Origin of the sequence: Collinsella aerofaciens (assembly GCF_028206795.1) — a bacterium.
Taxonomy (GTDB): Bacteria; Actinomycetota; Coriobacteriia; order Coriobacteriales; family Coriobacteriaceae; genus Collinsella; species Collinsella aerofaciens_AX.
In genome coordinates this window covers 57672-115342 of record NZ_JAQLFJ010000007.1, presented here as the reverse complement: position 1 = coordinate 115342, position 57671 = coordinate 57672, and the positions used below count along the sequence as shown (strand labels likewise).

At 61.4% G+C, this 57671-nt stretch carries 51 protein-coding genes (2 of these 51 cut by a window edge); 12 read left to right on the top strand and 39 right to left on the bottom strand.

Going from position 1 to position 57671, the window contains the following annotated elements:
* A protein-coding gene (gene pepT, locus PMX70_RS06370) for a peptidase T (RefSeq protein WP_271743181.1) crosses the window boundary here: on the top strand, positions 1-142 show its 3' end. Its footprint begins 1106 nt before the window's first position; 142 of the gene's 1248 nt are visible here — the last part of the coding sequence; its start codon lies beyond the left edge, outside the window; it ends in the stop codon at positions 140-142.
* Between the two features lie 251 nt (positions 143-393).
* On the opposite strand, the gene PMX70_RS06365 is transcribed toward pepT, so the two are convergent.
* The 24 genes from PMX70_RS06365 to PMX70_RS06255 all read right to left on the bottom strand — a co-directional run bounded on the left by PMX70_RS06365 (position 394) and on the right by PMX70_RS06255 (position 23873).
* Positions 394-1620, bottom strand: coding sequence for an LCP family protein (locus PMX70_RS06365; RefSeq protein ID WP_271743180.1), 1227 nt, complete (start codon positions 1618-1620; stop codon positions 394-396).
* Positions 1621-1632: 12 nt separating this feature from the next.
* Positions 1633-2916 (bottom strand): UDP-N-acetylglucosamine 1-carboxyvinyltransferase, encoded by a 1284-nt coding sequence (gene murA / locus PMX70_RS06360; RefSeq protein ID WP_271743179.1) that lies wholly within the window; start codon positions 2914-2916, stop codon positions 1633-1635.
* Between the two features lie 88 nt (positions 2917-3004).
* Positions 3005-3397, bottom strand: a complete 393-nt coding sequence (gene atpC / locus PMX70_RS06355; RefSeq protein ID WP_271743178.1) for an ATP synthase F1 subunit epsilon — start codon at positions 3395-3397, stop codon at positions 3005-3007.
* A 3-nt stretch (positions 3398-3400) separates the two neighbouring features.
* The gene (gene atpD / locus PMX70_RS06350) at positions 3401-4855 is read right to left on the bottom strand and encodes a F0F1 ATP synthase subunit beta (protein ID WP_118081617.1); all 1455 of its coding nucleotides are present in this window, start codon (positions 4853-4855) and stop codon (positions 3401-3403) included.
* On the bottom strand, positions 4855-5763 hold the full coding sequence (gene atpG, locus PMX70_RS06345; protein ID WP_006235716.1) for an ATP synthase F1 subunit gamma: 909 nt from the start codon (positions 5761-5763) through the stop codon (positions 4855-4857). Before atpG ends, atpD begins: the two co-directional genes overlap by 1 nt.
* A gap of 5 nt (positions 5764-5768) precedes the next feature.
* On the bottom strand, positions 5769-7367 hold the full coding sequence (atpA, locus tag PMX70_RS06340; protein WP_271743177.1) for a F0F1 ATP synthase subunit alpha: 1599 nt from the start codon (positions 7365-7367) through the stop codon (positions 5769-5771).
* Entirely contained in the window at positions 7367-7843 is a 477-nt protein-coding gene (locus tag PMX70_RS06335) for a F0F1 ATP synthase subunit delta (protein WP_006235713.1), read from the bottom strand. Before PMX70_RS06335 ends, atpA begins: the two co-directional genes overlap by 1 nt.
* Entirely contained in the window at positions 7833-8435 is a 603-nt protein-coding gene (gene atpF / locus PMX70_RS06330; protein ID WP_118081621.1) for a F0F1 ATP synthase subunit B, read from the bottom strand. Before atpF ends, PMX70_RS06335 begins: the two co-directional genes overlap by 11 nt.
* Positions 8436-8450: 15 nt before the next feature.
* Positions 8451-8645 carry an ATP synthase subunit c family protein gene (locus PMX70_RS06325; RefSeq protein ID WP_022094262.1) on the bottom strand — a complete coding sequence of 65 codons (195 nt, stop codon included), beginning with the start codon at positions 8643-8645 and terminating at the stop codon, positions 8451-8453.
* Between the two features lie 125 nt (positions 8646-8770).
* Positions 8771-9574, bottom strand: a complete 804-nt coding sequence (gene atpB, locus PMX70_RS06320) for a F0F1 ATP synthase subunit A (protein WP_022094263.1) — start codon at positions 9572-9574, stop codon at positions 8771-8773.
* A 3-nt stretch (positions 9575-9577) separates the two neighbouring features.
* Positions 9578-9889, bottom strand: coding sequence for a hypothetical protein (locus PMX70_RS06315; RefSeq protein ID WP_035138788.1), 312 nt, complete (start codon positions 9887-9889; stop codon positions 9578-9580).
* Positions 9890-10169: 280 nt separating this feature from the next.
* Positions 10170-10817 (bottom strand): uracil phosphoribosyltransferase, encoded by a 648-nt coding sequence (gene upp, locus PMX70_RS06310; RefSeq protein ID WP_271743176.1) that lies wholly within the window; start codon positions 10815-10817, stop codon positions 10170-10172.
* A gap of 123 nt (positions 10818-10940) precedes the next feature.
* Complete coding sequence (gene glpK / locus PMX70_RS06305; RefSeq protein ID WP_271743175.1) at positions 10941-12482, bottom strand: glycerol kinase GlpK; 1542 nt, start codon at positions 12480-12482, stop codon at positions 10941-10943.
* 13 nt (positions 12483-12495) lie between these two features.
* Positions 12496-13239 (bottom strand): L-threonylcarbamoyladenylate synthase, encoded by a 744-nt coding sequence (locus tag PMX70_RS06300; RefSeq protein WP_089573104.1) that lies wholly within the window; start codon positions 13237-13239, stop codon positions 12496-12498.
* A 134-nt stretch (positions 13240-13373) separates the two neighbouring features.
* Entirely contained in the window at positions 13374-13865 is a 492-nt protein-coding gene (locus tag PMX70_RS06295) for a type II toxin-antitoxin system HicB family antitoxin (protein ID WP_195404534.1), read from the bottom strand.
* Complete coding sequence (locus PMX70_RS10155; protein ID WP_089573106.1) at positions 13832-14017, bottom strand: type II toxin-antitoxin system HicA family toxin; 186 nt, start codon at positions 14015-14017, stop codon at positions 13832-13834. Before PMX70_RS10155 ends, PMX70_RS06295 begins: the two co-directional genes overlap by 34 nt.
* 68 nt (positions 14018-14085) lie before the next feature.
* A complete protein-coding gene (locus PMX70_RS06290; RefSeq protein ID WP_117635551.1) occupies positions 14086-15360 on the bottom strand; it encodes a N5-glutamine methyltransferase family protein in 1275 nt (424 codons plus the stop codon).
* Between the two features lie 661 nt (positions 15361-16021).
* The gene (gene prfA, locus PMX70_RS06285) at positions 16022-17089 is read right to left on the bottom strand and encodes a peptide chain release factor 1 (RefSeq protein WP_138340512.1); all 1068 of its coding nucleotides are present in this window, start codon (positions 17087-17089) and stop codon (positions 16022-16024) included.
* A gap of 248 nt (positions 17090-17337) precedes the next feature.
* A complete protein-coding gene (locus PMX70_RS06280) occupies positions 17338-18753 on the bottom strand; it encodes a M20/M25/M40 family metallo-hydrolase (protein WP_138340511.1) in 1416 nt (471 codons plus the stop codon).
* A 72-nt stretch (positions 18754-18825) separates the two neighbouring features.
* Positions 18826-19611, bottom strand: a complete 786-nt coding sequence (locus PMX70_RS06275) for an amino acid ABC transporter ATP-binding protein (RefSeq protein ID WP_117821441.1) — start codon at positions 19609-19611, stop codon at positions 18826-18828.
* Positions 19612-19633: 22 nt separating this feature from the next.
* Entirely contained in the window at positions 19634-20782 is a 1149-nt protein-coding gene (locus PMX70_RS06270) for an amino acid ABC transporter permease (protein ID WP_171025215.1), read from the bottom strand.
* Between the two features lie 9 nt (positions 20783-20791).
* A complete protein-coding gene (locus PMX70_RS06265) occupies positions 20792-21718 on the bottom strand; it encodes a transporter substrate-binding domain-containing protein (protein ID WP_271743174.1) in 927 nt (308 codons plus the stop codon).
* A 278-nt stretch (positions 21719-21996) separates the two neighbouring features.
* Positions 21997-22890, bottom strand: coding sequence for an aldose 1-epimerase family protein (locus PMX70_RS06260; RefSeq protein WP_138340509.1), 894 nt, complete (start codon positions 22888-22890; stop codon positions 21997-21999).
* Positions 22891-23003: 113 nt separating this feature from the next.
* Complete coding sequence (locus tag PMX70_RS06255) at positions 23004-23873, bottom strand: hypothetical protein (protein ID WP_271743173.1); 870 nt, start codon at positions 23871-23873, stop codon at positions 23004-23006.
* A 252-nt stretch (positions 23874-24125) separates the two neighbouring features.
* Between PMX70_RS06255 and PMX70_RS06250 the strand changes: the two genes are divergently transcribed.
* Entirely contained in the window at positions 24126-25376 is a 1251-nt protein-coding gene (locus PMX70_RS06250) for an MFS transporter (protein WP_416378136.1), read from the top strand.
* Between the two features lie 45 nt (positions 25377-25421).
* A complete protein-coding gene (locus tag PMX70_RS06245) occupies positions 25422-25868 on the top strand; it encodes a low molecular weight protein-tyrosine-phosphatase (protein ID WP_271743171.1) in 447 nt (148 codons plus the stop codon).
* A gap of 140 nt (positions 25869-26008) precedes the next feature.
* On the opposite strand, the gene PMX70_RS06240 is transcribed toward PMX70_RS06245, so the two are convergent.
* Complete coding sequence (locus PMX70_RS06240) at positions 26009-26338, bottom strand: TIGR04076 family protein (RefSeq protein ID WP_271743170.1); 330 nt, start codon at positions 26336-26338, stop codon at positions 26009-26011.
* Positions 26331-27155 carry a PfkB family carbohydrate kinase gene (locus PMX70_RS06235; RefSeq protein WP_138340507.1) on the bottom strand — a complete coding sequence of 275 codons (825 nt, stop codon included), beginning with the start codon at positions 27153-27155 and terminating at the stop codon, positions 26331-26333. The genes PMX70_RS06240 and PMX70_RS06235 overlap by 8 nt, the downstream gene beginning before the upstream one ends.
* Before the next feature lie 424 nt (positions 27156-27579).
* Between PMX70_RS06235 and PMX70_RS06230 the strand changes: the two genes are divergently transcribed.
* From PMX70_RS06230 to PMX70_RS06220, 3 genes are read left to right on the top strand one after another with little or no spacing between them, the layout of a single operon-like run.
* A complete protein-coding gene (locus PMX70_RS06230; protein ID WP_138340506.1) occupies positions 27580-28083 on the top strand; it encodes a MarR family winged helix-turn-helix transcriptional regulator in 504 nt (167 codons plus the stop codon).
* Complete coding sequence (locus PMX70_RS06225) at positions 28076-29917, top strand: ABC transporter ATP-binding protein (protein ID WP_271743169.1); 1842 nt, start codon at positions 28076-28078, stop codon at positions 29915-29917. The genes PMX70_RS06230 and PMX70_RS06225 overlap by 8 nt, the downstream gene beginning before the upstream one ends.
* Positions 29910-31829: an ABC transporter ATP-binding protein gene (locus tag PMX70_RS06220; protein ID WP_271743168.1), complete on the top strand. Its 1920-nt coding sequence runs from the start codon at positions 29910-29912 to the stop codon at positions 31827-31829. Before PMX70_RS06225 ends, PMX70_RS06220 begins: the two co-directional genes overlap by 8 nt.
* Before the next feature lie 199 nt (positions 31830-32028).
* Here PMX70_RS06220 and PMX70_RS06215 read toward each other — a convergent pair whose 3' ends face one another.
* From PMX70_RS06215 to PMX70_RS06205, 3 genes are all read right to left on the bottom strand, one after another.
* Positions 32029-32877: a GGDEF domain-containing protein gene (locus tag PMX70_RS06215; protein WP_271743167.1), complete on the bottom strand. Its 849-nt coding sequence runs from the start codon at positions 32875-32877 to the stop codon at positions 32029-32031.
* Positions 32811-33113 carry a hypothetical protein gene (locus tag PMX70_RS06210; protein ID WP_271743166.1) on the bottom strand — a complete coding sequence of 101 codons (303 nt, stop codon included), beginning with the start codon at positions 33111-33113 and terminating at the stop codon, positions 32811-32813. Before PMX70_RS06210 ends, PMX70_RS06215 begins: the two co-directional genes overlap by 67 nt.
* A 120-nt stretch (positions 33114-33233) precedes the next feature.
* A complete protein-coding gene (locus tag PMX70_RS06205) occupies positions 33234-34112 on the bottom strand; it encodes a LysR family transcriptional regulator (RefSeq protein WP_271743165.1) in 879 nt (292 codons plus the stop codon).
* 233 nt (positions 34113-34345) lie between these two features.
* Here PMX70_RS06205 and PMX70_RS06200 point away from each other — a divergent pair, with 233 nt between their 5' ends.
* From PMX70_RS06200 to PMX70_RS06185, 4 genes are all read left to right on the top strand, one after another.
* Entirely contained in the window at positions 34346-35227 is an 882-nt protein-coding gene (locus tag PMX70_RS06200; RefSeq protein ID WP_271743164.1) for an SDR family NAD(P)-dependent oxidoreductase, read from the top strand.
* A gap of 66 nt (positions 35228-35293) precedes the next feature.
* The gene (locus PMX70_RS06195; protein WP_117646283.1) at positions 35294-36550 is read left to right on the top strand and encodes an MFS transporter; all 1257 of its coding nucleotides are present in this window, start codon (positions 35294-35296) and stop codon (positions 36548-36550) included.
* Positions 36551-36619: 69 nt separating this feature from the next.
* Entirely contained in the window at positions 36620-37660 is a 1041-nt protein-coding gene (locus PMX70_RS06190) for a Gfo/Idh/MocA family protein (RefSeq protein WP_055286288.1), read from the top strand.
* A 411-nt stretch (positions 37661-38071) separates the two neighbouring features.
* Entirely contained in the window at positions 38072-40219 is a 2148-nt protein-coding gene (locus tag PMX70_RS06185) for a Tex family protein (protein WP_271743163.1), read from the top strand.
* Between the two features lie 381 nt (positions 40220-40600).
* On the opposite strand, the gene PMX70_RS06180 is transcribed toward PMX70_RS06185, so the two are convergent.
* The gene (locus PMX70_RS06180) at positions 40601-41305 is read right to left on the bottom strand and encodes a transaldolase (protein WP_271743162.1); all 705 of its coding nucleotides are present in this window, start codon (positions 41303-41305) and stop codon (positions 40601-40603) included.
* A 193-nt stretch (positions 41306-41498) separates the two neighbouring features.
* Entirely contained in the window at positions 41499-42326 is an 828-nt protein-coding gene (locus PMX70_RS06175) for an HAD-IIB family hydrolase (protein ID WP_271743161.1), read from the bottom strand.
* A gap of 75 nt (positions 42327-42401) precedes the next feature.
* Between PMX70_RS06175 and rlmKL the strand changes: the two genes are divergently transcribed.
* Positions 42402-44969 carry a bifunctional 23S rRNA (guanine(2069)-N(7))-methyltransferase RlmK/23S rRNA (guanine(2445)-N(2))-methyltransferase RlmL gene (gene rlmKL / locus PMX70_RS06170; protein WP_271743160.1) on the top strand — a complete coding sequence of 856 codons (2568 nt, stop codon included), beginning with the start codon at positions 42402-42404 and terminating at the stop codon, positions 44967-44969.
* 95 nt (positions 44970-45064) lie between these two features.
* Here rlmKL and PMX70_RS06165 read toward each other — a convergent pair whose 3' ends face one another.
* The 5 genes from PMX70_RS06165 to PMX70_RS06145 all read right to left on the bottom strand — a co-directional run bounded on the left by PMX70_RS06165 (position 45065) and on the right by PMX70_RS06145 (position 50813).
* Positions 45065-45778, bottom strand: coding sequence for a response regulator (locus tag PMX70_RS06165; RefSeq protein ID WP_271743159.1), 714 nt, complete (start codon positions 45776-45778; stop codon positions 45065-45067).
* Between the two features lie 4 nt (positions 45779-45782).
* On the bottom strand, positions 45783-47408 hold the full coding sequence (locus PMX70_RS06160) for an ATP-binding protein (RefSeq protein WP_271743183.1): 1626 nt from the start codon (positions 47406-47408) through the stop codon (positions 45783-45785).
* Positions 47409-47522: 114 nt separating this feature from the next.
* Positions 47523-47717, bottom strand: a complete 195-nt coding sequence (locus PMX70_RS06155; protein ID WP_158572412.1) for a hypothetical protein — start codon at positions 47715-47717, stop codon at positions 47523-47525.
* Positions 47718-47777: 60 nt separating this feature from the next.
* Positions 47778-49805: a KUP/HAK/KT family potassium transporter gene (locus PMX70_RS06150; protein ID WP_035138754.1), complete on the bottom strand. Its 2028-nt coding sequence runs from the start codon at positions 49803-49805 to the stop codon at positions 47778-47780.
* 159 nt (positions 49806-49964) lie between these two features.
* Positions 49965-50813 carry a nitroreductase family protein gene (locus PMX70_RS06145; protein ID WP_271743158.1) on the bottom strand — a complete coding sequence of 283 codons (849 nt, stop codon included), beginning with the start codon at positions 50811-50813 and terminating at the stop codon, positions 49965-49967.
* A 213-nt stretch (positions 50814-51026) separates the two neighbouring features.
* On the opposite strand from PMX70_RS06145, the gene PMX70_RS06140 reads away from it, so the two are divergent.
* Positions 51027-53327, top strand: a complete 2301-nt coding sequence (locus tag PMX70_RS06140; RefSeq protein ID WP_271743157.1) for an LTA synthase family protein — start codon at positions 51027-51029, stop codon at positions 53325-53327.
* 560 nt (positions 53328-53887) lie between these two features.
* On the opposite strand, the gene bilS is transcribed toward PMX70_RS06140, so the two are convergent.
* The 3 genes from bilS to PMX70_RS06125 form a co-directional block, all read right to left on the bottom strand.
* Complete coding sequence (gene bilS / locus PMX70_RS06135) at positions 53888-54439, bottom strand: flavodoxin family protein BilS (RefSeq protein ID WP_215674484.1); 552 nt, start codon at positions 54437-54439, stop codon at positions 53888-53890.
* A gap of 111 nt (positions 54440-54550) precedes the next feature.
* On the bottom strand, positions 54551-56410 hold the full coding sequence (locus PMX70_RS06130; RefSeq protein ID WP_271737127.1) for an ABC transporter ATP-binding protein: 1860 nt from the start codon (positions 56408-56410) through the stop codon (positions 54551-54553).
* Positions 56411-57671, bottom strand: the 3' portion of a protein-coding gene (locus PMX70_RS06125; RefSeq protein WP_271743156.1) for an ABC transporter ATP-binding protein. 605 nt of this gene lie beyond the right edge of the window; 1261 of the gene's 1866 nt are visible here — the last part of the coding sequence; the start codon falls outside the window, past its right edge — the gene reads right to left on this strand; it ends in the stop codon at positions 56411-56413.

The following is a 57671-nucleotide window of genomic DNA, read 5'->3' as shown; positions in this document are numbered from 1 at the left end:
GCAGCTGTCGTTCCGCGGTCTGCCCTGCCCCAACCTTTCCACCGGCGGCTATTGCTACCACGGCGTCAACGAATTCGTCCCGGTCAGTTCGCTCGTCAAGATGACCGACGTGCTCCAGGAGCTCGTCGCCCGCTTTGCATAAGCCTGGCTGCATAAGCCCAAAAGACGAATCGCCCCGTCCTCTATAGAGAACGGGGCGGTTTTTGATACAAGGGGAGCAGTCAACATCGCAGGTTGAGCCAACGTCAGCGAGCGACGTCCAAGGCGAACAAGTTGGCATGAAAAAGGCAGGGCATTGACCTTCTGGTCATGCCCTGCCTTTTGAATGACAAATTGTCGCCTTGGGCGGCGCGCAGCGTCGAGCCGTTACGGCGTTTGGTAAAACGCCGTAACTTAGTAGTTGGCTTCGTAGCCGTTGCCGTCGCCGGTGGGCTCTTCGTAGTAATCGGAGCCGTCGCTCGAATCGTCGGAATCGTCCGAGCCACCCGACGAGGTCGCGGTGCCATATGCGTAGTCCTCGGACGTATTGTTGTTGAGGTCACCGATCGTGGAGCTGGAGCCGTCTGAAAGGCCCATGGTGTTGGGGCCCTTGGGATCCTCACCGGCGTCGACGCGGGCCATCATTTCCTTAAGCTCGTCTTCGTAGACAAAGACATAGCTCACGCCGTCGATCATAGTGCTGTCGTCAGCATACGAAGGCAGGTTGGCCGAGTAGATGCCCTCGACATCCATGCCGCGCATGGCATTAACCGTGGAGACGATATCCTGAACGCTCATATCGGTTACGAGCATATCGGACAGCGAATTAACCAGGCCAAAGATCTTCGTGGCATCGAAGTTATTGAGAATCTGGCTGGCAAGGGCGCCAAGCACCTGACGCTGATGGCGCATGCGCGTGTAATCGCCGTCGGCATAGGTGTAGCGGCAGCGGGCATAGGTAAGGGCAGTAGCGCCGTCCATATGCTGCTGACCAGCGGTAATCTTAATATCCAGGTGCTCGGGATCGTCGACGTCGTCGGTCGCGTTGATGTCGATACCGCCAACCGAATCAATCAGCGCCTGCATGCCGTCAAAGCTGACCTCAGCATAGTGAGAAATCTGCACGCCGCACAGCTCGTTGACCGCCTGGACCATGGCCTCGGCGCCGCCAACGGTGTGGCAGGCGTTGATCTTCATGGTCTCGCCCTTGTACACGACCTTGGTGTCGCGCGGAACGGAAATGAGCGTCGCCTGCTTTTGCGTGGGGTCGATGCGTGCCAGGATAATCGAGTCGGCACGATACGTATCCTCGCCCGGACGACCGTCGGTACCAAGAAGCAACACGTAGAACGGATCTTTTGCCTCATTGGTATCGACCAGAATCTGGCGCAGGTTGTTGGTAATGACATTGGAGTCGCCAAGCTTGCCCATGATAGTGGCAAACCACAGACCCGCAGCAGTCGTGGCGCTCAGCAGCACGCCGAGTACGGCGATGAGAGCTACGCGGCGAACCGTGCGGCCGCGACGGCGCTGACGGGCGCGCTCGGAATAGCGTGCGACATTGTCGCGGCTGTAGATCTTGGCCTGCGCACCAGTCGAGGGTCTTCGGGTGTTATCCGCTAGGGGTTTCTTGTTAAACATAGGCAACCTGCATTAGTAGATGACGGGATCGGGAACGGTGGCATGTTCGACATGCGCGCCAAGCGCCTGCAGCTTTTCGACAAACTGCTCGTAGCCACGTTTGATGTGATGGATGGCCGAGACCTCGGTAACGCCATCGGCGATAAGACCGGCAACCACAAGCGCCGCGCCGCCACGCAGGTCGGGTGAGGTGACCTGTGCGCCCGAGAAGCCCTTGACGCCGTGAATCATGGCGTGATGGCTCTCGATACGAATATCGGCACCCATACGCACGAGCTCGGAGGCGAACATGAAGCGGTTCTCGAAGATGTTCTCGGTAATTACGGAGCTTCCGTCGGCAAGGGCCGAAAGCACCATGATCTGCGCCTGCATGTCGGTCGGGAAACCCGGGAACGGAAGCGTCTGGATATCGACCGGCCTGATGCGCTCGACGCGATTGACGTGGACGCCGTTCTCGATACGCTCGCACTCGATGCCCATAAGTTCCATCTTTTTGAGCACCATTCCCAGGTGGATGGGGCAGAAGCCCGTAACATCGACGCCGCGCTCATCGGCCATGAGGGCGCCGGCGACGATAAAGGTGCCGGCCTCAATGCGGTCACCCACCACGCAATGGGTAACGGGATGCAGCTCCTCCACGCCCTCGATGGTCACAACGGGCGTGCCTGCGCCGACGATCTTGGCACCCATCTCGTTGAGCATGTTGGCAAGGTCGACGATCTCGGGCTCGCGGGCAGCGTTGTCGATAACCGTGGTGCCCTGTGCGCGCACGGCAGCCATGATGAGGTTCTCGGTGGCGCCCACGCTCGCGAATTCGAGCGTGACGGTGGTGCCGTGCAGACCCTGGGGAGCACTGGCGTTGATGTAGCCGTGGGCGGTGTCGAACTCGACGCCCAGAGCCTCGAGACCCAAGATATGCATATCGATCTTGCGAGCACCCAGGTTGCAGCCGCCCGGCATGGCGATCTTGGCGCGATGGAAACGACCCAGCAGGGGGCCCATCACAGCCGTGGAGGCGCGCATCTTGGCGACAAGCTCGTAGGGCGCCTCCCAAGAATCGACCTGGGAGGTATCGATCTCGAGCGTGTGCTCGTCGAGAACATCGATCGTAGCGCCCATGCCCTTGAGCACCTTGCCCATCACGTGGACATCGGAAATATCGGGCACGTTCCGCAGCGTCGTCTTGCCCGGCGCCAAAAGCGTTGCCGCCATAAGTTTGAGCGCGGAGTTTTTAGCACCCGAAACAGGCACGGAACCTCCGATGGCGTGGCCACCCTCAACGCGGATAATATCCAAGGTCTACCCTTTCAAAAAGCATGCCCGGGGTGGCTGGGCCATCCCGGGCATGATGTGTTCGCAAATGGTCGAACGCTAAAGCGTTTGACTATTGGGCAAGCTTGAGCTTACACCATGCGATTTCATTATAGAGGTAGGCGCGGCGTGCATCATCCTCCGACAAATTACCCAGCTTCTCTTCAAAACCTTGAATATCAGCTTTAACCTTGTCGGCATCGACGGTCGCCAAATCGCAAGCGCGCTCGGCGAGGACGGTCACGACATCGTCCGCGACCTGGGCGTAGCCGCCGACCACGGCAAACGTATGGTCGACAGTGCCCATGGCCTTATCGGAAACGCGAACGTAACCGCGGTCGATCGTGCAGATTTCGCTGGAGTGAGCAGGTAAAACGCCAAACTCGCCATCCGTAGACGGAATCGACACAAACGCAGCGTCACCCTCATAGGCGAGGCTCACGGGGCACACGATGCGGATACGCATAACCTACTTCTCCTCCATCTTGCGGGCGCGCTCACGCACGTCCTCAATCGTGGAGGCATAGCGGAATGCCTGCTCGGGCAGGTCATCGGCCTTGCCGTCGACAATCTCGGCGAAGGAGCGGACGGTATCCTCGACACGGACGTAGACGCCGGGGTTGCCGGTGAACTTCTCGGCGACGTGGAAGGACTGCGAGAGGAACTGCTGAATCTTACGGGCACGGTTGACCGTAAGGCGCTGCTCCTCGGACAGCTCGTCCATGCCCAGAATGGCGATGATGTCCTGAAGGTCGGAGTACTCCTGCAGGAGCTCCTGGACCTTGACGGCGACACGGTAGTGCTCCTCGCCGACGATCGAGGGATCGAGAGCGTCGGAGGAAGATGCGAGCGGATCGATAGCCGGGAACAGGCCGAGCGACGAAATGCTACGCGAAAGAACCGTAGTGGCGTCGAGGTGGGTGAACGTCGTGGCAGGCGCCGGGTCGGTCAGGTCGTCTGCGGGGACGTAGACAGCCTGGACGGAGGTAATGGAGCCCGTCTTGGTCGAGGTAATGCGCTCCTGGAGGTCGCCCATCTCGGTTGCCAGCGTGGGCTGGTAACCAACGGCGGACGGCATACGGCCCAGCAGTGCGGAAACCTCGGAACCTGCTTGGGAGAAGCGGAAAATGTTGTCGATGAACAGCAGAACGTCCTGGCCGCGATCGCGGAAGTACTCAGCGGTGGTAAGGCCGGCCAGACCGATGCGCAGGCGCGCTCCGGGCGGCTCGTTCATCTGACCATAGACCAAGCAGGTCTTGTCGATAACGCCCGACTCGCTCATCTCGAGATAAAGGTCGGTACCCTCACGGGTGCGCTCGCCGACACCGGTGAACACCGAGGTGCCGCCGTGCTCCTGGGCGAGGTTGTTGATGAGCTCCTGAATCAGAACGGTCTTGCCGACGCCGGCGCCGCCGAACAGACCCGTCTTGCCGCCACGGATGTAGGGCTCGAGCAGGTCGACGGCCTTGATGCCGGTCTCGAAGATCTCGGTCTTGGTGGTGAGCTCGTCGAAACGGGGCGCTGCATGGTGGATGGGGTAGAACTCCTCCACCTCGGGCATGGGCTTGCCGTCGACGGGCTTGCCCATAACGTTCCAAATACGGCCGAGCGTCTTGGGGCCAACGGGCATCTTCATGGGCTCACCGGTATCGGTGGCAATGAGACCACGCTGCAGACCGTCGGTCGAGGACATGGCGACCGTGCGGACGACGCCGCCCGGAAGCTGGCTCTCAACCTCGAGGATCGTGCTCAGGTGACCGATCGGGGTCTCGGCCTCGACCGTGAGCGCGTTGTAGATCGGGGGCACCGCACCGTCAAACTTGACGTCGACGACAGGGCCGATGATACGCACGATGCGACCATCACCGGCAGTCGTCTTCTTGGTGGCTTCCTCGACCGCAAGCTTTACGGTGTTATTAGCCATTACTGTTCCTCCAATGCTGAGGCTCCGCCGACGATCTCGTTAATCTCGGTCGTGATCGAAGCCTGGCGCACGCGACTATACGTGCGGGTAAGGGTCGAGATGATCGCGGTGGCGTTTTCCGTCGCGGAGTGCATGGCCTTGCGGCGTGCACCCTGCTCGGCAGCCGCCGAATCGATCAGGGCCTGGTAGATGACCGTCAGGATATACGACGGTACAAGCTTGCCGAGAACATGCTCGGGAGAGGGCACGAACTCGAACGTGGACGAGATGCGCTTAGGGGCGTCGGTCTCGTTCTTACGCGGACCGTGGGCCATAGCGATCATCTCGGGATCGAGCGGCAGCAAGTGCTCGACGCGAAGCTCCTGATCCACGCGGTTCTTGGCGTGGTGGTAGACAAGCTCGACGCGGTCAAGCTCGCCGGCACGATACGCATCGCAGATATGAGAGGAAATCATGCGAGCCTGATTAAAATCGGGCTCGGAGGAATTGCCCTCAAAGTGCATGACGACGTTTGCGCGGTCGCGGAAATACGTGGCCGGCTTACGTCCACACGCAATGATCTCGCACTCGATGCCATCGTTCGCCCAAGAAGCGGCGAGCTTTTCGGCCGTGCGCTCCACCGTCGTATTGAAACCGCCGGCAAGGCCGCGGTCCGAGGCAATAACGACAATCAGGCCATGCTTGACGCTCTCATGCTTCTGTAGCATGGGATCGGTGCCCGAGCAGGAGGCGTCGCCGGCGACCGTCAACATGACGTCGGTCAGCGCCTCCTTATAGGGCTCGGCCTGCTTGGAGCGATCGAGGGCACGACGGATCTTGGCCGTAGAGACCATCTCCATCGTGCGCGTGATCTGCTTGGTCGTGGTAACCGAGGAGATTCGCTTCTTAATGTCGCGAAGGTTGGCCATAGGGCTTAGTTCTCCTCTGATCCAGTCGTATCGGCATGGTGCTTGGCCATGAACTGCTGCTTGAAGTCACCGATAACGCGCAGAAGCTCAGCCTTGGTGTCATCGTCGATCTTCTTGGCACGAACCTTATCGAGCAGCGAGCCAAAGCCGTTGTCCAGGTACTCGATAAGCTCAGCGCGGAAAGGCAGCACGTCGGCGATCTCCAGGTCGTCCAGGAAGCCCTCGTTGCCTGCAAACAGAACTGCAATCTGCTCGCCAACCTCGAACGGCTTGTAGCGCGGCTGCTTAAGGAGCTCAGTCATGCGAGCGCCGTGGGTAAGCTGCTTTTGCGTGGCCTCGTCGAGGTCGGAGCCGAACTGCGTAAAGCCGGCGAGCTCCTGGTACGAAGCGAGGTCAAGACGAAGATTGCCGGCAACCTGCTTCATGGCCTTGGTCTGTGCGTCGCCACCGACGCGGGACACGGAGATGCCCACGTCGACTGCCGGGCGCTGGCCCTGGAAGAAGAGCTCGGACTGCAGGTAGATCTGACCATCGGTAATGGAAATGACGTTGGTCGGAATGTAGGCCGAGACGTCGCCGTCCTGGGTCTCGATGATCGGAAGAGCCGTCATGGAGCCGTAACCGTTCTTCTTGGACATCTTGACGGCACGCTCGAGCAGACGAGAGTGCAGGTAGAAGATGTCGCCAGGATAGGCCTCGCGTCCGGGCGGACGATGCAGCGTCAGCGACATCTGACGGTAGGCCACAGCCTGCTTGGACAGGTCGTCGTAGATGACGAGCACGTGGCCGCCGGGGTTGGTCTCGCTGGCGGGCTTGCCGTCCTCGCCGTTGTACATGAAGAACTCGCCGATAGCGGCACCGGCCATAGGCGCGATGTACTGCATAGGGGCGGAATCGGCAGCGGTGGCCGAAACGATAATGGTGTAGTCGAGCGCACCGTGCTGAGCGAGGGTCTCGCGGATGCTGGCAACCGTGGAGGCCTTCTGGCCGATGGCGACATAGATGCAGACCATGCCCTTGCCGCGCTGATTGAGGATAGCGTCGATGGCAATGGCGGTCTTACCGGTCTTACGGTCGCCGATGATGAGCTCACGCTGACCACGGCCGATAGGCACCATGGAGTCGATGGCGAGCAGACCGGTCTGAACCGGCTCGCACACCGGGGTACGGTCGATGACGCCGGGGGCCTTGAACTCGATAGGGCGGCGGTGCGTGGCGACAATGTCACCCAAACCGTCGATGGGCTGGCCGAGCGGATTGACGACGCGGCCGAGCATGGCACGGCTCACGGGGATATCCATAATGCGGCCAGTAGTGCGGCACTCGTCGCCTTCCTTGATGGAGTCGACGGCACCAAACAGAACGGCGCCGACCTCGTCACGGTCAAGGTTCTGGGCAAGGCCGAAGACGGTCTCACCGGTATCGGAGCTCTTGAACTCCAGAAGCTCGCCTGCCATGGCGCTCTTGAGGCCAGTGACGCGCGCGATGCCGTCGCCTACCTCGTCGACCGTTGAAACCTCATGCGTATCGACCGTCGCGGAGAGGCTCGTGAGCTGCTCCTGCAGTTTCTTGGCGATATCCTGGGCATTGAGGGTTTCGGACATTAGGCTTCACCTCCGTACGAATTAGCAGAGTTTGCGAGGGTCTCCTGTGCGATGCGCAGCTGCGTCTTGACGGAAATGTCACGACGCTCGCCGCGGGCCTCGAGCACCAGGCCGCCCACGATAGACGGGTCGACCTGCTCGATAAGGAATACCTTGCGGCCGAAGTCCTGCTCGCATTTCTTAGTGATGGTTTGACGCAGCTCGTCGTCGAGCGGGATCGCCGTGGTGACGGTCACGCCCACTACATCCTCGTCTTCCTCGGCAACATACTTAAAGGCAGCTGCCACCTTGGGAAGAAGGTCGAGCTGGTCGCGCTTGGACATGGTGTCGAGCACGGCGATGATCTCGGGGCTGGCGGAAGCCAGGCGCTCGATCATCTCGAGGTCCTCGAACACATGGTTCTCGGCCTTGGCGGCTTCCAGAAGGGAGCGCGCGTAGGTCTCGAGCACCTTGTCCTGATAGCGGCTAGTCGGCATTCAGGCTACCTGCTTCCTGGATGTAGCGCTCGATGAGCTTCTTCTGCCCGGCCTCGTCCTCGAGTGCCTCGCCCACGATCTTGGTGGCGACGGCAACGGACAGGTCGGCGATGGAGCTCGCGGCACCGGCGTAGATGGACTTGCGCTCGTCCTCGACGGTCGTATGGGCCTTGGCGATGATCTCCTCGGCCTCCTTGTGAGCAGCCTCGATGATACGGGCGCGCTCGGACTCGGCGTCCTTACGGGCCTCGAGAACGATGTCGGCAGCCTGACGACGGGCGTCGGTGACAATCGAGTCGGACTCAGCGCGCTTGGCGATAGCCTCCTGCTTGGTCTTCTCGGCCTCGTCGAGGCTCTCCTCAATCTTCTTGCCGCGCTCCTCCATGGTTTTCATGATGCCCGGCAGGGCGACCTTGGCCAGCACGATCCAGATAATCAGGAAGGCGATAAGCGCCGGGATGAACTCCGCCATCTTAGGGATGAGGATGTCCGCACCGGCGGCGCCGTCCTCGGCGAACGCGGAAACCGGCATGAGCAGCGCGGCCGCGGACGCGGAGAGTGCGATCGCGCTCTTCTGGGATGAAAGATTCATACTTGACGCTCCGTGCTATTTAACGATCAGCGCGACAACGAAGCCGATCAGAGCCAGAGCCTCGCCGAAGGCGGAGCCCATGATGAAGACGGTGAACACGCGGCCCTGGACCTCAGGCTGACGGGCCATAGCACCCGTAGCACCCAGAGCAGACAGGCCGATAGCAAGACCAGCGCCGATAACACCGAGACCGTAACCGATAACTCCCACGATTCCTCCTTTGTCGTGCGTGTCTTATTTCACGCAGGATAACCTTATTTATAACTGCCGGGCTCCATGGGTACGGGCACCAGCGGTTTAACGAATTGCCTTACCTTTAAGGCGCGAACGGAAGACTACTCCTCCTCCGCGACCTCCTCTGCCTCGGAGACATACACGGCGGTAAGGACCGTGAAGACGTAGGCCTGGATGGCGCCGACCACAAGCTCGATCGCATAGATCAGGATGAGGATGGCAAGCCAGGCCAGCGAAGGCAGGGCGCCGACGGCGTGGGCCGCGGAAACTTGCTGAAGCAGCGGCTGCATGAACATGCTCGCCATGATGGCGAACGAGCCCATGACCACGTGTCCTGCGAACATGTTGCAGAACAGACGGACGGCGAGCGTGATGAGGCGCAGGAAGGTCGAGAAAAGCTCGACGACCCACACGAGCACGTTCATCGGGAAGCTCACGCCCTGCGGGGCGAGGCTCTTGATGTAGCCGATCACGCCGTGAGCCTTGCATCCGTAGTAGATGAAGTACACGAAGGCGAAGATGGCGAGCGCGGCGGTGGAGCCGATTGCGCCGGTGCCGGGCTTCATTCCCGGGATCAGGCCGATCATGTTATTGATCAGGATGAACAGGAAAAGCGAGCACAGGAACGGGAAGTGCTTCTTCCAGTTCTCACCCACAACGCCCTTGCCGATATCGTTCTCGACGTACTCGATGATGTACTCGAAACCGTTGACGAAGAAGCCCTTGGGAACCAGGGTCTGCTTCTTCTTGAACACGGCCAGGACGATCAGGAGCACGATCGTGGAGACGATCAGCCAAAACGAGTACTGCGTGATGCCGCAGCTTAGATCGCCCACGACGGGGGTGGAGCTGAACTCGCTGACCAGATGATTAATCTCATCAGGCAGCTTTTCAAAAATTTCCACGACTTACCTTTCGACCTCATGAGGATCTCGCAGCGCCTTGGCGACACGAACCGCGCAGGCAGCCATAAAGGCCACGAAGCCGATCGCCTCGCCCAGGAGGAACATGCGAAATGCCTCTCCGAACAACACAAACACAACCAAGGTAAAGACGAGCAGGGCGATTGCCGAGACCGCCAGACTCACCATACCCTTGAGCATGTCCGCATTCTGTTTATCGTCAAGAACCGGCTTGAGCGTAAAGACAAAGGGAAGGAAGGCAATTGCGCCCGCGATGGCGCCTGCAACGATAGCGAGCAGATCGGCTATCTGAAACACTGGCGTCCTCACTTTCCTTTTTAACGCCTCACAGAACAGTTCCCGCCAAACATTGGTGAATATTGTACGAGCCAATCGCTAAAGTACAACCGAAAAAGCATCGGTTAATACGCACCTGTTCGTTTTCTTAAGACCAACTTTATGCCGCAGGTACGGTAATACGTTTTTCTCGAACCCTGCAGGGCAAAACGTCCGTTAACAGGAGTGCGCGCGGTCGCCTTTTGTTCGTCCGCGCGCACCGTTTCTTCGTATTTGCAGCCGCGGCCGTTTAGCCCAGCGACTAGAGCGTGCCGTAGATGCGGTCGCCGGCGTCGCCCAGGCCGGGAACGATGTAGGCGGCCTCGTTGAGATGGTCATCGATGGCGCACGTATAAATATGTACGTCAGGATCCTTCTCGGTCAGCGACTTGAGGCCCTCGGGCGCGGCGACGATGCACAGCATGCGGATGTCCTTGACACCGCGCTCGCGCAGGTAGCTGATAGCCATCTCGGCCGAACCGCCCGTGGCGAGCATGGGGTCGACAACCAGGCAGATACGCTGGTCGATATCCTTGGGCATCTTGCAGTAATACTCATGCGGCTCGTGGGTGACCTCGTCGCGCTCCATGCCGATGTGGCCCACGCGAGCGGAGGGCACCAGGTCGAGGATGCCGTCGACCATGCCAAGGCCCGCACGCAGGATGGGCACGATGGCGAGGTTCTTGCCGGCAAGCTGTTTGAACGTGGCGGTAGTGATGGGGGTCTCGACCTCGACGTCTTCCATAGGCAGGTCGCGCATGGCCTCGTAGCCGTCAAAGAGCGCAAGCTCGCGCACGAGCTGGCGGAACTGGTTGGTGCCGGTGTTTTTATCGCGCAGGATCGACAGCTTGTGCTGAACGAGCGGGTGATCGACAAGCGTCACACGGGACGCATCATAGGTGACGGTCATGGGTTGATTGCCCCTTTCGTTGCGGCCGCAAAACGGCCTTGCTGACAAGGCGCGCAGCAATGTTGCCGCCGCACGCCATGCATTAGTTTAGCGGTTTGTTGTATCGAGCAGCCCATCGCAGCCCTACTGTGCGGTACTGAGCGAGCGCCTGACTGCATCACACCAGCCCGCAAGGTTTTGTTCGCGGCGCTCGGCGGACATGTGGGGAAGGAAGGTCCTAACGATCTGGGCATTTTGCTCCAGCTCTTCCAGGTCTTCCCAATAGCCGACGGCAAGACCCGCCAAGTACGCGGCACCGATTGCCGTGGTCTCCACCGTCTCGCATTGCAGCACGGGGATATCCAGCAGGTCGGCCTGGAATTGCATGATGAACTCGTTGCGCGAGGCACCGCCATCGACAGACAGGCGCTCGATCGAAAGCCCCACGTCCTGCTCCATGGCGCGCAGCACGTCGTAGCTCTGATATGCCATGGATTCGCAGGCGGCACGTACGATGGTCGCACGGCTCGAGGCGCCGGTCAGACCGCACACGATACCGCGGGCATGCGGGTCCCACCAGGGAGCGCCCAGACCCGCAAAGGCGGGAACGAAGTAGCAGCCCTCGTTGTCGCTAATCGAAGCGGCGAGTTGTGCCGACTCGCTCACGCTCGAGATGATGCCCATGTTGTTGCGAAGCCAGTTCATGGTGGAACCGGCAGCAAAGATGGAGCCCTCGAGCGCATAGCTGATCTTCCCGTTCGCAGCGATACCGATGGTGGAGACCAGACCGTTCTTGGATTCGACGATCTCGTCGCCGGTGTTCATGAGCATAAAGCAGCCCGTGCCATAGGTGTTTTTGGTCTGGCCGGGATGGAAGCAGCAGTGACCGAACAGCGACGCCTGCTGGTCGCCCGCCACACCCATGATGGGCGGCATGTTGGTCATGATGTCGCTCGCGACGCGGCCGTAGTCACCCGAGCTCCAGCGAACCTCGGGCATCATGGAACGTGGAACGTCAAAGAGCGCCAGCAGGTCGTCGTCCCAATCGAGCGTATGGATATTAAAGAGTGCCGTGCGGCTGGCATTGGTGTAGTCGGTGGCAAAGACCTGGCCGCCGGTGAGGTTGTAGATGAGCCAGGTGTCGATGGTGCCAAACATGAGGTCGCCCGCCGCCGCGCTCTCGCGTGCGCCGTCGACGTTGTCGAGAATCCACTGTACCTTGGAGGCCGAGAAATACGGGTCGAGCGTGAGTCCCGTGCGGGAGCGCACCAGCCCTTCTGCGCCCTGCTCGACAAGCTCGTCGATCAGAGGTGCGGTACGGCGGCACTGCCATACGATAGCGTTATAGATCGGCTGACCGCTCACGCGATCCCAGACCACCGTGGTCTCGCGCTGGTTGGAGATGCCGATGGCGGCAATGCGGTCGGAGTGGATACCGCTCTTAAACTGGACTTCCATCATGACGGCGATCTGGCTAGCAAGGACCGCCATGGGGTCTTGCTCCACCCAGCCGGGACGCGGGAAGCTGGTTTTGACGCTGCGACGTGCCTGCGCGACGATGCATCCGTACTCGTCGACGATGGTCGCAAGTACCGAGGTGGTGCCGCAGTCGAGCGCCATGATGTAGGAACCGCCAAAGTCAAACGAGGCATCTTCCATGCCCAGGCTGCCCAGATTCAACGACATCGCTTAAACCTTTCTATTGCATCGGGTCGGACAGGACCCGTTCGATCTCTGATGCGGGAAGTGCGCCTTGGCGCAGGATCTGGAGCTCGCCGTGCTGAAACGACACGATGGTCGAGGCGTCGCGACACGGGGTCTCACCGGCGTCGACGGCAACATCGACCCCCTCCAGGATGCGACCCTCCACCGTGATAAAACTTGCCGGCGCGGGCGCGCCATGCGTGTTGGCGCTGGTGCAGGCAAGGGGGCTGCCACAGGCGCGAATGAGCGCCTGCACCACGGGCGAGGCCGAAGCGCGAAGTGCCACCGTGTCGTCGGCAGCGCGCATAAAGGTCGGCACGCAGGGGGCTGCCTTGACCACGATAGTCAGGGCTCCCGGCCAGCATCGTCGCGCGAGTATGCGGGCATCTTCCGGGATATCCACGCCATAGCGGTCGAGTGCTTCGACGCCATCGACCAGCCAAGCGACGGTTTGCGTGAGTTCACGTTGCTTGAGAGTGAAGATACGGCGATAGCCGGTGCCGAGCGCAGGGACTGCGGCGCCATTGACGGCAGCCTGCGGATCGCGCGGCCACGATGGGAATTCGCTTGTATCTTGGGGCACGGCGTCCGAGAAGGCGTTGACTGCCACGGCGACACCGTAGACGGTCTCGGTCGGGATCAAAGCCAGGCCGCCGCGGCCGAGCACCTCGGCCGTGCGCTCGACGGCAAGCCGATGCGGCTCGCGCGTTCCCTCGTATACCCGATAGACCGTCTGCATGTGTATGCCAGCCCCTTACGCTCTGGTGCAAGTTTGTTTACTGTGGGGCATTCTCGCACGAAACGTTCAACCTATTTGCCCAGAGCGCATGTTGGTTTGGTGAGCGGCTCTAGTAGTCGGTGAAAGTGAGGGGGTTATTGGACTGCGACGAACTTCTTTGGCCTGCCGGCGTGGCGTTCTTGGGCGGCGTAGCGCTCGATGCTGCCTATCGTTATCATCCGACGGCCGTCGACGAGTTCAACATCGAGCTTTCCGGCTTTGACCAGCGCGGTAATCCGCGGAGCGGAGACTTTGAGGTCCAGCGCTGCGTCTTTAAATGTTCGGCACGCCGCTTCCCGAGCGTCCTCGTGGTCGATTTCGACTGAAAGGGCCACGACCTCGGCCGAGCGTTCGTACCCTGCCGGAGTCAAACCGTTGTTGAGGTCGTCGGCCAAAAACGCCATCAGCGCCTCGGTGGCATGGGCAATCGCTTCTTCGCGCGTATCGCCATCGGCAAAGGCGCCGGGAATCTGCGGGAAGCTAGCGCAGTAACCATCGTCTTCTTTTATGAGAACGCAGTCATAGGTAAATCGCTGCCTCATTTTGCCTCCAACTACCATCCAGCTTGGCGACGAATACTTGCCCACGTGCCCTTCTTTGGTCGATCACCACCAGAGCCGTTCACGGTGACAACGCGGTCACCAGAAACATACTTAGCATGACTACCGACTTGCGCGACCTTCACGAATCCATCGTGCTTGAGTAGGGCAATGATTTCCCGAAAGGTAGGAGGTTGCATGGGCCGACCTCTTTCAGCCGTCCTAATTATAAACTACTTTATAATTTTTGCTAACCAGTTAATAAATATTACTGGCGCTGTTTGGGCTCGGTGACGATGGCTCGGACGATGCGGGGGCGATCGGTGAGGTCGTGGACGATGCGCACGTCCGACAGACCCGCTTGGCGGCAGAGCTCGGCCGCAGCGTCGAGCGCGCCCTCGTAGAGCTCGCAGGCAAAGAGGCCGCCGGCGCGCAACATGTAGGGCGCCGCGTTGAGCAGGCGGCGGAAGATATCGAGGCCGTCGGCGCCACCCTCGAGCGCCAGATCGGGCTCAAAGTCCTTGACCTCGTGCGGCAGCGAGCGCATGACATCGGTGGGGATGTAGGGCGGGTTGGAGACGAGTACGTCAAAGGTGCCCCACTCTTCGCGGGGAATGGAGCTCACCAGGTTTGTGAGGCTGAAGGCAACCTCGTCGGACGTGAGGCCAAGCGCATCACGGTTCTTGGTAGCAAGGTCGATGGCGCGCGGCTCGATATCGGTAGCAGTGCAGGTAACGTGGCCGCGGCGCTCCCAGGCAAGGGAGAGCGAAATGCAGCCCGTGCCGCAGCCGACCTCGAGAACGCGGGCAGTGCGGGGCTCAGCTGGAGCAGATACGTTGGCCTCGGCGGCATCTTGCGCGGGAGTCGCCTGTTGGTCGTTGTCCTCAATGGCGATGCCGTATTCGTCGAGCTCGGGCTCGGGGGTTTCCATGGCCTCTGCTTCTGCCGCTTCGGCTTCTGCCGCCTGCGCGGCGGCTTCCTCGGCCTCGCGATCGGCCAGTTCCTCGGCATAAGCGCGACTGCCCAGCACATCGCCGCCTAGCGCCGCCTCGTCGGCAGCTGTGAGGTTGGCGGCACGGCGCTCGGCAGTCGCCCGTTCGTCTGCCAGCGCGGCCTCGGCCTTGCGTGCCTCTTCGACCTCATCGTTCCAAGGCAGCTCAACACGCTGACGGGCAGCAGCCTCGGGGCTCAGCACCTCGGCATCCAGATAATTGAGGACTTCCTCGACGAGCATCTCGGTTTCGGGGCGCGGAATGAGCACACCGGGGGCGCACGCGACGTCGATCATGCGGAACTGCGTGCTGCCGGTGATGTACTGCAGCGGCTCGCCTTTGGCGCGACGAACGACGGCCGCGTGCATAGTCTCGAGCTGGGCCGCGTTAAGCGTCTCGTCCATGCGCATATATAAGTCGATGCGCGCCAGGCCCGTGGCGGCGCACAGCAGCCACTCGGCAGAAAGACGGGGGTGCTCCTCGCCGCGCTCGGCCAGGTACTCCTTGGTCCACTCGAGACAACGCTTGATGGTCCAGATCTCGTTTGCCATGGGGTCCTCCCCTCTTAAGCGCCGGGCGGCGCGCGAATGTCGGAGCAGATTGTACGCGAGGCCAGCGCTTGGCAAGGGGCGATTGAAGGCGATTATCGAGAATCAGCCCAGAATTTTGCACCGGGCTCGCTCAAAGTGTTCATTCGTCGACGTCTACATTTGCATTCGTCAAGCTTTTGGCAAGGTTGCCCATAAACTGACCAATATCTAACCAAACGCTTGCCACATCGCTTGACGCGCGACGCGTCAAAAATCGCCCCGCGACTTCTCGAACGATAATTTAAGCATTATTTTCGGCGATAGACGCATGCCGATCATTGCTTTGCGCAGGTGAACGGCTCAATAACTATCAAAGCAGATTAAATAACATCCCAAAGCAATGTACCCAACCTAGTCGTTGGACGTTCTTGTTTGACTAGTCATTTAAGAACGTCCCCAACGACTACTCATTTAAGTCTGTCCCCAATGAGTGCCCCACATCCGGGGCAAGGCAACGCCGCAGGTAGAGGACGGACAGCGAGCGACGTCCAGAGCGAACAAGTTGGCATGAAGAAGGCAAGGCATAGACCTTCTGGTCATGCCTTGCCTTTTGAATGACAAATTGTCGCTCTGGGCGGCGCGCAGCGTCGACCGGTTACGCGGTTTGGTAAAACCGCGTAACCTACACGGCCTGAGCCAGCTTCTCGGCTCGCTCGGCGGCGGCGAGCGCCTCGATGACGGTGCCGAGCTGATCGCCCAGAAGGACGCCATTGTAGGTGGAGTTGAAGCCGATACGGTGATCGGTCACGCGGTCCTGGGGCTGGTTGTAGGTACGGATCTTCTCGGAACGGTTGCCGTGGCCGATCTGGCTCTGGCGCTCGGCACCGAGCTCGGCCTGCTGCTTCTCGAGTTCCATCTCGTACAGACGGGCGCGCAGCATCTGCATGCAGACCTCGCGGTTCTGGATCTGGGAACGCTGCTCCTGCGACTGCACCACGGTGTTGGTGGGCAGGTGGGTGATGCGCACGGCGGAGTAGGTGGTGTTAACGCACTGACCGCCAGGGCCGGAGGCGCAGTAGGTGTCGATGCGCAAGTCGGACTGGTTGATCTGGACGTCGATTTCCTCGGCCTCGGGAAGCACGGCGACGGTAGCCGTTGAAGTCTGGATGCGGCCCTGGGACTCGGTCTTGGGGACGCGCTGGACACGGTGCACGCCGGACTCGTACTTCATAACGGAGTAGACGCGGTCGCCCTCGACCTTGAACTCGATGGACTTGAAGCCGCCGGCCTCGCTGGGGCTGGAATCGAGCACGGTGGTCTTCCAGCCACGCGACTCGCAAAAGCGCTGATACATCTTGTACAGGTCGCCGGCGAAGATGGCCGCCTCGTCGCCACCGGCGGCGGAGCGAATCTCGACGATGGTGTTCTTGTCGTCGTTGGGGTCGCTCGGAATGAGCATGTACTTGATGTCTTCCTCGAGCTGGGGAAGCTTGTCCTCGTTCTCGGAGATGTCCATCTGGAGCATCTCTTTCTCGTCAGCATCGGTGGTATCGTGCAGCATTTCCTTGGCAGCCTCGATGTCATCGAGCGCGCCGATGTACTCGCGCGAGGCGGCGATGAGGTCGGACTGGTGCGCGTACTCCTTGTTGAGACGCGTGAACTCCTTGATATCGGAGGCGACGGCCGGGTCGGAAAGTTTCTTCTCGAGTTCCTCGTAGGCCTTGATGATCTTTTCGAGCTTGTCGCGCATGGCTGGACTCCTTTATATGCGTGAAGGTGAAAATCGGCAGAGTTGATGGGGCGCGGGGCGCCGCTGCGGGGGTAAGCCCGGCTAGAACATGTCGATCTTCAGATACATGCGCATCCCTTCGCGTATGGGGTACATAATTGCGGTCTAACCCATACATGATAGCGTGCGCAGGCAAACCTGCATATAACCCGCACGGAATGAGTGGACGTCCCCAACGGCTAACAAAGGGACTATCGCCTTGTCGCATTCTAGAGCGTATGGAGCAGGGCGATGAGGAAGCGGACACCCTGGAGGTAGGCGCGGCGGGTAATGCGCTCGTTGGTGCCGTGGACGCCGCGATCGCACTCGTCATCGTCGACCACAAAGGCCGAGAAGCGAATGCACTCGGAGCAAATGCGCTGGTAGTTGGCAGCGTCGGTCGCGCCGATCACGGTCGAGGGGACAATCGCCAACGGCTCGGATGATCCGTTTTCCTCCGTCCCCTTTGGATCACGGAAATAGCGGGCGGCGATGGAGCGAACCGCCTCGAGTCCCGGTCCGCCGATGCGCGGAGACGGCGAGGGTTCGGAGCTGCCAGGGCCGAGCTCGACCTCGACACGGTCGGCGAGCCCCGCCTCGGCAACGGCGACGCGGCAGCGGGCCACGACATCGGCCACGCTCGTGCCCTCGAGCATGCGGAAGTTGATATTGGCCCACATATCCTGCGGCATCACGTTGGCGCCGGTACTGCCGCCCTCGATTTGGGTCGGTGCACAGGTGGTCGTCACCAGCGGATAGAGCTTCTTGCTGGCGAGGCACTCGCGCACGATGGTGTCCTTGTTGGAGGCAATCTCGTCGGCCGTGTAAAGCCCCAGCTCGACGAGCTGTGCGGCAAGCAGGTCCGTGACGCGCGTCGGCCATTCGATATCGCAGATTGCGGTGATGGCACGGCTCAGCACCTCGAGCGATGTGCCGCCGTAGGGGTTGGACGAATGCCCGCCCTCACTCTTCGTCTTGAGCACAATATCGGCGTAGCCCTTCTCGGCAAGGTCGGCATGCATAAGCCAGCCCTCGCCCGCGCCGTACTCGGCAGCCGAAACGATGCGGTAGTCACCCTCGTCGATCAGGTACTCAAGCTCAATGCCGCGCTCCTCGAGCGCGCGGCCGATGGCGCCTGCGCCGTACTGCGTAGTCTCCTCGTCCTGGCCAAAGGCCAGGAGCAGCGTGCGCTCGTGCCGCCAACCGTGCGCCAGCGCATACTCAACCGCCTCGAGAATGCCTGCGACTTGGTCTTTCATGTCGATGGCGCCGCGGCCCCAAATGTAGGCATCGTCCACATGTCCGCCAAAGGGGGCGTGCGTCCAATCGTCCTCGGTGCCCGGCACCACGGGAACCACGTCCATGTGACCCATGAGCATAATGGGCTTGAGGGCAGGGTCGGAACCGCTAAGCGTCACCAATAGCGAATGATCGATAAGCTCGACCTCGCCCGCCGCGAACACGTGCGGCCAAGCCTGCTGCATATACGCGCGCAGGTCGTCGAACGGCTGCCAGTCCACCGCCTCGGCATCCATGCTCGAAATGGTCGGAAACGACAGCACACGGCCCAGGCGCTCGCATGCGCCGGCCTTGTCCAAATCGGCAAAATCATCCTCATGCGCAAAAAAGCGCCAAACCTCGGCCATGACATCCTTTCGATTGTGATGACGAGGGCCGCCCCACCGGAGCGGCCCTGCCACATAAGCGTTTGCGGTCGGTTATTTGTCCTCGAGATAACGCGAGAGGAACTCGCGGGTGCGCTGGTGTTTGGGATTGCCGAAGAGCTCCGCCGGCGCGGCATCCTCGAGCACTACGCCCTTGTCCATAAAGACCACGCGGTCGGACACCGTGCGGGCAAAGGCCATCTCGTGCGTGACGACGACCATGGTCATGCCGTCGGCAGCGAGCTTGCGCATGACCTCGAGCACCTCTCCCACGATCTCGGGGTCGAGTGCGGAGGTCGGCTCGTCGAACAGCATGATCTGCGGATTCATACATAGGGCACGAGCGATGGCCACGCGCTGTTTTTGACCACCGGACAGGCGACCCACGGCGGCGTGCGCGAACTTTTCGAGTCCCACGCTCGTCAGATGCTCCATCGCTATTTTTTCAGCCTCGGCCTTGCTCATCTTTTTGAGCGTGACGGGCGCGAGCGTGCAGTTGTCGAGCACATCCATGTTGTTGAACAGGTTAAAGCCCTGGAACACCATGCCGATGTCCTCGCGCAGCTTGTTGATGTTGCAGCGCTCGGCCGTGAGGTCCTGGCCGTGGAACCAGATGTGGCCCGCGTCCGGGGTCTCGAGCAGGTTGAGGCAGCGCAGGAAGGTCGACTTGCCCGAACCCGAGGCGCCGATAATGGTGACGACTTCGCCGGGGTTAACGGACAGGTCGATGCCCTTGAGTACCTCGAGCGAGCCAAAGCTCTTGCGCAGGCCCTCAACGCGGATGAGCGGCTCATTGGTCTGTGCGGCGGCCGCAACGCCGGTAATGGCGGTATCTGCCATGATAATTCTCCTCGTCTTGAGCCTAGTTGGAGCTGGGCAGCGTGACCGGAGCCTCGGCGCCGAGCTTTTTGCCAAAGGCCTCGAGCAGGCGGCTCGCCACGAGCGTCAGGATCAGGTAGACCACGAGCGCCACGCAGTAGACCTCCATCTGGCGGTAGTACACGCCGGCGACGGTGGTGGTGGCGTACATGAGGTCAAACACGCCGATGACCGAGAGCACCGACGAATCCTTGATGTTGATGATGAGCTCGTTGGTGAGCGCCGGAATCGCGTTTTTAATGCCCTGGGGGAACACGACCTTGCGCATAGCCTGCCACTGCGAAAGGCCCAGCGAGCGCGCCGCCTCGGCCTGACCGGGATCGATGGACTCGATGCCGCCGCGCAGGACCTCCATCATGTAGGCGGTGGAGTTGAGCGAGATGGTAACGAGGCCGGCGGTGAAGGTGCTCCAAATCTGGTTGGCCTGAGCGGTCTCGAAGCCCATGCCGCGCAAAACGGTGAAGCCCGCGTAATAGATGAGCAGGCCCTGGACCATCATGGGCGTGCCGCGCACGATGGTGGAGTAGATGGTCGCAAAGCCGCGGCCGATACTCTTAAAGAAGCGCACCAGGTCGTTATCCACGCGGTCGAAGGTCTGAATACGCAGGAACACAAAGAGCAGTGCCAGGAAGAATGCGATGACGGTGCCGAAGGTGGCAAGCGCGATGGTGATCTCGATACCGCGAATGAAGAAGTCGCCGCTCTTGTAGGTCATGTAGACCAGGCTCGACAAAAAGTCGCTGGGGTTGGAATCCGAGACAATGCTCACCTGCACCAGGTCGATAAACGACATGACGCAGCGGTCGATAAAGAAAACTGCCGCGATGGCGACCACGACGTAGCTGCCTAAACGTGCTCCACGACGGAAACGCTCGGATGCGAACGGCGACTTTTCGCGATAGTCGCTCCAGTGCATAAGCTTGGTGACCAGCGCCGCCGCCGACACGACGAGCCACGCCCACAGGATTGCCCAAAGGCAATCTTGAAACACGCCCGTGGGAGCCAAGAAGCTCAGCGGTGTGGGGTTGCGCTGGCTAAACGCCAGGCCGAGCGCCGCGATAACGCTCGTGCCCAGGTACACATAACGGTGGTCGGCCTTGATAAAGGAGGCCAGACGATTGATGGTTTTCATGCTGCCTCCCTATGCCGGCTGGCGGTCGAGGCACGCGTCCCACATTTGGTCGCGCTCCTCTTGGCTAATGCCCTTGAGTGTCTTGTCGATGAGCTTAAGGAGCTTGTCCGAGCCCTTGCGGCAGCCGACGTTTGCCGCGACCTCCTGCTTAAAGCCCTCGCCCTCGGCAAAATGAATGGGGACGATGCCCGGGTTTTGGGCCATATAGCCCTTCTCGTTCTCGGTGTTATAGGTCACGGCGTCGCACGTGCCCTGCAGCAGGTTCGAAAACACCGTGGGAACCGAATCGACCGGGTTCTTGTGGACAACGCCCGGAATCTCGTCGATGACGGTATCGAGCATGGTGTCCTTTTGCCCGAGGACCGTAGCGCCGCTAAAGTCGCTGAGCTTGGTCGCATTCTGGTAGGGCGAGCCCTCTTTTACGAACAGGCCAAAGTAACCGATAAAGTACGGGTCGGAAAAGCCGACAGACTCCTCGCGCTCGGGCGTGGCGCTCATACCGGCGATGATGAGGTCGATCTGGCCGTTGTTGAGCGAGTCGATAAGGCCCGAGAAGCTCTGTTTGACGGCAACGGGCTCGCCGCCGAGGGCCTTGCAGACGATCTTGGCGATCTGCACGTCGTAACCATCGGCATAGGCGCCCTGCACGTTGTCGATGGGGATGGTGTACTCGCTGGCTTCGGAGACCTGCCAGTTGTACGGGGCGTAGGCCGCCTCCATGCCGATACGGATCTTGTCCTTGCCGATCACGGAATCGGACAGGTCGTCGCGACCGCCGCCCGTCGTGGGCTGAACTACTTCCAGCGTGGAGGGACGCTGGCAACCGGCAAGTGCGCCGGCGACGATAGAAGCGCTCGCAGCGAGAGCGCTACCCAAAAAGATGCGACGGCTGCATACCGGCTGGACATGCGTGCCGTGTTGTTGTCGAGATTGCATCTGGTGCCTTCCCTATTTCGTTTTGCTGACAACAAGACAGGATATACGCCAGCGACCAGCAGCGCAGTACAAGCTCGAAAAATTAATAGACACACGGTAGTCATTGGGAGCGTCGATGTTTTGGCAATGCCAGCGAGCGCCGCCCAGAGCAAACAAGTTGGCATGAAAAAGGCAAGGCATAGACCTTCTGGTCATGCCATGCCTTTTGAATGACAAATTGTCGCTCTGGGCGGCGCGCAGCGTCGACCGGCCCGCCGTTCGTCAGAACGGCGGAACCTCTAGAGCAAGGTGACGCTAAAGCTACGTTTGTCGGTAGCGCCGGGAGCCAAGGTGATGGTGTTGACCTTGTGCTCAAAGACGTCGTCCTCGGTGTCCATGGTGGTATGACCGGTCCAGGGCTCGAGCGCCACAAACGGGGCATCGTTGGCGGCAGACCACACGCCAATGTACTTAAAGCCCTCAAAGTCGATCTTGACGCCGTGGCCCGACTTGCGGCCGCGCAGCGTGAGCGTGGAGCCCGGGGTATCGGTGAACATGATGGCGTCGTTATCGAAGCTGCGGTGCGTGATGGGCAGCACGTCCGAGTTATCAGGAGCCTTGTAACTACCCTCGAACGTCATAAGACCGTCGGGCGTGATGATGGGAGCCTCGTTCGTCCAAGCCTCGGTAAACGCCAGCTCGTAATCCTCGAATGCCTCGTCCTCGGCACCGGGAGCCGGTACGTTAAACGCGGGGTGGCCGCCCACCGAGAACGGCAGGTCCACGTCGCCGGTATTGGTGACGGCAAAGGTCTGCGTGAGGGTGGAATCGCCGGTCAAGGCATAGGTCATGTTGAGCTTAAAGTGGAACGGGAACGCCTTGAGCGACTCGGGCGTATCGGTGATCTCGTACGTTACCGAGGAGCCGTCCTCCGAAACCTCGACCAGCTTGTGCTCGACAATGCGCGCGAGTCCGTGGCGCGGCATCTCGCAGGTGCCGGCCGCAGACGTTGCCGTGTTGTTGCGCAGCGAGCCCACAATGGGGAACAGGATGGGCGCGTGCTTGCCCCAAAAGGCGGGGTCGCCCTGCCACAGATACTCGTTGCCGTTGAGGGCAAGGCTCGTGAGCTGGGCGCCCATGGAATCGATGGCCGCGGTGAGGCCGCCGCGCTTGATAGTAGTGACGGTAGACATGCTACTTCCTCCAAAGGTAAACAATAGTGTCGAGGGCTATTGTCCCACTCTTGGCGGCGGGACGGGACGGCAGGCGATTATTGAGTAGCCATAGCGGAATGAGCGGCGAGCGCCTACTGGGCATCTACGTAAAGGTCGAACCCACCCTGCGGTGTGGTGTCGACCGTGTCGGGCGCCTGTGAGTTAAAGTTCACGGGGACCATGCGCTTTGAGGCACGGAAGCGCATGCCGTCGGTGGCGACGGGCGGTTCATCGACGGTGAGCTCGTAGTCGCCGGGCTTGAGCTCGATGCCGTCACCAGCGGAATTGACGTATTGATACTCGTCAATCGTCTGCCCTTTGAGCGTGCGCCCCACGATATGGATGAGCATTTGGCTGTCGCCGCGCGCGGTGTCCCACGTCGCGCCGTCCTTGACCTCGACCGACACATGTACCGAGCGCGTGCGGCTGAGCGATTGCTCGACAGACATCTCGACCTTGGCGGCGTCTTTTCGCTGTTGTTCGACATGGCTCCAGACGTTTCCAATTACCGAGCATGCGATAACGCCGGCCATAAAGGCGATAAGGATGGGGCCAAGCGGCGAGCGACGTCCTGCATCTTCCTCGCGAGACAGATTGGGGCGACGTGTGGGTGCGGGCGCCTGAGCGCCCTGCGAGGGCACGTCGAGAATACTGAAGGATGCCGTGCTGTCGGGGTCGATAGTGTGACGCGGCTGCGGGGTCTTTGCCGGCGAGATCGACATGTCGGCTGGCTCGCCGAGCGTGGCCGTAGCGTCGGCCTTGGCCTCGTCTGCCTCGGCCTGGGCCCAGGCTTGTTCGAAGGTCAGAGGCTCGACGGGGTCGAGGGCGGCGTCCGAGTCGGCGGCGACGTCGTTGCCGGTCTCGTCCTCGTCGCTCGACACGTCACGCGGCGTGGGTTCGTCCCACTCCTCGTCCGGAGCCTCACCCTCGCTATACCACCATTCAAAGTTATCGATATCCATACGGGGCGCCCCTTAGGCCTCGCAAATAAACACTTGCTAGCCTTATACCCTCAGATGACGCGGAAGCTCACCCGCGCCAAACACGAAAACCGTCACAACATTCGACGCTTTTCTTCGATTTCGAGATTTTCATCGAATGTTGTGACGGTTTGGGCGACTGGCCGGCAGCGCAATGTGACAAAGGGACTGCCCCTTTGTCACATTCTGCTAGAGTTGCAGGGATTGAATCCCGCTTATTCATGCGACATTGGAGTGACAACCTTGACCGCCGCAACCACGCCTAAAAGAAAGTCAACCGCCGCCGCGCTCTCCCCCGCGCGCACCAAGCTCTGCCTGGCGCTGCTCGTGCTGTTGGGATTCTCGCTCGGCTGCTCCGAGTTCGTGGTCATCGGCATCGAAAGCGACTTGGCAACGGAACTCGGCGTATCACTTGCCACTGCGGGCCAGCTCATCAGCGTGTTCGCGCTCGTCTACGCCATCGCTACGCCGACGCTTGCGCTCAGCACGGGCCGTTTTCGCCGCTACCAGCTGCTCGTGTGCTATAGCATCGTCTTTGTGCTTGGCAATTTGTTTATGGCACTGGCGCCCAACTTCCAGGTGCTCTTTATCTCGCGCATTGTCCTGGGCTCTGTCTCGGGTGCGCTGCTCGCCGTGGGCGTGACGTACATCCCTGAGCTTCTGTCCCCACAGCAAACTTCGCTTGCCATCTCGGTAGTATATGGTGCGTTTTCCGTGGCGATGGTCTTTGTGACCTCGATCGGTAAGTTTGTGGCCGACACGCTCGACTGGCACGTTGCCATGTACGGCGCGCTGACCTTTGCCGTTTTGATCTGCGAAGCGCTCGTGGCGTTTATGCCGCGCGCTGGGCAAACCGACGAGCCCGCCACCTTTCGCGAGCAGGCGAGTCTGCTGCGCGAGCCGAGTATCATCACCGGCATGCTTATCTTTTTGTTTGGCGTGGGCTCGGTCTATGTGTTCTACGGCTACGTGACGCCTTATCTTGAGCAGGTGCTGGGCATGGGCACGGTCGAAGCCAGTACCACGCTTATGGCCTACGGCGTGTTCTGCCTGATCTCGAACATCCTGGGCGGATGGATCGATGCGCGCTTTGGCATGAAGGCGCTGCTTGTGACGTTTGTGCTGCAGGCGGTGGCATTGTTTGGGCTGTTTGCCGTAGGCGCTGCCATGCCGCTCGCACTTGTCTTTGTCTTTAGCCTGGCGATGCTCATGTACCTGTTCTCGGTGTCGTGCATCACGCACTTTATGGACGTGGCTCGCAGCCGCCATCCCAAATCGATGGTGCTCGCGAGCTCGGTAGAACCCATGGCGTTTAATGTCGGCATTTCGTTTGGCACCGCAGTGGGCGGCGCCGTGGTAAGCAGCATTGGTATTGCGTACGTGGGCGCAGTGGGCGCCGCGTTCTCGCTTGTGGCCTGGGCGCTCACGCTGGTGACGATTAAGTTGGCTCGCTGGGAGCGCAAGCGGGCGAGGGTGCAGGCGTAGATGCGATACTCGAGCTCGATGATGGCGATCGAAAGGAAACCACATATGCAACGTGTACTGTTTATCTGTCATGGAAATATCTGCCGCTCGACGATGGCTGAGTCCGTGTTTACCGAGCTCGTGCGCCGCGCTGGGCGCGAGGCGGAGTTTGCCATTGATTCCGCCGCGACATCGACCGAGGAGATCGGCAATCCGCCGCATCGTGGCACCGTTGCCAAGCTGCGTGAAGTCGGGATTCCCGTCGTTGCGCACCGCGCCCGCCAGGTGCATCGCGCAGAGTATGGTGACTGGGACCACATTGTCTATATGGATGCCGAGAACGCGCGAGGTCTGCGTCGCATTTTTGGCAGCGACCCCGATGGCAAGATCTCGCGTCTGCTCGATTGGACCGATCGCCCCGGCGACGTGGCCGATCCCTGGTACACCGGCAACTTCGATGCCACCTACCGCGATGTGCTCGCCGGCTGCATGGCCATGCTCGAGCAGTTATAGGCAAGCGAGCACGCGGACGCACGTGCCACGCCATCGGCATAAAACGAGCGTTGATAATCTCCCACTTTGAGCGTTCAAGCGCGCTCTAAACGGGAGATTATCCACGCTCGTTATCTTTGAGGGAGAAAAACCTCGCTCGATTACTCGTCGACGATCTCAGCAAGCCAGACGTTCAGCGTATCGACCTCGGGACAGCAGAACTTTGCCGTGCCGGGCTCGTTACCGGGCACGGTTCCGCCGTAGCGCAGGATGTCGATATAGGGAAGGCCCACGTGACATGCCATGGAACACATCTTGCCGCGGTCGCGGTCGAAGTCGAAGACGTCACCCGGCTTGTGCCCGTGATGGCAGCGGCATGTGCCCAGCTGGTCCACGCAGCTAATGCGAATACGTGGGCGCCTGCCGCGCGGGGCACCGAGCGGCTTGTTCTCGCCCGCCGCCTCGGTGCTGCTCTCGTCGGCGTTACTCATGGTCAACCACATCCAGGCAGGCCTCGATGGGAAGGCCGGCCGACTTGTCCTCTTGGTCGGCATTGCGCTCGATAAGCTCCGCCACCACGCGCATGGCATCGCCCGTCGCGCGCTGCAGGCTCCAACCGGCCATAACGCGGCCGACGAGCACCGCCGAAAACGTGTCGCCCGTGCCCGGGAAATACACCGGAATGAGCTCAAAGGGAATCGTGAAGTACTCCCCCGCTACATGGTCGTAACCGATAACCGCGTTCGTGCCATTGACCACGGCGCTCGTAATGACCACCGACTTGGCACCCAGCTCGCGCACGGCGTCCACAAGGGCGCGGGCCTCATCGGGCGTAATTTGCTCGGCGATAGGCCTATCGGCAAGCAGGCACGCCTCAGTATAGTTGGGCACCGCGTAGTCTGCGCACTCCAGCAGGTGCTGCATAAGGCCAATCGTGGACTCGGGCACACCCGCATAGAGCCTGCCGTTGTCGCCCATGATGGGGTCAACGAACACCTTGGTGCCCTTTTGCGCGCGACGGTGGCAAAAGTCCGAGATGACGCGCGTCTCTTCCTCGGTCACGATAAAGCCGGTCGAGATGGCGTCGAACTCAAAGCCGAGCTCCTCCCAGATGGCGAGGCTCTGGCGCACGTACTCGGTGGTGTCGTGGATGTAGAACTTGGGATAGTTGAGCGTATCGGAAACGAGGGCCGTCGGCAGGTTGTGGATGCGATAGCCCATGTGCGACAGCACCGGCAGCATGGCGGAAAGCGCAACCTTGCCGTAACCGCACATATCGTTGATCAGCAGCAGCTGAGTGTTCTTCATGAGAGTCTCCCTTGGTTCGGGCACGGCGCGGCGGCGCCACAATGCGACTAAGTGTAGCGCAGGGAGCGCTGCGGACGGAAGTTTGCACCAAAGCCTTGACAAGGAGTGTCCCTAGGTGCCGACAGAAAAGGAACGTCCCCAAGTGCCAACAAGGGCAACGCCGCAGGTTGAGGACGGACAGCGAAAGCGTTCCTAAGCGAGCAAGGTGGCGTGAAAGAGGAGGGCATAGGCCTTGTGGCCATGCCCGACGATTGAACGCCAGATTGCCGCCTAGGAACGTTTGCAGCGTCGAGCGGTTACGGCGTTTGGCAAAACGCCGTAACTTAATAAGTTTGGTACCTTGACATTGATTTCTCACGCTCCTAAATTGGTTAGGCACAAAACAATTCCACTACCTAACTAAAGAAAGGAGCGAAGCTTAGATATGTGTGTTGAACCACTCGCCTATCCGCATGAACCCGGCGGCGACCCGTCACAGCCGGCTGATGTACCCGAAGCGGTTAGCTCGGAAGACAAGCTTGCCAAGCGCATCCTCAATAACCTGGGCTTTTGCGGCCATTACATGCACTTTCATGGTGGTGGCGTATCCGGCAAGGCGCCCATTATCTGCCTGCTGGCCAAACAGCCCGGCGGCGAGATGTCGCAGCAGGAACTCGGCATGCACTTTGACCTCAAGCCAGGGTCGCTTTCCGAGATCCTGTCCAAACTCGAGCTCAACGGCCTCATCGAGCGCAGCCGTAACCCCAAGGATCGACGGCAACTCACCATTCGCCTGACCGAAACCGGCCGGGAAAATGCCCGCATCGACCAAGCGGCCCGCATTCGCTTTAGAGAGCAGGCCTTTAGCGCCCTCACACACGACGAGCGCGAGCAGCTCGCCGAAATGCTCGAGAAAATCCGTGTAACTTGGGAGGAACTGGATGATTAAAACCCTCATGGGAAGCATCCGCGACTATATGAAGGTCGCCGTTGCCACGCCGCTGCTCGTGCTTGGCGAGGTGCTCTGCGAGATGCTGATTCCATTTATCACCGCCAACTTGATCGACGCCATCAAAGACGGTGCCACCGTGGCCGAGATACTTCCCACCGCGGGTCTCCTCGTGCTCATCGCGTTGACGTCGCTCGCCTTTGGTGCGGCAGCCGGCGTCACCTGTAGCCACGCAAGCTGCGGTTTTGCCAAAAACCTGCGTCAGGATCTGTTCTACAAGATCCAGACGTTCAGCTTTGCGAACATCGACGAGTTCTCGAGCTCCTCGCTCGTCACCCGCCTCACCACCGACATCAACAACGTGCAGCAGGCCTTTATGATGCTCATCCGCATCGCCGTGCGGTCGCCACTGGTGCTGGTCTTCGCCTTCGTCATGGCTTACGCCATGGGCGGCAGCGTCTCGTTTGTCTACCTGGCCATGATTCCACTGCTGGGCTTTGGCCTGTTCTTTATCATCTACAAGGTGCGCCCCATCTTCTCGCGCGTATTCCACAAGTACGACGCCCTTAACGAATCCGTCGAGGAAAACGTCACCGGCATGCGCGTGGTCAAGAGCTATGTGCGCCAGGACTACGAGAAGGAAAAGTTCGCGACCGCTGCGCGCGACGTACAGATGGACTTCACCCGCGCCGAGAAGCTCCTTGCCTTTAACAACCCCATGATGAACATCTGCGTCAACGGCGCGTTCGTTGTCATCATCTACCTGGGTTCCAAGCTCATCATCACGAGCCAAGGCACGCTGTTCGACGTGGGCCAGCTGTCCTCGACCTTTACCTACGGCTTCCAGATTCTGATGAGCCTGATGCAGCTGTCGATGATTTTTGTCATGGTGACCATGGCCGACGAATCGGCGCACCGTATTACCGAGGTGCTGGCCGCCGAGCCCACGATCGCCGATCCCGCCGAGCCCGTGCACGAGGTGGCCGACGGCTCCATCGACTTCGACCACGTGAGCTTTAAGTATTCCGAGCATGCGAAGCGCCAGGCGCTCGACGACATCGACCTGCACATTAAGAGCGGCGAGACGATCGGCATCATCGGCGGCACCGGTTCGGCCAAGTCCACGTTGGTAAACCTCATCGCCCGCCTATATGACGCCACCGAGGGCACCGTGCGCGTAGGCGGCGTGGACGTGCGCGATTACGACCTGGACGCGCTGCGCCACCAGGTCGCCATGGTGCTGCAGAAAAACGTGCTGTTTAGCGGCACGATCGCCGAGAACCTGCGCTGGGGCGATCCGAACGCCACCGACGAGGAGGTCCGCGAGGCCGCGCACCTGGCCTGCGCCGACGAGTTTGTCGACGGCTTCCCCAAGGGCTACAACACCTGGATTGAGCAGGGCGGTTCCAACGTCTCTGGTGGCCAGAAGCAGCGCCTGTGCATCGCCCGCGCTCTGCTGCGTCGCCCCAGGATCTTGATTCTTGACGACTCCACCAGCGCCGTCGACACCAAGACCGACGCCAAGATTCGCGCAGGGCTGGCAAGCTACCTGCCCAACACGACCAAGCTCATCATTGCCCAGCGCATCAGCTCGGTGCAGGATGCAGACCGCATCATCGTCATGGAGGGCGGCCGCATCGCGCAGATCGGCAACCATGACGAGCTGCTCCAGACGAGCGAGATCTACCGCGAGACCTTCACCTCGCAAAACAAGATGTCTGCCGAGGGCGAGGACGCCGGCGACGTTTCCGGCGATACGACCACGGCGGCAGACAACACCGACACGACCGCAACGCAAGCTCAGACCCAGGAAGGAGGCGAGGCACATGAGTAAGGCAACGACCGCCGAGCGCGCGCTCAACCGCAAGGGCGGCACCCTGCCGCGCCTCATCAAGACGCTCTTTGGCTTCTATCCCGTGCTTTTGCCCCTCGTTGCCGCCGGCGTGGTGCTCTGCGCCATCATCAACGCCATCGGCCCGATGTTCCTTCAAAGTGCCCTGCAGATTATTAGCGAATCGTGGCAGTCGGGTGATTGGGAAGCCGCGCGCCCGCAGATCCTACAGCTCGTCACGACGCTCGCCTGCATCTACGGCGTCGGCGTCCTGTCCTCGCTCTTCTGGAACCGCGCCATGGCCATCATCACGCAGGGCTCGCTCGAGAAGCTGCGCGAGATGATGTTCAACCGTATGCAGGACCTGCCGATCCGCTACTTCGACACGCATCAGCGCGGCGACATCATGAGCCACTACACCAACGATATCGACACGCTGCGCCAGATGATCAGCCAGTCGCTGCCCAACCTGCTTTTGACGGTCATCATCATCTGCTCGGTGTTCTTTATCATGCTGTACTACAGCGTGTGGATGTGCCTGGTCATTGTGACAGGCGTCACCTTTATGACCTTTATGACCAAGCTCCTCGGCTCCAACTCCGCGCGGTTCTTTATCGCGCAGCAGACCGAACTCGGCGTGGTCGAGGGCCACATTGAGGAGGTTATGAACGGCCAGAAGGTCGTCAAGGCGTTCTGCCACGAATCTGCCGCCGAGGCCGATTTCGATGAGCGCAACGAGAAACTCTTCGAAGTCTCGCAGAAGGCCAACATGTACGCCAACATCCTCATGCCCATCCTCATGAACCTGGGCAACCTGCTCTATGTGCTGGTCGCACTGGCCGGCGGCATTTTCTTGGCGCTGGGCGTGCCCAACCTGAGCATCTCGGGCATGGGCCTGTCCATTGCCGTCGTGGTGCCGTTCCTTAACATGACCAGGCAGTTCTGCGGCCAGATCGGCCAGATCTCGCAGCAGATCAACGCCGTGGTCATGGGCCTTGCCGGCGCCGACCGCATCTTTGAGCTCATCGACGAGGAGCCCGAGGCCGACGAGGGCTACGTGACGCTCGTCAACGCGCAGGTAAACCCCGACACTTGGCAGCTCGAGGAAGCCGACCACCACACCGGCATGTGGGCGTGGAAGCATCCGCACCGCGCAACCGGCGAGATTGAGTACGTGCCGCTGCGTGGCGACCTAGTCATGGACAACGTCGACTTTGGCTACACGCCCGACCACGAGGTGCTGCACGGCGTGTCCGTATTTGCCAAGCCGGGCCAGAAGGTCGCGTTTGTCGGCGCCACCGGTGCCGGCAAAACGACCATCACCAACCTCATCAACCGCTTCTATGACATCGCCGACGGCAAGATCCGCTACGACGGCATCAACGTCAACAAGATTCGCAAGTCCGATCTGCGCCGTTCGCTGGGCGTGGTGCTGCAGGATGTGAACCTATTCACTGGTACCGTCATGGATAACATCCGCTACGGCAACTTGAGCGCCACCGACGAGGAGTGCATCGAGGCCGCCAAGCTCGCCGGCGCCGACGACTTTATCACCCGCCTGCCCGACGGCTACGACACCATGCTCACCGGCAACGGTGCCCAGCTGTCGCAGGGCCAGCGCCAGCTGATTTCGATCGCGCGCGCCGCCGTCGCCGATCCGCCGGCGATGATTCTGGACGAGGCCACGTCGAGCATCGATACCCGCACCGAGGCCATCGTGCAGGCAGGCATGGACAAGCTCATGGAGGGTCGCACGACGTTTGTCATCGCGCACCGTCTCTCCACCGTGCGCAACTCCGATGCGATCATCTGCCTTGACCACGGCCGCATCATCGAGCGCGGCAACCACGACGAGTTGATCGCCAAGCGCGGGTACTACTACCAGCTCTATACCGGAGCGTTTGAACTGGAGTAGTTCGGCCCGCCGAGATGGCCGATTTGCCGTTCATTCGTCGGGCATGACCCTAAGGTCAATGCCCTCCTCTTTCGGGGCAAATCGACTCATCTCAACGACCCAAACACAATGCACCGCAACGAATAAAGCCTCCGCAGCCACACGAGCTGCGGGGGCTTTTCTATGCCACATGCCAAATTAGCCGCCCTCTGTTACAGGCTTAGCGGTCCTCGCGTTGCGGCCCGGCTGTCTCGGCTGTCTTTACGCGGTTCTTGTCGATGTACATGTTTTTGTCGGCACGAGAAAAGAGCTCGCGCATCGTAGGCGGTTCATCAAAATCACTGGAAAGCGCATAACCCACCGCATAGCTGATAGGCATGTCGGGGTGAGCCTCGGAATACTCATTCACGTTCACACAAATCCGCGTGAGGCAGGACTCCACGGCAGCTCGATCGGCATCCCACAACACCGCGATAAACTCATCGCCACCGTCGCGACCCACAAAACAGGTCTCGGACGCCACCCGCCCCAGCTGATGGGCAAAAGCACGGATGTATTCGTCGCCCTTCTCGTGGCCAAAGCGGTTATTGACCGTATGCAGATTGTTAAGATCGAAGACGCAAAGTGCGACGGGCTCTTCAGCGGAAACGGGATGCCCCTGCCCCAAGATTTCCTCGCATTTGTTCTTGTTGGGCAGCCCCGTGGCTTCGTCGAGATAGACTTTGTTCTGCAGCTCGCGATTGAGTGCGGCAGTACGCACCGCGCGGGCAAGTTCGACCGCAAAGGTCGTCACCAAGCCCACGATGTTGATGATCACCAAGCCCTCGAGACGATTGAGCGCCGTCGCCTTCTCTTGGGAGTAGTCCTCAGCGAGTCTCGTGGCATCGTCACAAATACCAAAGAACTCCTCACTCATGGCGATGATGTCGGTGTTCTCGTAGCCGACTTCGCGCACACGGGCAATCTCGGTTCGAAGCTCGTCAAAATAGCCCGCGAGTTCGGTCATCTTTGCCTGATACTCATCGTCATCGAGTCGGACGAGATTGAGGTCGTCGCTTCCGTAGCGCAAATGTATGAATCCACCGCTTTGAGCAGATCGTCTTGTGGCTGGCCCGCATCCTCGAGCTTAACGATTCGCTGCGTGGTGCCACGCACCAGGCCGGCATAGTTGACCACGCGTGCCGTGCCCTGGATGTCGGAGACGAGCACCATAACATTGATGAAGAAGAAGATAAGAACTGCCGTAAGCACCATCATGAGCAGGCGCACCGCCTGGCTGGCCTTCTTGGCGACAGAAGTATTCACAAGTTCAATCCCCTAAATGACAAAAGAGTAGGTGGCGCATAGTGTCTTGTAAATCATGCGGGGTCAACTCTACCAGATGATTTTTCTAGGACGGGGATTAAAGAATCATCGACACGATAGCTATTTGAGAAGCTGAGCCATGGCGTTGACGAATTTTTGTACTTGGAGGGTTGGCTCGAGCGGGTAGTGCAGAAAGACCGGCACCTCGCGGCCGCACAGGAACGGTACGCCCACAAAGGCCGGGTGCACCCCCGACCACGCTCCGCAGGTGAGAACCGCGTCGCCCTTTTCCTCCGCCTCGTTAAAGAGCGCGAAGTCAAAGCTGTCCACGTCGATCACGTCCACGCCGCCGTCGGCCAACAGGTCGATGCGCAGGCTGTCCATGGCGTCGTTGCCGTGGCGAAGCACGCGCAGGCGCATGCCCTCCAAGTCGGCGACCGTGATGCGCGTCTTGCGCGCCAGCGGGCTCGCGCGCGGCAGGTCGATATAAAACGGCACGTTGACGATGCGGAGCTTTTGGCAGGTGTCGCCCCAGCGCGGAGTCGAAAAACTCGACTGCACCACATCGACCTCGCGGCCCAAGCTGCGCATGACGGTCTCGCGCTCGTCGTAGAGGTCGCTTACCGGCACAATCTCAAATCGCAGCGACGGCTCCAGATCGTGGATGCCCGTCCACATCGACAGCGTTTGGCGCCCCGGACACATCATCGACACGCCCAGGCGCACGGCACCACCATCGCCCGCCGCACGTCGGGCACGGCGCAGGGCGTCCTCGGACTGGCGCATAATCGAGCGCGCGTCGTCCACCAGCAGAGCACCCGCCGGCGTCACCTTGACGCCCGAGTGCGAGCGCTCGAACAGCGTAATACCGAACTCCGCCTCAAAACCCGATACCTGCTTGACGAGCGCCGGCGTCGACACGCGCAGCTTTGCCGCCGCACGCGAGAAGCTTCCCAGCTCCGCGGCGGCCGATATGGCCTCAAGTCGTCGATCGTACACGTCAATCTCCCGTTTTCGCGCCCGTGACCGCATGGTGCCACAGGGGGTTGTTTTCGCAGGTCACGCGCTCAATTGAAAATAAACTGCATCGCACAGTGTAAACCTACGGTTAACGCTATTCTAACAAATATGCAATTCACCTGCGCAAATGCAAAGCATACGATAACCAGCGAAAACCACGTGGGTCGGTTAATGGGAGCGACCCACCGGGAGGCACAAGAAGGGAAGTTCCTATGAGCAATTGGCTTAAGCTCGAGGGCGATGTCTGCGCCGTAACCGGCGCACTCGGCGGTATGGGCGCCGAGATTTGCCGCGAGTTCGCCCGCAACGGCGCCAACGTCGTCCTGCTCGACCTGGACGAAGAGAAGGTCAAGGCCGCAGCCGCCGACCTCGCCGCCGAGTTTGGCATCCACGCCGAGGGTTACAAGATGAACGCCACCGACGAGGCCGAGGTTCAGGCTGCCGTCGACGCCACTATCGCCAACTTCGGCTGCGTCGACGTTCTCGTCAACACCGCCGGCATCCTGCGCTTCGCAGCTATGGAAGACCTGCCGCTGAGCGACTGGGAGCAGGTGCTCAACGTCAACCTCACCGGTTACTTCATCACCTCGCAGCGCTTTGGTCGCGAGATGATCAAGGCCGGCCAGGGCCGCCTGGTGCACATCTCGACCGTCGCCAGCCACTCCCCCGAGACGTTCTCGGGCGTGTACAGCTCCACCAAGGCCGGCGTCAACATGATGTCCAAGATGCTCGCCGCCGAGTGGGGCCCCTACGGCGTCCGCTCCAACTGCGTCGAGCCCTGCTTCGTTAAGACCCCGATGTCGGCCAACTTCTACGCCGACCCCGAGGTCGAAAAGAGCCGCAGCCGTCTGATCGCCACGCGCCGCATCGGCGAGGTCAGCGATATCGCCAACGCCGTCATGTTCCTGGCGTCCACGCGCTCGGACTTTACCACCGGCGACGCCATCAAGGTCGACGGCGGCTTCTCCAACATGATGGGCGACCTCACCGCCAAGCCCGGCGGCCGTCGCGCCTATGCCGACAACTACCTTAAGAACAAGGGTGTCGAGCTCTGGTCCGATGAGTCCGGCGTCGCCAAGCCGACCGACCAGTAAACCAACATGACAGGGAGGTCCCGCAGACACGCCCGCTCCTCCCCCGTATCGATTAGAAAGAGTCCAATGGCTTCCACCAACTCCAACAAGGGTCGCGCCGTCGTGCTTTCCGCCGCGTGCGTCACCATGTTCTTCATCAGCTCCATCGCGCTGTATTCCGTCGTGAGCAAGAACCTGCTCGCCGTCTACCCCGAGTGGTCGAGCGCCCTTACCTGGGCGTTCCCGGTCTTCCAGACCATCATGGCCGTGACGGGCATCTTCGCCGGCCGCATCTCCGACAAGATCGGTCCGCGCAACGTCGTGATCGCTGCCGCCGTGTGCTACGGCCTGGGCTGGTTCATGTCCGGCACCGTCACCGAGCCGTGGCAGTTCTACCTGTGGTTCTCGCTCGTCGCCGCCATCGGCAACGGTCTGGGCTACAACCCGGCGCTCACCACCGGCCAAAAGTGGTTCATTGACAAGAAGGGCCTCGCCTCCGGCATCACCCTGGCCGCTTCGACCGCCGGCCCTGCCGTGCTGTCCCCGGTGCTCGCCTCGCTGCTCATCCCGAGCCTGGGCATCTTTGGCGCCCTCAAGGCACTCGGCGTCATCTTCTTTGTGACGATCGCCGCCTCCGCCCTGTTCCTGAAGGCCCCCGAGGCCGGCTGGCTGCCCGAGGGCTTCGAGGCCCCCAAGGGCGGCGCGCATGCCGGCACCTTCGGCGACCTCACCCCAGGCGAGATGGTCAAGACCCCGCGCTTCTGGGTCCTCATCGTCACCTTCGCCTTTGCCGCCACCGCCGGCACCCTGCTCGTCGGCAAGGTTGCCTCCATCGCCGCCGTCCAGCTCTTCGCCGATCCCACGAGCGCCGCAGCCGTCGCCCTCGGCGGTGTGGTCGTCTCCGTCAACACCTGCGCCAACCTGGTCGGCCGTCTGTCCTTTGGTCAGATCATCGACAAGCTCGGCGCCTATAAGTCGCTGCTCATCAGCCTTGTCGTCACCATCGTCGCACTCGTCATCATGTCGATGAGCTTTACGCAGAGTATGTTCTTTGTGGCGCTCGCCCTGCTCGGCTTTAGCTTTGGCGCCCTGCTCGTCATCTACCCGCCGCTCACCGGTGGCGCCTTCGGCACCAGCAACATCGGCGTCAACTACGGCATCATGTTTTTGGGCTATGCCGCTTCCACCTGGATCAGCCAGCCCATCACCGCCGTGCTGTATCACGCCGAGGCTGGCAGCGCCGCCTACCAGCAGTCCTTCTACGGCGCCATTGTAATCGCCGCCATCGCCGTCGTGCTCACCGTCTACATGATGGTCTCCGACAGCAAGAAGAAGTCCGCCTAGTTTTACCGATGCGACAAAGGGACAGCCCCTTTGTCGCATTCCACCGGCCACCAGTATTAAGGAGTCGAAATGTCTGAGCTCAATCCCGTCCGCATTGCCGTTATCGGCGCCGGCGCCATGGGCCGCAACCACATCCGCTTTGTCACCGAGGAGCCCGAGGCCGAGCTCGTCGCCATCGCCGACGCCTTTGAGGGCGCCCGCGCCACGGCCGAGGCCGCCGGCGTGCCGTTTTACACCGATCCCGCCCAGATGATGGACGAGGTCAAGCCCGAGGCCGTCATCATCGCCACCCCCAACGACCTGCACCTGGGCGTTGCCCGCGAGGCCATCAAGCGCAACATCGTGCCGTTGGTCGAAAAGCCGATTTCCAACGACCTCGAGGATGCCCAGGCCTTCGCCGCCGAGGCCGAGACCGCCGGCGTGCCCGTGCTCGTGGGTCAGCACCGTCGCCACAACCCCTTCGTCAACAAGGCCAAGGAGATCATCGAGTCCGGCGAGCTGGGCAAGCTCACCGTGTCGAGCTTCCACTACATGATCTATAAGAATGACGAGTATTTCGACGTCGAGTGGCGCCGCAAGAAGGGTGCCGGCCCGATCCTGGTCAACCTGGTGCACGACGTCGACCTGCTCCGTTACCTGCTGGGCGAGCCCGTTGCCGTCCAGGGCATGCAGTCCAGCGCCGCCCGCGGTTTTGAGACCGAGGACTCCGCCGTGGTCAACGTCCGTTTTGCCGATGGCGCGCTCGCGAGCATGACCATCTCCGACGCCACCGCCAGCCCCTGGAACTGGGAGGCCACCGCTCGCGAGGATCCGCAGTACCGCCCCTTCGACGCCGATGCCTACTTTATCGGCGGCACTAAGGGCGCCCTTTCGCTGCCCCGCCTGCACCAGTTCTCCTACGACGGTGCCTCCAACTGGCACAAGCCGCTGCAGATGGAGATCCCGGCCGTGGACCCGGCGCTGCCGCACAAGATGCAGCTCAAGCACTTTGTGAAGGTTGTCCGCCGCGAGGTCGAGCCCGTCGTGACCCCCGCCGACAACGTTAAGACGCTCACGCTTCTTAACGCCATCAAGGAGGCCGCCGAGACCGGCCAGCTCGTCGAGCTGTAACGCCTTAAGAGCGACCGCGGCAGAAACCCCATGCCGAGCCCCTCGGTCCGCCACAAATAAGCCCCTCTTCTTTGCCCCGCGAGCAACCTCCTGCCCGCGGGGCATTTTGCTACCTTGACGACGATTTTTCTGAGACGGGGGCCTTTTTGCACCTCGGCTTGGTTCGTTCGCCACGAAATGCGCCTATCTACTACGTTTAACCAATCGCCCTCAACCATGCCAAATTTCGCGAAATAAAAACCGCAGGTAGACGGCTTGCCGATTTTCGGTAAAACCAGGCATGGTCGACCCATACGGTTCAAACGTAGTAGATAGGCCGTTTTCGTGGCGCGACCCCAAAACAGTCTTTTGGAACGGGTGGTATCCTTGGTAGCCCTGTGCTGCGAACGCACCTTAAACGCAAGGAGTCCCATGGATCTTATCGCCCAGCTCGCTCGCGAGCTCAACCTTAAGGCCGCCAACATCGAGGCGGCCGTCAAGCTCATCGACGAGGGCAACACCATTCCCTTTATCTCGCGCTACCGCAAGGAAGCCACGGGCGGCATGGACGACGTCGCCCTGCGCGCCCTCGACGAGCGCCTGTCCTGCCTGCGCAATCTTGAGCAGCGTAAAGAGGACGTCATTCTGCTTATCGACGCCCAGGGCAAGCTCACGCCCGAACTCGAACAGCAGATCCGCGAGGCCACGCAGCTCCAGCGCGTCGAGGATCTCTACAAGCCCTACCGCAAAAAGCGCATGACCCGTGCGCAGAAGGCCCGCGAGGCAGGCCTGGAGCCGCTCGCCAATATGATCATCATGCAGGCCTCGGCCAAGGGCAGCGCGCTCGACTCCGCCGCGGCATATGTCAACGAGGAGGCCGGCTTCGACACGGCCGAGAAGGCACTCGCCGGCGCCGCCGACATCGTGGCCGAAACGGTTGCCGAGGACCCAGAGAACGTCGCCGACCTGCGCGCCTTTACGCAAAACACCGCCGATATCGTCGTCGAGGCTACCGACCCCGCCGAGAAGACTCCCTACGAGCCGTACTACAGCTATGACGAGCCCCTGCGCCGCATCCCCAACCACCGCGTGCTGGCCATCGACCGCGGCGAGCGCGAGGGCAAGCTCCGCGTGCGCGTGAACGTCGACGGCGCCGCTGCCACGGCACGCCTTGGCAGTCGTTGGCCCCGACGCCAGGGCGTCTTCGCCCCCATCTTCGATGCCGCCATCGCCGACGGCTACAAGCGCCTGATGGCTCCCTCGCTGGAGCGCGAGGCACGCGCCAAGCTCACCGTCCGTGCCCAGACCGAGGCCATCAACGTCTTTGCCAAGAATCTTGAGGGCCTGCTCTCGGCACGCCCCGTGCGCGGCGCCCGCGTGCTCGCGCTCGACCCGGGCTACCGCACCGGCTGCAAGGTCGCCGTCATGGACGAGACCGGCAAGCTGCTCGACCACGGCGTGGTCTACCCCACCAAGCCGCGCCACGACGTCGCCGGTACCAAGCGCGAACTCGCCCGCCTCGTCAAGAAGGACGGCGTCAACACCATCGTCATCGGCAACGGCACCGCCAGCCGCGAGACCGAGGAAGTCGTCTCGGAGTTCATTGCCGAGCAGGCGCCCGGGTTGCGCTACACCATCGTCAACGAGGCCGGCGCGTCGGTCTACTCCGCCTCCGAACTCGCCAGCCAGGAGTACCCGGACCTGGACGTCACCGTGCGTGGCGCCATGAGCTTGGGCCGCCGCCTGCAAGACCCGCTGGCAGAGCTCGTCAAGATTCCGCCCCAGTCTATCGGCGTCGGCCAGTACCAGCACGACCTTGACCAGGCCGAACTCTCGCGCACCCTGGGCCACGTGGTGGAGGACGTCGTCAACCGCGTGGGCGTCGACGTCAACACCGCAAGCGCAAGCCTGCTGGGATACGTATCGGGCATCACGCCGAGCGTGGCCAAGAACATCGTGGCCTACCGCGAGGAAAACGGCGCCTTTACCGATCGCCGCCAGCTTAAGAAGGTCCCCAAGCTGGGGCCCAAGGCATATCTCAACGCCGCGGGCTTCCTGCGCATCAGCGGCGGCAAGAACCCGCTCGACGCGACAAGCGTCCACCCCGAGAGCTACGAGGTGGCAACGACCGTCCTGGAGCGCGCAGGCGTTAAAGCCAGCGAACTCAGCCGCGGCGGCGTGCCCGACATCGAGCGCCGTCTGGGCAGCATCTCGGCGCTGGCAAGCGACCTGGACTGCGGCACCCTGACGCTCATCGACATCGTTAACGAGCTCAAGAAGCCCGGTCGCGACCCGCGCGACGACGCGCCCGAGGTGGTCTTTAGCCGCTCGGCACTTTCCATCGACGACCTGGAGCCCGGCATGGAACTCAAGGGCACGGTGCGCAACGTCGTCGACTTTGGCGCGTTCGTCGACGTGGGCGTGCACCAGGACGGCCTCGTGCACATCTCCAAACTGGCCAACCGCTTTGTCAAGCACCCGAGCGACGTGGTGCGCGTCGGTGACACGGTCAAGGTGTGGGTCGAAAAGGTCGATCGCGACCGCAAGAAAATCTCCCTCACCATGGTGCAGGGGAAGTAAACCGCCAAAGCAAGGGTCCCCCCTCTCGCGACGTGCAAAATCGCGAGTATTCTGCAAATTCCACCGTTCCGGATGCCCCTCAGAGACGAAAAAGCAAGAAACAGCCCCCGTTTTAGCGTCATCAGAGCCAAAACGGGGGCTGTTCCATGCTTCACCCAGCTGGTAAAAGCCTTTACCTTGCTGAATACTCTCAATTTTGCACGGCGCAGGCGGGGGTACCTTTGTCCACGGCAGGATATGGAAGCCTATCACCAACCTACCGGCAAGTTCGTGTCGGCAGCCCCGGCCTTTCCTTTGCCTAGAGCGACCCTCGCGAAGCGCGTGAGCGATAGGGAAAGGAAAGGCCGGGGCGAACAACCCTCGGCGCAGCTCGTGTTCGCCCTACGGCAGGATATGGAAGCCCAAAGCGGCGACATCCTTGGCAAAACCGCGCACGGTGTCGAGCGAAACCTCGTACGGGTCACGGCCGATGTTCTTGCGCTTGGCCAGGATGCTGTTGGGCACCGTGATGATCTGGCAACCGCAGGCTTCTGCCTGGTAAATGTTAATGAGCTCGCGCGTGGACGCCCACAGGACCTCACAGTTGGGCTTGGCGGCGGCCTTCTTGACCGACTCCGTCATAAACGGAATGGGATCGACGCCGGTATCGGCAATACGGCCGGCAAAGAGCGAGATAATGGACGGCGTCTCGGTGTCAACGGCCTCGACCATCTCATCGACCTGCTTAGGCGTAAAGATGGTAGTGACGTTGACCTTGACGCCGTCAGCGGAAAGCTTGCGGACCAGCTCGGCGGTGGACTCGCCCTTGGTGGTCACGCACGGAATCTTGACGTAGACGTTCTCGGCCCAGGTAGCGATCTCGCGCGCCTCGACCTCCATGGTCTCGACGTCGTCGGCAAAGACCTCAAACGAGACGGACACATCGGTGATATGGGTCAGGACCTCCTTGGCAAACGCGCGGTAATCCGTCACGCCGCCCTTCTTCATAAGGGACGGGTTGGTCGTGAAACCCTGAACGTTGCCGTTCTCGTACATGTCGAGCATGCCCTCGAGGTTTGCACCGTCAGCGAACACCTTGATTGCCATCTGCCTGATTCCTTTCGTTAGCATACGGCCGATAAACTGATAAACACTTTACCTACGTTTATCAAGGCGTTAACTGCGGTTTTTTATCTTCTCGGCGAACGGTATAAACACCTCAGTGTTTGGATTGATAAATCGATTGAGCGTGCAAAAGCAAAGAGTCGCAGTTTAAGCAAACGTCAGAACGCGGGATTCATTAGATGAGGCCGAAATGCTGCATCGCTGTGACGGTGCCGTCGTGTGCGACATCATCAGTCACGTAGTCGGCGAGCGCCTTGACCTCGGGCATGGCGTTGCCCATGGCGACAGCCGTCTCGACCGCAGCGAGCATGCCCAGGTCGTTACCCGAATCGCCAAAGCCAAAGGTGCGCGCATTTCCCTCACGGCCCAGATACGCCAGCGCTCGCGCCACGCCCACGCCCTTGTCGATGCCCTTGGGACTCAGCTCGCGATTCTGGCCACCGGTGTTGCACAGCTCAAACTCGCGATCGATAAAGCCATCATCGTTGGCTACGCGAGCCAGGTCGCTCGCGACGATGCCTACCTTGCCCACGCGCAGACGGCCGTCGACGCGCATTTCCTCGGTGCTGTGCACCACAGAAGTGCCGATCAGAGACGACTGCTCAACACCCGCGGGTTCCAGGGCAAAAGTAGCCACGTTGGTCTCGAAAAAGGCTTCAATCCCTGCCGCGGCCATACGGCGTGCAAGCTCCTCAATAACGTCCTCGTCAAAGCAGTCCTCATGCACCACGCAGCCCTCGACCTCGAGCGTCGCTCCCGCCATGGCAACGACACCCGCCGGGTTCAGCGCGCGCAGGCCATCGGCAATCAGCCACAAGGGACGACCCGTGCAGATAAATGCATGGTGTCCCGCGTCGCGCAGACGATGAAACGCCTCGACGACCGCCTGCGAGGGGTGAACCGCCGAAAAGTCCTTGTCGGTCATGTTGTCGGGATCGAACGACGTCAGCGTGCCGTCCACGTCAAAAAAGAGCACGGCGGAATCGGGGCACGCATCAATCATATGGGTTCCTTTCGGGGGCGAGAGTAAACGAAGTATCCATCATATAATGGAGCGACGCAACCAGAGAGGTCACCCATGGAATTTTACGCAAGCTGCCCCGAGGGCTTTGAGTCCGCACTCGCCGATGAGCTTAAACGCCTCGGGCTTTCGCATGTTCGCCGGCTGAAGGGCCGCGCCACGTTTGAGGGCGAGCTCGAAGAAGGCTACCGCGCCTGTCTGTGGTCGCGCCTGGCGAGCCGTGTGTTCGTGGTACTCGGGCGCTTTGAGGCGCAGGATGCCGATGAACTTTACGACAGCGTTTACGACATCGCCTGGGAGACCATCATCCGCCCCGGCGCCACCATTGCCATCACCGCCCGCGGCGTGACCGAGCAGCTGCGCAACACGCGCTTCTCGGCCCTGCGCGCCAAGGACGCATTATGCGACCGCTTGGCCGAAACCACGGGCCGTCGCGCCGATGTCGACGCCGCCGATCCCGATGTTCACCTGCTGCTTTCGCTGCGCCAGCGCCGCGCGAGCATAAGCCTGGACCTTTCGGGCGACCCGCTGTTCAAGCGCCTGCCGCCCGCGGCGACCCGTGCCGGCGAGGGTGCGCACGTGTTGCGCCCCGACTACGCCGCCCTGGTGCTGGCGCAGGTCGGCTGGACCGCACTGTGCGAGCGCGAGTTGACGGTCGACGATTACGAGAATGAAGCCCTTCCCACGCTGATCGATGCTTCGTGCGCCGACGGCGGTCTGCTGCTAGAGGCCGTGAACATTCTGACCGACCGCGCCCCGGGCGCCGCACGCGAGCGCTGGGGCTTTGAGGGCTGGCAGCTGCACGACGCCGCTCTGTGGGAGCAGCTGCTTGCCGAGGCGCGCGAACGCGAGGCGGCAGCACGCGAGCGCCAGGCACGCATCGTGGCCGCGGACATCGACCCTGCCGCCCGCAAGACCGCCGAGCGCATGGTCAAGAGCGCTGGCTACAAGCGTTTTGTCGACTTTTGTGCCGCCAAGCCCGCCACCGTGCTGGACCATGCGGGCGCCGTCGCCGGTGCCGCCGTGGTCGCAGACACCACCGAGACCCCGCTTTCGCTCATGCACGACGCCATGACGCTGGTCGGCGAGCTGCGCCGCGCGCCCGAGCTCGCTTCGGCACCGGTCGCCGCACTCACCCGCGATGGCCTTATGGCCCGCGCGCTCCATGCCGAGCCCGCGCGCTCCATCGCCGTCATGCCCAATAACGAGGAGGCGGCTATTGAGGTTTGGCCCTCGCTCGACCACGCCGCCGCAGCGTTTGAGGCTGCGACCAGTGCGGATGCCGAGGCCGAGGTTGCGGATGCCAACGAAGCCAACGACGAAGCCGCCGCTTCCTCCATGCCCGAACCTACCGCCACGCTCGACTTGGGCGACGGCAAACCGCTGCCCGTGCTCATCCCCGAGTCCGAGCAGTTCGCCAACCGCCTGCGCAAGAATGCCCGTCTGCGCCGCAAGTGGGCCAAGCGCGAGGGCGTGAGCTGCTACCGCGTCTACGATGCCGACCTGCCCGACTACTCCGCCGCCATCGACCTGTACGAGGGCTGCCCGCAGACGCCGGGCCGCTGGCTCGTCATCGCCGAGTACGCCGCGCCTAAGACCATCGATCCCGCGCTAGCCCAGGCCCGCATGCTCGACATTCTGGCCATCGCGCCGCGTATTCTTGATGTTCCGGCCGAGCACGTGCACGCCAAGGCCCGCATGCGTTCGCGCGGCGGCTCGCAGTACGGCAAACAGGGCGCCGGCAAGGGCGCATCGGGCGAGCGCGCCAACATCGCGCGCCGTCGTCTGCCGCTCATCGAAGAGGGCGGCCTTACCTTTGCCGTCAACTTTGACGATTATCTGGATGTGGGAATCTTCCTGGACCACCGCGTCACCCGCAACCTGGTGCGCGAGCACGCCAAACAGGCGCGCCGCTTCCTCAACCTGTTCGCCTACACCGGTACCGCCACCTGCTATGCGGCAGACGGCGGCGTCGAGGAAACTGTGACGGTCGACCTTTCCAACACCTACCTGGACTGGGCCGAGCGCAACATGCGCCAGAACGGCTTTGTGGGTCCGCAGCATCACTTTGTGCGCGACGACGTGCTCGCCTGGATTCGCGACCAGCGCCAGACGCGCAACCGCTGGGATCTGATCTTTGTCGACCCGCCCACGTTTTCGAACTCGTCCAAGATGGGCCGTCGCACCTGGGACGTCCAGCGCGACCATGTTGAGCTTTTGGCCGGCGTATCTCGCCTGCTCGCGCAGGGCGGGCATGCCATCTTTAGCTGCAACCTGCGCGGCTTCCGCCCCGAGACGCGCAAGCTCGCACGCGCGGGCGTCGTGCTGGAGGACATTACGGCGCAGACCATCCCCGAGGATTTCGCGCGCAACCGGAAGGTGCATCATTGCTATATCGTGCGCCGACTTCCCATCGAGGACGCCATGGCCGAGGTCGGCTTTAGCGCCGAGGAGATTGCAGAGCGAACCGAGGAGCTACGCAACCCCGACGCCCGCAAGCCCCGTGCGGCAGCACCCGTACATGCACAGGCCGGCAACGGCAAGTCCAACTTTGCCGGCAAACCCTCCCCCGCCGGCAAGCCCAGAAAGAAGAAGTTCTACGCCAGCAAGCCCAAGGGCAAGTAAACAAAGTTGCGGTGGAATACGGACTGTTTTGCCTGGAATTAGGTAAATTTAGACCGTATTTCACCGCAACTCATATTGGGATGGTGGTTGGCGATCTAGCCTTGGGTGACCAATCGGTAACCGATACCCACATGCGTTTGGATATAGCGCGGGTGCGCGGGGTCGGACTCAATCTTCTTGCGCAGCGTGCCCATAAAGACGCGCAGGCTCGCCAGGTCGCTCTTAGTTGCCGTGCCCCAAATCTCGTGCAGGATAAACTGGTGCGTCAGTACCTTGTCGGCGTTGTGTGCCAGCAGGCACAGGAGCTTGTACTCGATCGGCGTCAGATGCAGCTCCTCGCCATCCATCGTGGCGATGCCGGCATCAAAATCGATATGCAGCTCACCGGTATCGAACGAGCCCTCGGAGACAACGCCGCCCGTTTGCGTATACGAAAGGCGCCTGAGCGTCGTGCGAATGCGCGCGAGCAGCTCCTCGACCGAAAACGGCTTGGTCAGGTAGTCGTCGGCGCCGGCATCGAGTGCACGAATCTTGTCCGCATCCTCGCTGCGCGCCGAAACCACAATAATCGGCATACCCGACCATGCGCGCACCGACTCCACCACCTTGACACCATCCATATCGGGCAGGCCCAGATCGAGCAGCACAATACTCGGTGCCTGCGATGAGGCGGCGGCGATGGCGGCATGGGCGGTCTCCACGGCCATATGGCGCAAGCCGTGCGCCTCGAGCGCGGCAACGATAAGGTTGCGAACAGCTGGGTCGTCCTCAACGACCAAGATGAGCGGTTTTACGGCAGAGTTCGACACGGCGCTACTCCTTATCAAACGAAACGTCGGCGGCGGGAAGTTCAATCGTAAAGACCGAACCGTGCGGGTCCGCCGCGGCAACCTCTATGCTACCGCCATGCGCCAACGCAATGGAACGGCAGAGCGAAAGACCCAAGCCCACGCTGCGGTGGCTGTCGGCCAGACCATGGTTGGCGGTATAGAACGACTCAAAAATCCGCTCGCGGTCCTCGGGTGCGATGCCCGGGCCGTCATCGGCCACCAAGCACGCCACGCGTCCATCGTCGATGCTAATCGAAATCATGATATGCGAGCCCGCGGGCGTATAGGTGATGGCATTGTTCACCAGGTTCACCACGAGCTGTACCATCAGACGCGCGTCGACGTTAACGAGCGCCGGTTCATCGCACGCCACCACCTTAAGGTCGTGCTCGCGCACGGCCGGATTTACGTGGCGCAGTGCCTCCTCGACGATATCGTCCATGAGCTCGAGCGTGGTCGACAGGCGCATACCGCCGCCCTCGAGCTTGGTGATGGCGAGCAGATTCTCGACGGTGGCGTTGAGCCACAGCGCATCCGAGCGAATGGATAGAAGCAGGCCGCGGCGCGTCTGGGCATCGAGCACTGCAGTGCCGGTCGAGCCCTGGTCGAGCAGCACGTCGGCATTACCCGAAATACTGGTAAGCGGCGTGCGCAGATCGTGCGAGATTGAGCGCAGCAGGTTGGCGCGCAGCTGTTCGTTTTTGGCGAGCACCGCCGCCTCCTCGCGGGCCTCCATGGCGCGGGCGCGGTCGAGTGCCAGCTCGCCTTCGCTCACGATAGCATCGGCAAGCGTCCGCTCCTCATGCGTCAGCACGTCGGGCTCGGCAACGATAGCCAGCACGCCCACCACCGAGGCGGGGTCGCCCGAGCGCACGAAGCCGTCGCCCGTGCGAACCGTCAGGTAGATGCCATAAAACGCCGAGCCGCCAAACGTGGCGTCGAGCGGCGTTCCCACATAGGCGGACGCCGAGAGCCGCGGCGGCATCTGCGGCGCCAGCTCGTGCACCGGCGCGGCATCGCCCACGGCCGTGTACGTCGCACGCGGCAGCAGGTCATCGCCCTCGGCGTCAGCGCTGTACCACACGACCGGACAGCCCGAAAGACGCGCCAGCTGCGTTGACATAGCATGGACAATCTGCTGCTGATCGGCGCACCGCTGCAGCATGCGGTTGGTCTCGAGCACCATATGCGTGCGGCGGTCGCTGGCGGCAGCCTGTGCCAAGGCGCGGCGCAGGGCCAACGCAATCGAGCTCGACACAAGCGAGACCACGAACATGATGAAGAACATGCCGGGATAGACGCGGTCGATAAGCGACAGCGAGTAGCGCGGGTCGACAAACAAGAAGTTGTAGAGCGCCACGGCGGCAGCCGAGCTCAGCAAGCAATACAGACGACTCCAGGTAAAGAATGCGCACAGCTGAACGGCGAACACATAGACGATCATGATGCTCGGCGCGAGACCCGGATGGTCGAGCAGCGCGCCCACAATCGTCGCCGCGACCAGCAGCCCCACCGATACGCAGGCGTCATACAGAGGAGTGCGGCGCGTCAGCGTTGTGCGCCGCCACCAAAAGTTATCGGCGATATCGCCGTCCGCACGGACGTCCATAGACACCGTACCCCTCCCTCAAAAACAAAAACCACCACAAAGGGGACAGGCACCTTTGTGGTGGTTTTCCCTCGTGGTGGTTCTAAGTGTAAAGCCTTCTACGACCGGCAGTCGCTAGACAAACAGCACGTGCGCGAGCAGTGCGCACACGCACGCCGCGACAAGCAGCGTCACCACGATCGAGATCACACGGTCGGCCATGTCCATGTTGGCACGATTCGTAAAGAACCGATCTTCGGCGGCGTCGACACGCGCCTCACGCACCATTTCGACCACCGCCTCACGGCCATCGAGCGCCTTTGTATCCATGTTTACCTCCCCGGCCTCATGCTTATCCATCAAAAACTAACTCCGTGTAGCCGCCGACGTCTACGGCCGCTCGTTGGGGGCCAGGCGCTGCATCTTATTCACAGCCTTGAACTTGGTGAACAGCGGCACGTACTCAAAGCTCACGTTGGAGTTCTCCAGGCCATACCAGCGTGCAGGCGTGCCGGCGGCGCGGCGGATGATGTACTTGAGCGTGATGGCCGTACGCTCGCTGGGCTCCACATCGCTTTCGGGCGCCAGAAGCTTACGGATCAGGACGAACTTGAAAGTGCCGATGTTACCCGGATCCTTGTAGACCGAGTAGTCATGCGTCTGCGGCGGCAGCTCGCCGGTGGCAGCCAGGTCCTGAACAACCTGACGCAGGTAGGCATTGACGCGCTGGTTGATCTTGTAGCCCAGGTACAGATGCACGCGGAACACGTAGTCGGTGCCGAACGTCTCGACCGAATAGGCAAAGGTGTGCGGTTCGTCCATGGTCTCGACATTCACAAACCACCAGGCGCGGGCACGCTTGGGATGCTTGTCCAAGATCGAATAGACGATATCGCGGTCGATGTAGTCGGTATGGGTGTCCTTGGTCAGGTACACGACGTTGTCGCTCATGCGCTCGTAACGGTCGTCGTCGCGCAGGCGCTTGAGCTGCGGCAGGTAGCTGCGCAGCGGCAGCAGCGTAAACTGGCGCTGCTCGACCGCCGTGCCGTTGTACCAGCACACCATAATGCCCATGATGAGCGCGGCCATCAGAATGGTGAAATAGCCGCCGTGGAAGAACTTGGTGAGCGAGCTCACAAAGAAAAAGCCCTCGAGCAAAAGGAAGAAGGCCGCGAAGATCCACGGAGCAACCTTGAGCTTGCGCTCCTCGTGCAGGTAGAAGAAGAGCAGAAGCGTGGTGCACATCATAGTCAGCGTAATGGCAAGGCCGTACGCGGCTTCCATATGCGCCGAGTTCTGGAACAGCAGCACCACGATGACGCAGCCGACAAGCATGACGTTGTTGACCATGGGAATATAAAGCTGGCCCTTGGTCTCGGCAGGGTAGAAGACCTGCATGTGCGGCATGAGGTCCAGACGGCTGGCCTCGGACACCAGCGAGAATGCGCCGGTGATGAGCGCCTGCGAGGCAATGATGGCCGCGACGGTGGAAAGGCCGACGGCAAACGGGCGCAGGCCCGGGGCGAGCATCTGGTAGAACGGGTTGAGGTCGGCAATGCCCATGAGCTCGGGGTTGGCAGCGTTGTTCATAAGCCAAGCGCCCTGGCCCATATAGGAAAGCAGCAGGCAGCACTTAACGAACGGCCAGGTAGCGTAGATGTTGCCGCGGCCGACGTGGCCCATGTCGGAGTAGAGCGCCTCGGCACCGGTGGTGGCGAGGAAGCAACTGCCCAGAATCATGATGCCCGCGTGGTTGTTGGGGCTCAGCAAAAAGGCGATGCCGCGCACCGGGTTGAGGCACAGCAGCACGGCGGGGTGCTGGAAGACAAAGAACAGACCCGTGCCGCCCAGGAACAGGAACCACAGCGTCATGATGGGGCCAAAGGCGTGACCGATCTTGGCCGTACCGATGCGCTGTACCAGGAAGAGCACGATGATGATGGCGAGCGTAATGGCGACGACGCGGCCCTGGTCATCGCCCAGCACGGCATGGACCGCCGGGATGGTGCGCAGGCCCTCGATGGCCGTGGTAACGGTAACGGCCGGCGTCAGGATGCCATCGGCGAGCAGCGCGGCGCCGCCCAGCATGGCAGGGATAATAAGCCACTTTCCGCAGCGCTTGACCAGGCTGTACAGGGCAAAAATGCCGCCCTCACCATGGTTATCGGCGCGCAGCGAGATGAGCACATACTTGATGGTGGTCAGCAGCGTGACCGTCCACACGACAAGGGAGAGCGCGCCGAGCACGAACTCCTCCGTGACGCTTCCGATGCCGCCGTTGCCGGCGACGAGCGCCTTGGTTACATACATGGGGCTGGTGCCGATATCGCCATACACCACGCCCAGCGTGACGAGCATCGCCGAGATGCTCACAGGAATCGCAGCGTGCGAGGCTGCCTCCTTGGCCTTTTGTTCCATAAGCCGGTTTCCTCCCAACTTTAATGTTCGAAGGAATTATAGGTAATCGTCCTATGTTTGAATGGCACTGTTTTCCCAGCTAGATAAACATTTATACGGCCTTTAGGCCACCGCGGCGATATGGAATGTGACAAAGGGACTGTCCCTTTGTCACATCCGTCATTTTCCGAGCCAGTTTTTGAACCACCACTCCATGGAGCGGCTCATCTCGGCCATAAAGGGACTGGTGTGTTTGCGGGTGTAGATATCCACCACGCGCTCGCCCACCTCGCGGGCATGCGGGCGAAACATCGCATCCATCTCGGCCACCTGCGCATCCATAGTCGCGGCATCCGCACGGCAGTAGCGCTCCTCGTGCACCAGGTTCACCACGGGGTGCGCGATCGCCGGACGCTCCTTACGGGGCGTACCGATGATGAGCATCGACAGCGGCATGGTATAGGGCGGCAGATCGAGCAGCTCGGCAACTTCCTCGGCGTTCTCCACGATGTCGCCAATGTAGCAGCTCCCCAGGCCCAGGGCCTCGGCGGCAACCACGGCGTTTTGCGCAGCGATCACGGCATCCTGCGCCGCGATGGCAAAGTCGCCCAGACCCGGTGCGCGGCGGGGCGACTTGCCCGTGCGCTCGACAAACTCGGGCTCAAAGCAGCCCACGTGCTCAAACAGATCGATCCACTTGGCATAGTCGACCACAAATATTAGTGCCCAGGGCGCCTTGGCGATCATAGGCTGGTGGTCGCACAGGTCGGCCAGACGGTCCAGCGTAGCCTGCTCGCGAATGCTCACGATGGAATACATCATCATGGCGCCCGCCGACGGTGCGCGGCTCGCCGCATGCAAGATCGCCGCCCGCTGCTCGTCGGTCACCGCTACGGGACGGTCGCTGTCATCGCGCGCGAAAGCACGCGTGGAGGAACGGTGCTCCAACGTGTCCAGCACCGCATTGCCCGTCGTCTCGACCGGATAGCCACACGCATCCACAGCCTTGGTGCAAACCTGCTCGTTCATCGCCTCATCCTCGCTAATTCTTTAAGAAGCCTTTACGTTTCCGTGTAATTCCCGTCCATTATCGCGCAGGTCGCCACCACATTGCGCCACACCACCGCATATGCGCGTTAATATGGCTGGTTGTTGTGCGCAGCCCGCAAATGCAGCGCATATTTAGGTAACAATCGGGTAAACCCCCGCTTTCGTAGGTTTTAGTTTGTGAGGAGTCTCAGCATGTTCGCTGCCGCCATCTCGCTCGTCGGTCTTGCGGCGACCGTCTACCTTGTTTTGCGCGAGGCCAAGGCCATTCGCGCTCAGTCGGGCACCGTCACCAAAGGCGCCTTCGCCTGGAGTGTCGCCTTTGGCCTGTTCCAGCTCTTTTTGACCGTCTGGGGCGCTATTGGCCTCGTCGCGCAAAACGAGCCGCTCGCCTTTGTGATGCTCATCCTGACCAACGCCATCCTCACCGGCTGCGCTTGGGCCAGCATCGCCCGCGACCGCATCGCCCCGCGCGTCTTTGCGTTCGCCGCGCCCGACGCCCCTGCCCCCACCGGCAAGCTCGCCCGCCTGCGCGGCGCCTTCGTGGGCAAACCGCTCGTCGCCGCCGTGCTGTGCCTGCTGGTCGCCGGCATCTTTGCGCTGTTGGGCATGGAGGTCTCGTCCAACCACGACTTTACCTGGGTCTACCCCCTGTGCATCCTGCTCGAGTGGGCCATCATCACCGCACTTATGATCGGCTTGTTCTTCTTGTTCCAGCGCCACGGTGCAGCTCCCGCGGTCCTGGCCTTTGCCCTCTTTGTCCTGGGCATTGCCGAGTTCTTCGTCATCACGTTTAAATCCATGCCCATCCAGCCGGGCGACCTTTCGGCCATTTCCACCGCCGCCGCGGTCGCCGGCAACGGCTACACCTTCTCGCTCTCGCTGTTCTGCGTGCTGTCCATGGGCTTTACCGCCATCGCCATGCTGCTATGCGAGTACGCCGGCCTGGTGGCGCCGCACCGTCAGAAGGGTGCCGCCAACGCCAAGCGCATCCTGCTCACCAACCTGCTCGTCGCCGTGCTGTGCCTGGGCGGTGTGACCGCGCACGTCACGCTCATCGACTACTACAACACCCTCGGCATCACCGTCTACACCTGGCGCCCGCTCGAGAGCTACTGGCGCGAGGGCTACCTGCCCGCTTTCATTAGCGCAGCGCAGTCCATCAAGCCGCCCAAACCCGCCGACTACTCCGTCGACGATGCCAAGGCCACGCTCAAAAAGTACGCCAAGGCCTACGACAAGTCCGAGGCCGCCAAGAGTGACGAGCGCGCCGCCGCAAAGGACCAATTCGACAGCGAGAAGCCCACGGTCATCGCCATCATGAACGAGACCTTCTCGGACCTGTCGATCTATCAGAACATGCGCGCCGGCTACGAGGGCCCGCAGTACTTTAAGAGTCTGTCCAACTGCCTCAGCCGCGGCAAGCTCTACGTGAGCGCCTACGGCGGCGGCACCGCCAATACCGAGTTTGAGTTTATGACCGGCAACTCCATGGCCAACCTGGGCTCGGGCGTGTACCCCTACACCATCTACAACATGGAAACGACCGGGAACCTGGCAGAGCAGTTCAAGTCGCTCGGCTACACCACCACGGCCATGCACCCCAACCACGCAACCAACTGGAACCGCGAGAACGTCTACAAGGACTTTGGCTTTGACCAGTTCCTGTCCATCAACGACTTCCAGGGAGCCGACACCCTGCGCGACATGGTGACCGACCAGGCGACCTACGACAAGATTCTTGAGCTACTCGACCAGAACGCCGATCCGCAGTTTATCTTCGACGTGACCATGCAGAACCACTCGGGCTACGATACGGGCCTGCTGCCGGCAGATAAGCAGATGCACCTCAACATCGACACGACCGATCTGGACGCCAAGACCATCGAGGACGGCACGCTGTCCGATGTCGACGAGTACGTCTCGTGCATCGAGCAGTCCGACCAGGCGCTGCGCTACTTCCTCAATGCCTTGAGCAAGCTCGATCGCAAGGTGGTCGTGGTGTTCTGGGGCGACCATCAGCCGTTCTTCCCGTCCAAGTTCAACGACAAGTGGTTTACCGACGAGGACGACGCCACTCACCAGGAGCGCTTGTGGCAGACCGACTACATCATCTGGGCCAACTACGACGTTGCCGGCTGCGACCAGACGAGCGAGGTCGACGACCTGTCCACCAACTACCTGTCCACGCAGCTCATGCAGCTGATCGGCGCACCGCTGACCGACTACCAGAAAGCGCACATGACGCTGCGCGAGTCGCTGCCCGCCATCAACTCCGTCGGCTACGAGGACGCCAGCCTGCGTTGGGCGCTCTCCTCCAACGTCACCGGTGACGACGCCGCGGCCGCAGCCGCCACCAAGGCGCGCGAGGATTACGCCAAGATGCAGTACTACGAGATGTTCCGCGACGGCAAGAACGTGTACACCGAGCACTTCCAGACCGAGGCCAACGAGACCGACCCCAACCTGGCACCGGGTACGACCAAGATCAAGTAGCGGGTCACTCATAACTGAAACGTCTGTCCGGGTGGAGGTATGCAAGGTTCCCTGCTCGGACAGTCCTGCGCAAGACGGAGGCCACATTAAGTGGCCCCCTTTGCGTGCGGAACTCGCGATGAACCTTACATTCCGCGTCGCCGGGCAGACGCCTCGGTGTTGAAACGCGGCTTGTCATGGGGACATCTGCTGGACATATATAAGTTGAAGGCCACGTCATGTGGCCTTTTTGCATCCGGAAACCGTGTCCCAGAATTCACGTCCGGAGCGGGATGCAGTTTCCGCTTACGGCCCCGTTGGGAAACTCCATCCCATTCCAAAGGCAAATTCTGGGACGCACTTTCCGAAACCCCATCCATCAGGAAAGCCCTTCCCACTCTGAATACATCCAGCGAACGTATGCGAGCGTGTTGTCCAGAACGGCCTCGTCATCGAGGTGATGGAAAATGTCACCCCAAACGCTTGCCACGGTTGCGTCCACAAGTGTCAAGAAAAAAGCCTCGAGAATCTCGAGGCTTTCACGTTTGTACGATTGAACGCGCGGCACCGCGAGCGACGGTCTACTCGCCCAAAACGGCCTTCTTGGCGGCTGCGGCCATGTTGTCCAGGTCTTCCTTGGTGGGATGGTCCTTCGCGGCAACCCAGTTGTCGAGCAGCATCTTATAGCGAGCGTTGTCGGGATCTTGCTCGAGCATGGCCTCGTAGCGCTGCTTGACCGCGGGGCCCATCTTGCCCTGGCACATCGCCCAGCCCGCAAGCTCGGCATCCCCAGCCAAATTGGAAGTCACGCGATCAATAATCTGCTGGTAATAGCTCTGGTCGGCGCCAAAACCGCAGGTGCCAAACAGGAAGACGCGCTTGCCGTGCAAGGCGGAGAGCAACGCCGCGACCGAAGGCGTGCACGCGCCCTTGTCGCACCAAAAACCGACGAGCACCGTGTCGGCCGTGCAGGCGCCCTGCGCCTCGAGCGCAACCTGATCTGCATCCGCATCGTCGCTCAACGCCGCGGCATGGACAAACTCAACACCCGCAGCCTGCAGAGCGCGCTTGATCGCGCCCGAAACCATCCTAGTATTACCGCTCTTGCTGTTAACCACCAAAGAGCACGTCATAGTCACGTTGCCTCGTTTCCCCCAAAACTAAAGCCACTAATGCAATTTATTAGATGAATATCTTAGTACTAACGACGCAGATGTAAACCATCTGCCGCCAATCGGTGGCCCCTACTGGGCAAACTGGCTGCGGTAGAGTTCGGCGTAGAAGCCGCCTGTCGCTAGCAGCTTGTCGTGTGTACCGCGCTCGATAATCTGGCCGTCGCGCATCACCAGGATGCAGTCGGCGTTGCGAATCGTGCTCAGGCGATGCGCCACCACAAAGCTCGTACGGCCGGCCATGAGCTCGTCGAATGCCGCCTGCACCTGCAGCTCGGTGCGGGTATCGATGCTCGACGTCGCCTCGTCCAGCAGCAGAATCGCCGGGTCGGTGAGCATGACGCGCGCGATGCACAGCAGCTGCTTTTGACCCTGGCTAAACGTGCCGCCGTCCTCGCCGATCACCGTATCGTAGCCGCCTGGCAGCTGCACGATAAACTTGTGCGCGTGCGCGCGCTTGGCCGCCTCGACAACCTGTTCGCGCGTGGCATCGGGACAACCATAGGCGATATTTTCCGCCACCGTGCCCTCGAACAGCCACGTATCCTGCAGCACCATGCCAAAGGCGCGGCGCAGGCTTGCGCGCGTGTAGTCACGCGAGGAACGGCCATCGACCGCAATGCGACCGGCATCGATATCGTAAAAACGCAGTAGCAAATTGATGAGCGTCGTCTTGCCGCAGCCCGTGGGGCCGACCAGGGCAAAGCGCATGCCGGGCTTAGCCTCGATGCAGATATCCTGCAGCAGTTTGCGGTCGGGCACGTAGCTAAAGTCCACATGCTCAAAGGTCACCTCGCCCTGCGGGACGGCAAGTTCCACGGCATCCTCCGCGTCGGGCTCCTGCTCGCGCGCATCGAGCAGCGCAAACATGCGGCGCGCCGAGGCGTACGCGGTCTGGATCTGCGTAATGACGTTGGTGACCTCGTTGAACGGCTTGGTGTATTGGTTGGCATAAGACAGAAAGATTTGAACGCCGCCCACCGTAAGCGCCGCAGGCACGCCCGTGATCACGCCCACGCAGCCGATCACGGCGACCACGGCATAGATGATGTTGTTGATAAAGCGCGTGCCGGGGTTGGAGAGCGAACCCATAAACTGCGCGCGCTCGCCCGCGGTGTAGAGCTCGGCATTGAGGGCATCGAAGCGTTGCTGAGCGTTCGAGCCATAGGCAAAGGCGTCGACAAGCTTCTGCTCGCCCACGTACTCCTCGATATGGCCGCCAAGCTGACCCTGAATACGCTGCTGCGCCGTAAAGCTCTTGTTGGAGAGTTTGGCGATGGCGCTGGCCGCAAAGATGGAGAGCGGCGTGACGAGCACCACTACGAGCGTCATGGTCAGGTTGATGGAGAGCATAAACGCGAGCGTGCCAACGATGGTGATAACACCGGTAAAGAGCTGGGTAAAGCCCTGCAGCAGACCGTCGCCCACCTGATCGACGTCGTTGACCACGCGGCTCATAAGGTCGCCGTGGGCATGGCTGTCGATAAAGCTGAGCGGCATACGGCTGAGCTTATCGCTCGCCTCCACGCGCATGTCACGCACCGTCTCGTAGGACAGGCGGTTGACGCAGTAGCCCTGCAGCCACTGGAAGGACGCCGCTCCCACCACGACGAGTGCGAGTTTGGTAACGAGCGGCAGCAGCGCATCGAAGTCCACCTGGCCCGCAGCAACGATCAGGTCAATGCCCTCACCAATGAGAATGGGCGTGTAGAGCTGCAGAATCACCGAGACAGCGGCACTCAAAAACGATGCCACAAACGAGACGCGGTGCGGGCGAACATAGCCCAGCAGGCGGCGGGTCACCGCACCCACGGGATAGCGCTCGGGATCGCCGGGCTGGCGCGGACCGTCTCCCAGGTCGTTGAGGCTATCGTTGCCGGACACGTTGGCCGTCATCGTGGCGACCGAACCGGAGGAAGTGTACGGATTCATTTAGCAGCCCTCCTTTGCGCAGACGGATGTGGGGACGGTCGGGGCGCCTGGGGCGGGCGCGGGCGCCGTACTCCCCTGCTGACCCTCGAGCTCCTCGCGGCGAAGCTGCGACTGGCAAATCTCGCGGTAGAGCTGGCAGGTCGTGTAGAGCTCATCGTGCGCGCCCAGGCCCGCAACCGAGCCGTGGTCGAGTACGCAGATCATGTCGGCATCGCGAACGGTCGAGACACGTTGGCTCACGATGACGGTCGTGAGCGGCAGCCCGCCCTCGGCGGCACCGCGCACACTGCGCTCGCGGACGGCATGGCGAAGCGCCGCGTCGGTCTTAAAGTCGAGCGCCGAGGCAGAATCGTCCATGATCAATATCTGAGGCGAGCCCACCAGGGCGCGCGCGATGGTCAGGCGCTGGCGTTGGCCACCGCTAAAGTTCTTACCGCCCGCCTCGACCGGGGCGTCGAGGCCCTGGGGCTTGTTGTGCACGAACTCGCTCGCTTGCGCCATATCGAGCGCTGCCCAGAGCTCCTCGTCGGTCGCCGACTCGTCACGCCAGGTCAGGTTGCTGCGGATAGTGCCGCTCACCAGCGACGCACGCTGCGGAACGGTCGCGACCACGTGGCGCAGCTGGTCGAGCTGCCAGGCGCGCACGTCGGAGCCCATCACGTACACGCTGCCCACGCCCGCATCGTACAGGCGCGGGATAAGCGAAACGAGGGTCGACTTACCGCTGCCCGTGCCGCCGATAATGCCGAAGGTTTTGCCCACCGGCAGCTCCAGAGTCACATCGCTCACGGCATTTGCCGCGCCGGCGCCAAACGAGAAGCTCGCATGGTCAAAGCTCAGCGCAGGGACCGGAACAGCGCCACCCGTCAGGTCGCTCGGCTCAGGCAGCGCGACCGGCTGGTTGCCCTCGTCAGCGATGCTCGGCACGCAATTGAGCACCTCGTTGATACGCGACGCGCTGGCGCTCGCCTTGGTAAAGACCACGACCAGGTTGGCGACGTACACGATGGAGGTGAGCGTCTGCGTCATGTAGTTCACAAACGCCATGACCTGACCCTGCGTGAGCTCGCCCACGTTGACCTGGATGCCGCCCACCCACAGGATGGCGCACACGCCCAGGTTCATCACAAGAAACGTGACGGGATTAAGGATCGACGAGAGCTTGCCCACCGCGATGGCAGTATTGGCCTGGTCATCGGCGGCTTGGGCAAAACGCTCGCGCTCGTGGTCCTCACGCACAAAGGCGCGAACAACGCGGGCG

Excerpts from the sequence above, each read along its gene's own strand:
- PMX70_RS06365 (WP_271743180.1), bottom strand. The coding sequence starts at position 1,620 with ATGTTTAACAAGAAACCCCTAGCGGATAACACCCGAAGACCCTCGACT.
- atpC (WP_271743178.1), bottom strand. The coding sequence starts at position 3,397 with ATGCGTATCCGCATCGTGTGCCCCGTGAGCCTCGCCTATGAGGGTGAC.
- atpD (WP_118081617.1), bottom strand. The coding sequence starts at position 4,855 with ATGGCTAATAACACCGTAAAGCTTGCGGTCGAGGAAGCCACCAAGAAG.
- atpG (WP_006235716.1), bottom strand. The coding sequence starts at position 5,763 with ATGGCCAACCTTCGCGACATTAAGAAGCGAATCTCCTCGGTTACCACG.
- atpA (WP_271743177.1), bottom strand. The coding sequence starts at position 7,367 with ATGTCCGAAACCCTCAATGCCCAGGATATCGCCAAGAAACTGCAGGAG.
- PMX70_RS06335 (WP_006235713.1), bottom strand. The coding sequence starts at position 7,843 with ATGCCGACTAGCCGCTATCAGGACAAGGTGCTCGAGACCTACGCGCGC.
- atpF (WP_118081621.1), bottom strand. The coding sequence starts at position 8,435 with ATGAATCTTTCATCCCAGAAGAGCGCGATCGCACTCTCCGCGTCCGCG.
- upp (WP_271743176.1), bottom strand. The coding sequence starts at position 10,817 with ATGACCGTCACCTATGATGCGTCCCGTGTGACGCTTGTCGATCACCCG.
- glpK (WP_271743175.1), bottom strand. The coding sequence starts at position 12,482 with ATGTCGTTGAATCTGGGCAGCCTGGGCATGGAAGATGCCTCGTTTGAC.
- PMX70_RS06300 (WP_089573104.1), bottom strand. The coding sequence starts at position 13,239 with ATGCAGACGGTCTATCGGGTATACGAGGGAACGCGCGAGCCGCATCGG.
- PMX70_RS10155 (WP_089573106.1), bottom strand. The coding sequence starts at position 14,017 with ATGCAACCTCCTACCTTTCGGGAAATCATTGCCCTACTCAAGCACGAT.
- PMX70_RS06290 (WP_117635551.1), bottom strand. The coding sequence starts at position 15,360 with ATGGCAAACGAGATCTGGACCATCAAGCGTTGTCTCGAGTGGACCAAG.
- prfA (WP_138340512.1), bottom strand. The coding sequence starts at position 17,089 with ATGCGCGACAAGCTCGAAAAGATCATCAAGGCCTACGAGGAACTCGAG.
- PMX70_RS06280 (WP_138340511.1), bottom strand. The coding sequence starts at position 18,753 with ATGGCCGAGGTTTGGCGCTTTTTTGCGCATGAGGATGATTTTGCCGAT.
- PMX70_RS06275 (WP_117821441.1), bottom strand. The coding sequence starts at position 19,611 with ATGGCAGATACCGCCATTACCGGCGTTGCGGCCGCCGCACAGACCAAT.
- PMX70_RS06270 (WP_171025215.1), bottom strand. The coding sequence starts at position 20,782 with ATGAAAACCATCAATCGTCTGGCCTCCTTTATCAAGGCCGACCACCGT.
- PMX70_RS06265 (WP_271743174.1), bottom strand. The coding sequence starts at position 21,718 with ATGCAATCTCGACAACAACACGGCACGCATGTCCAGCCGGTATGCAGC.
- PMX70_RS06260 (WP_138340509.1), bottom strand. The coding sequence starts at position 22,890 with ATGTCTACCGTCACTACTATCAAGCGCGGCGGCCTCACCGCGGCCATC.
- PMX70_RS06255 (WP_271743173.1), bottom strand. The coding sequence starts at position 23,873 with ATGGATATCGATAACTTTGAATGGTGGTATAGCGAGGGTGAGGCTCCG.
- PMX70_RS06245 (WP_271743171.1), top strand. The coding sequence starts at position 25,422 with ATGCAACGTGTACTGTTTATCTGTCATGGAAATATCTGCCGCTCGACG.
- PMX70_RS06240 (WP_271743170.1), bottom strand. The coding sequence starts at position 26,338 with ATGAGTAACGCCGACGAGAGCAGCACCGAGGCGGCGGGCGAGAACAAG.
- PMX70_RS06235 (WP_138340507.1), bottom strand. The coding sequence starts at position 27,155 with ATGAAGAACACTCAGCTGCTGCTGATCAACGATATGTGCGGTTACGGC.
- PMX70_RS06230 (WP_138340506.1), top strand. The coding sequence starts at position 27,580 with ATGTGTGTTGAACCACTCGCCTATCCGCATGAACCCGGCGGCGACCCG.
- PMX70_RS06225 (WP_271743169.1), top strand. The coding sequence starts at position 28,076 with ATGATTAAAACCCTCATGGGAAGCATCCGCGACTATATGAAGGTCGCC.
- PMX70_RS06220 (WP_271743168.1), top strand. The coding sequence starts at position 29,910 with ATGAGTAAGGCAACGACCGCCGAGCGCGCGCTCAACCGCAAGGGCGGC.
- PMX70_RS06200 (WP_271743164.1), top strand. The coding sequence starts at position 34,346 with ATGAGCAATTGGCTTAAGCTCGAGGGCGATGTCTGCGCCGTAACCGGC.
- PMX70_RS06195 (WP_117646283.1), top strand. The coding sequence starts at position 35,294 with ATGGCTTCCACCAACTCCAACAAGGGTCGCGCCGTCGTGCTTTCCGCC.
- PMX70_RS06190 (WP_055286288.1), top strand. The coding sequence starts at position 36,620 with ATGTCTGAGCTCAATCCCGTCCGCATTGCCGTTATCGGCGCCGGCGCC.
- PMX70_RS06185 (WP_271743163.1), top strand. The coding sequence starts at position 38,072 with ATGGATCTTATCGCCCAGCTCGCTCGCGAGCTCAACCTTAAGGCCGCC.
- PMX70_RS06180 (WP_271743162.1), bottom strand. The coding sequence starts at position 41,305 with ATGGCAATCAAGGTGTTCGCTGACGGTGCAAACCTCGAGGGCATGCTC.
- PMX70_RS06175 (WP_271743161.1), bottom strand. The coding sequence starts at position 42,326 with ATGATTGATGCGTGCCCCGATTCCGCCGTGCTCTTTTTTGACGTGGAC.
- rlmKL (WP_271743160.1), top strand. The coding sequence starts at position 42,402 with ATGGAATTTTACGCAAGCTGCCCCGAGGGCTTTGAGTCCGCACTCGCC.
- PMX70_RS06160 (WP_271743183.1), bottom strand. The coding sequence starts at position 47,408 with ATGGACGTCCGTGCGGACGGCGATATCGCCGATAACTTTTGGTGGCGG.
- PMX70_RS06155 (WP_158572412.1), bottom strand. The coding sequence starts at position 47,717 with ATGGATACAAAGGCGCTCGATGGCCGTGAGGCGGTGGTCGAAATGGTG.
- PMX70_RS06150 (WP_035138754.1), bottom strand. The coding sequence starts at position 49,805 with ATGGAACAAAAGGCCAAGGAGGCAGCCTCGCACGCTGCGATTCCTGTG.
- PMX70_RS06145 (WP_271743158.1), bottom strand. The coding sequence starts at position 50,813 with ATGAACGAGCAGGTTTGCACCAAGGCTGTGGATGCGTGTGGCTATCCG.
- PMX70_RS06140 (WP_271743157.1), top strand. The coding sequence starts at position 51,027 with ATGTTCGCTGCCGCCATCTCGCTCGTCGGTCTTGCGGCGACCGTCTAC.
- bilS (WP_215674484.1), bottom strand. The coding sequence starts at position 54,439 with ATGACGTGCTCTTTGGTGGTTAACAGCAAGAGCGGTAATACTAGGATG.
- PMX70_RS06130 (WP_271737127.1), bottom strand. The coding sequence starts at position 56,410 with ATGAATCCGTACACTTCCTCCGGTTCGGTCGCCACGATGACGGCCAAC.